The sequence below is a fragment of the Streptomyces sp. VRA16 Mangrove soil genome, assembly GCF_017377775.1.
In the GTDB taxonomy this organism is placed as follows: Bacteria; Actinomycetota; Actinomycetes; order Streptomycetales; family Streptomycetaceae; genus Streptomyces.
Genome location: NZ_JAFVLN010000008.1, coordinates 403,325 through 460,232 on the forward strand (window position 1 = coordinate 403,325; position 56,908 = coordinate 460,232).

The 56,908-nt window shown below is 71.9% G+C and carries 50 protein-coding genes, 3 tRNA genes and 1 pseudogene (2 of these 54 cut by a window edge); 29 read left to right on the forward strand and 25 right to left on the reverse strand.

Annotated elements, in window-relative coordinates:
- The 4 genes from J3486_RS23680 to J3486_RS23695 all read left to right on the forward strand — a co-directional run.
- Positions 1-496 carry the final stretch of an AAA domain-containing protein gene (locus J3486_RS23680; protein ID WP_207823588.1) on the forward strand. 851 nt of this gene lie to the left of the window's left edge, so 496 of the gene's 1,347 nt are visible here — the last part of the coding sequence; the start codon falls outside the window, past its left edge; its stop codon occupies positions 494-496.
- Positions 497-743: 247 nt separating this feature from the next.
- A complete protein-coding gene (locus J3486_RS23685; RefSeq protein WP_207823448.1) occupies positions 744-1,100 on the forward strand; it encodes a hypothetical protein in 357 nt (118 codons plus the stop codon).
- Positions 1,101-1,232: 132 nt separating this feature from the next.
- Positions 1,233-1,904, forward strand: a complete 672-nt coding sequence (locus J3486_RS23690) for a bifunctional DNA primase/polymerase (protein ID WP_207823450.1) — start codon at positions 1,233-1,235, stop codon at positions 1,902-1,904.
- A tRNA-Lys gene (locus tag J3486_RS23695) sits at positions 1,895-1,968 on the forward strand. Before J3486_RS23690 ends, J3486_RS23695 begins: the two co-directional genes overlap by 10 nt.
- Positions 1,969-2,179: 211 nt before the next feature.
- Here the strand turns inward: J3486_RS23695 and J3486_RS23700 are convergent.
- The gene (locus tag J3486_RS23700) at positions 2,180-3,439 is read right to left on the reverse strand and encodes a M6 family metalloprotease domain-containing protein (RefSeq protein ID WP_374194762.1); all 1,260 of its coding nucleotides are present in this window, start codon (positions 3,437-3,439) and stop codon (positions 2,180-2,182) included.
- Positions 3,440-3,785: 346 nt separating this feature from the next.
- Between J3486_RS23700 and J3486_RS23705 the strand changes: the two genes are divergently transcribed.
- On the forward strand, positions 3,786-5,654 hold the full coding sequence (locus tag J3486_RS23705; protein ID WP_207823454.1) for a bifunctional diguanylate cyclase/phosphodiesterase: 1,869 nt from the start codon (positions 3,786-3,788) through the stop codon (positions 5,652-5,654).
- A 202-nt stretch (positions 5,655-5,856) separates the two neighbouring features.
- Here J3486_RS23705 and J3486_RS23710 read toward each other — a convergent pair whose 3' ends face one another.
- The 3 genes from J3486_RS23710 to J3486_RS23720 all read right to left on the reverse strand — a co-directional run bounded on the left by J3486_RS23710 (position 5,857) and on the right by J3486_RS23720 (position 8,932).
- Positions 5,857-6,963, reverse strand: coding sequence for an LLM class flavin-dependent oxidoreductase (locus tag J3486_RS23710; RefSeq protein WP_207823455.1), 1,107 nt, complete (start codon positions 6,961-6,963; stop codon positions 5,857-5,859).
- Positions 6,964-7,375: 412 nt separating this feature from the next.
- Complete coding sequence (locus J3486_RS23715) at positions 7,376-8,107, reverse strand: decarboxylase (RefSeq protein WP_207823457.1); 732 nt, start codon at positions 8,105-8,107, stop codon at positions 7,376-7,378.
- Positions 8,108-8,110: 3 nt separating this feature from the next.
- Positions 8,111-8,932 carry an aspartate/glutamate racemase family protein gene (locus J3486_RS23720; RefSeq protein WP_207823459.1) on the reverse strand — a complete coding sequence of 274 codons (822 nt, stop codon included), beginning with the start codon at positions 8,930-8,932 and terminating at the stop codon, positions 8,111-8,113.
- 242 nt (positions 8,933-9,174) lie between these two features.
- On the opposite strand from J3486_RS23720, the gene J3486_RS23725 reads away from it, so the two are divergent.
- Both J3486_RS23725 and J3486_RS23730 read left to right on the forward strand, forming a co-directional pair.
- A complete protein-coding gene (locus J3486_RS23725; protein WP_207823461.1) occupies positions 9,175-10,155 on the forward strand; it encodes a D-2-hydroxyacid dehydrogenase in 981 nt (326 codons plus the stop codon).
- Between the two features lie 69 nt (positions 10,156-10,224).
- The gene (locus J3486_RS23730; RefSeq protein WP_207823463.1) at positions 10,225-11,649 is read left to right on the forward strand and encodes an amidase; all 1,425 of its coding nucleotides are present in this window, start codon (positions 10,225-10,227) and stop codon (positions 11,647-11,649) included.
- Here J3486_RS23730 and J3486_RS23735 read toward each other — a convergent pair.
- Positions 11,646-12,167: a DUF3830 family protein gene (locus J3486_RS23735; RefSeq protein ID WP_207823465.1), complete on the reverse strand. Its 522-nt coding sequence runs from the start codon at positions 12,165-12,167 to the stop codon at positions 11,646-11,648. The two genes, J3486_RS23730 and J3486_RS23735, sit on opposite strands and share 4 nt — an antisense overlap.
- Positions 12,168-12,276: 109 nt before the next feature.
- On the opposite strand from J3486_RS23735, the gene ehuB reads away from it, so the two are divergent.
- The 5 genes from ehuB (at position 12,277) to J3486_RS23760 (ending at position 16,341) form a co-directional block, all read left to right on the forward strand.
- Entirely contained in the window at positions 12,277-13,176 is a 900-nt protein-coding gene (gene ehuB, locus J3486_RS23740; RefSeq protein WP_207823467.1) for an ectoine/hydroxyectoine ABC transporter substrate-binding protein EhuB, read from the forward strand.
- Entirely contained in the window at positions 13,173-13,922 is a 750-nt protein-coding gene (gene ehuC, locus J3486_RS23745; RefSeq protein WP_207823469.1) for an ectoine/hydroxyectoine ABC transporter permease subunit EhuC, read from the forward strand. The genes ehuB and ehuC overlap by 4 nt, the downstream gene beginning before the upstream one ends.
- Positions 13,923-13,969: 47 nt before the next feature.
- Positions 13,970-14,587 carry an ectoine/hydroxyectoine ABC transporter permease subunit EhuD gene (gene ehuD, locus J3486_RS23750; protein ID WP_207823590.1) on the forward strand — a complete coding sequence of 206 codons (618 nt, stop codon included), beginning with the start codon at positions 13,970-13,972 and terminating at the stop codon, positions 14,585-14,587.
- Positions 14,577-15,401: an ectoine/hydroxyectoine ABC transporter ATP-binding protein EhuA gene (gene ehuA / locus J3486_RS23755; protein ID WP_207823471.1), complete on the forward strand. Its 825-nt coding sequence runs from the start codon at positions 14,577-14,579 to the stop codon at positions 15,399-15,401. The genes ehuD and ehuA overlap by 11 nt, the downstream gene beginning before the upstream one ends.
- 172 nt (positions 15,402-15,573) lie before the next feature.
- Positions 15,574-16,341 carry an IclR family transcriptional regulator gene (locus J3486_RS23760; protein ID WP_207823473.1) on the forward strand — a complete coding sequence of 256 codons (768 nt, stop codon included), beginning with the start codon at positions 15,574-15,576 and terminating at the stop codon, positions 16,339-16,341.
- Between the two features lie 76 nt (positions 16,342-16,417).
- On the opposite strand, the gene J3486_RS23765 is transcribed toward J3486_RS23760, so the two are convergent.
- The gene (locus J3486_RS23765; protein WP_207823474.1) at positions 16,418-17,242 is read right to left on the reverse strand and encodes a BTAD domain-containing putative transcriptional regulator; all 825 of its coding nucleotides are present in this window, start codon (positions 17,240-17,242) and stop codon (positions 16,418-16,420) included.
- A 430-nt stretch (positions 17,243-17,672) separates the two neighbouring features.
- Here J3486_RS23765 and J3486_RS23770 point away from each other — a divergent pair, with 430 nt between their 5' ends.
- The 10 genes from J3486_RS23770 to J3486_RS23815 are packed head-to-tail and all read left to right on the forward strand — an operon-like array spanning position 17,673 to position 30,469.
- Positions 17,673-18,662, forward strand: coding sequence for a ScbA/BarX family gamma-butyrolactone biosynthesis protein (locus J3486_RS23770; protein ID WP_207823476.1), 990 nt, complete (start codon positions 17,673-17,675; stop codon positions 18,660-18,662).
- Positions 18,659-19,330, forward strand: coding sequence for an HAD family phosphatase (locus J3486_RS23775; protein ID WP_207823478.1), 672 nt, complete (start codon positions 18,659-18,661; stop codon positions 19,328-19,330). The genes J3486_RS23770 and J3486_RS23775 overlap by 4 nt, the downstream gene beginning before the upstream one ends.
- Positions 19,330-21,081 carry an FAD-dependent monooxygenase gene (locus tag J3486_RS23780; RefSeq protein WP_207823480.1) on the forward strand — a complete coding sequence of 584 codons (1,752 nt, stop codon included), beginning with the start codon at positions 19,330-19,332 and terminating at the stop codon, positions 21,079-21,081. Before J3486_RS23775 ends, J3486_RS23780 begins: the two co-directional genes overlap by 1 nt.
- On the forward strand, positions 21,078-21,260 hold the full coding sequence (locus J3486_RS23785) for a hypothetical protein (RefSeq protein WP_207823482.1): 183 nt from the start codon (positions 21,078-21,080) through the stop codon (positions 21,258-21,260). Before J3486_RS23780 ends, J3486_RS23785 begins: the two co-directional genes overlap by 4 nt.
- A complete protein-coding gene (locus tag J3486_RS23790) occupies positions 21,257-22,342 on the forward strand; it encodes an NAD-dependent epimerase/dehydratase family protein (protein WP_207823484.1) in 1,086 nt (361 codons plus the stop codon). Before J3486_RS23785 ends, J3486_RS23790 begins: the two co-directional genes overlap by 4 nt.
- 2 nt (positions 22,343-22,344) lie before the next feature.
- Positions 22,345-24,591, forward strand: coding sequence for an MMPL family transporter (locus J3486_RS23795; protein ID WP_207823486.1), 2,247 nt, complete (start codon positions 22,345-22,347; stop codon positions 24,589-24,591).
- A complete protein-coding gene (locus tag J3486_RS23800; protein ID WP_207823488.1) occupies positions 24,575-25,726 on the forward strand; it encodes an alpha/beta hydrolase in 1,152 nt (383 codons plus the stop codon). Before J3486_RS23795 ends, J3486_RS23800 begins: the two co-directional genes overlap by 17 nt.
- Positions 25,723-26,868 (forward strand): alpha/beta hydrolase, encoded by a 1,146-nt coding sequence (locus J3486_RS23805; protein WP_207823490.1) that lies wholly within the window; start codon positions 25,723-25,725, stop codon positions 26,866-26,868. The genes J3486_RS23800 and J3486_RS23805 overlap by 4 nt, the downstream gene beginning before the upstream one ends.
- A 42-nt stretch (positions 26,869-26,910) precedes the next feature.
- Positions 26,911-29,151, forward strand: a complete 2,241-nt coding sequence (locus tag J3486_RS23810) for an MMPL family transporter (RefSeq protein WP_307804909.1) — start codon at positions 26,911-26,913, stop codon at positions 29,149-29,151.
- 16 nt (positions 29,152-29,167) lie between these two features.
- A complete protein-coding gene (locus J3486_RS23815; RefSeq protein ID WP_207823492.1) occupies positions 29,168-30,469 on the forward strand; it encodes a metallophosphoesterase in 1,302 nt (433 codons plus the stop codon).
- A gap of 146 nt (positions 30,470-30,615) precedes the next feature.
- Here the strand turns inward: J3486_RS23815 and J3486_RS23820 are convergent.
- From J3486_RS23820 to J3486_RS23850, 7 genes are all read right to left on the reverse strand, one after another.
- A tRNA-Lys gene (locus J3486_RS23820) sits at positions 30,616-30,689 on the reverse strand.
- Positions 30,690-30,751: 62 nt separating this feature from the next.
- A complete protein-coding gene (locus tag J3486_RS23825) occupies positions 30,752-32,443 on the reverse strand; it encodes a long-chain-fatty-acid--CoA ligase (RefSeq protein ID WP_374194759.1) in 1,692 nt (563 codons plus the stop codon).
- Between the two features lie 61 nt (positions 32,444-32,504).
- Entirely contained in the window at positions 32,505-32,930 is a 426-nt protein-coding gene (locus J3486_RS23830; RefSeq protein WP_207823494.1) for a hypothetical protein, read from the reverse strand.
- A gap of 28 nt (positions 32,931-32,958) precedes the next feature.
- Positions 32,959-33,402, reverse strand: a complete 444-nt coding sequence (locus J3486_RS23835) for a DUF3592 domain-containing protein (protein ID WP_207823496.1) — start codon at positions 33,400-33,402, stop codon at positions 32,959-32,961.
- Between the two features lie 102 nt (positions 33,403-33,504).
- On the reverse strand, positions 33,505-34,101 hold the full coding sequence (locus J3486_RS23840) for a lytic polysaccharide monooxygenase (protein ID WP_207823498.1): 597 nt from the start codon (positions 34,099-34,101) through the stop codon (positions 33,505-33,507).
- A 151-nt stretch (positions 34,102-34,252) separates the two neighbouring features.
- Positions 34,253-35,404, reverse strand: coding sequence for an SPFH domain-containing protein (locus tag J3486_RS23845; protein ID WP_207823500.1), 1,152 nt, complete (start codon positions 35,402-35,404; stop codon positions 34,253-34,255).
- 127 nt (positions 35,405-35,531) lie between these two features.
- On the reverse strand, positions 35,532-36,836 hold the full coding sequence (locus J3486_RS23850) for a peptidoglycan-binding protein (protein ID WP_207823502.1): 1,305 nt from the start codon (positions 36,834-36,836) through the stop codon (positions 35,532-35,534).
- Positions 36,837-37,034: 198 nt separating this feature from the next.
- Between J3486_RS23850 and J3486_RS23855 the strand changes: the two genes are divergently transcribed.
- From J3486_RS23855 to J3486_RS23870, 4 genes and pseudogenes are all read left to right on the forward strand, one after another.
- Positions 37,035-37,108 (forward strand) — tRNA-Lys (locus tag J3486_RS23855).
- A 523-nt stretch (positions 37,109-37,631) separates the two neighbouring features.
- Positions 37,632-38,077: pseudogene (locus J3486_RS23860) on the forward strand (FadR/GntR family transcriptional regulator).
- Positions 38,078-38,429: 352 nt separating this feature from the next.
- On the forward strand, positions 38,430-40,394 hold the full coding sequence (locus J3486_RS23865; RefSeq protein ID WP_207823504.1) for a glycosyltransferase family 2 protein: 1,965 nt from the start codon (positions 38,430-38,432) through the stop codon (positions 40,392-40,394).
- Complete coding sequence (locus J3486_RS23870) at positions 40,391-42,331, forward strand: kelch motif-containing protein (protein ID WP_207823506.1); 1,941 nt, start codon at positions 40,391-40,393, stop codon at positions 42,329-42,331. The genes J3486_RS23865 and J3486_RS23870 overlap by 4 nt, the downstream gene beginning before the upstream one ends.
- Positions 42,332-42,399: 68 nt before the next feature.
- On the opposite strand, the gene J3486_RS23875 is transcribed toward J3486_RS23870, so the two are convergent.
- Positions 42,400-43,410: a glycoside hydrolase family 6 protein gene (locus J3486_RS23875; RefSeq protein WP_207823508.1), complete on the reverse strand. Its 1,011-nt coding sequence runs from the start codon at positions 43,408-43,410 to the stop codon at positions 42,400-42,402.
- Positions 43,411-43,574: 164 nt separating this feature from the next.
- Between J3486_RS23875 and J3486_RS23880 the strand changes: the two genes are divergently transcribed.
- Entirely contained in the window at positions 43,575-44,327 is a 753-nt protein-coding gene (locus J3486_RS23880) for an ANTAR domain-containing protein (RefSeq protein ID WP_207823511.1), read from the forward strand.
- Between the two features lie 285 nt (positions 44,328-44,612).
- Here J3486_RS23880 and J3486_RS23885 read toward each other — a convergent pair whose 3' ends face one another.
- The 10 genes from J3486_RS23885 to J3486_RS23930 form a co-directional block, all read right to left on the reverse strand.
- Positions 44,613-45,281, reverse strand: a complete 669-nt coding sequence (locus tag J3486_RS23885; protein WP_207823514.1) for a class F sortase — start codon at positions 45,279-45,281, stop codon at positions 44,613-44,615.
- Positions 45,282-45,288: 7 nt separating this feature from the next.
- Positions 45,289-45,858, reverse strand: a complete 570-nt coding sequence (locus tag J3486_RS23890) for a hypothetical protein (RefSeq protein WP_207823516.1) — start codon at positions 45,856-45,858, stop codon at positions 45,289-45,291.
- Positions 45,859-45,953: 95 nt separating this feature from the next.
- Positions 45,954-46,733 carry an HAD-IIA family hydrolase gene (locus J3486_RS23895; RefSeq protein WP_207823518.1) on the reverse strand — a complete coding sequence of 260 codons (780 nt, stop codon included), beginning with the start codon at positions 46,731-46,733 and terminating at the stop codon, positions 45,954-45,956.
- 99 nt (positions 46,734-46,832) lie between these two features.
- Positions 46,833-47,894: a 2-aminoethylphosphonate ABC transporter substrate-binding protein gene (locus J3486_RS23900; RefSeq protein WP_207823521.1), complete on the reverse strand. Its 1,062-nt coding sequence runs from the start codon at positions 47,892-47,894 to the stop codon at positions 46,833-46,835.
- A 44-nt stretch (positions 47,895-47,938) separates the two neighbouring features.
- Positions 47,939-48,736 carry an ABC transporter permease gene (locus J3486_RS23905; protein ID WP_207823523.1) on the reverse strand — a complete coding sequence of 266 codons (798 nt, stop codon included), beginning with the start codon at positions 48,734-48,736 and terminating at the stop codon, positions 47,939-47,941.
- Complete coding sequence (locus J3486_RS23910) at positions 48,723-49,526, reverse strand: 2-aminoethylphosphonate ABC transporter permease subunit (protein WP_207823525.1); 804 nt, start codon at positions 49,524-49,526, stop codon at positions 48,723-48,725. Before J3486_RS23910 ends, J3486_RS23905 begins: the two co-directional genes overlap by 14 nt.
- A gap of 133 nt (positions 49,527-49,659) precedes the next feature.
- Complete coding sequence (locus J3486_RS23915) at positions 49,660-50,721, reverse strand: ABC transporter ATP-binding protein (RefSeq protein WP_207823527.1); 1,062 nt, start codon at positions 50,719-50,721, stop codon at positions 49,660-49,662.
- Positions 50,722-50,888: 167 nt separating this feature from the next.
- Positions 50,889-51,653: a GntR family transcriptional regulator gene (locus J3486_RS23920; RefSeq protein WP_207823529.1), complete on the reverse strand. Its 765-nt coding sequence runs from the start codon at positions 51,651-51,653 to the stop codon at positions 50,889-50,891.
- 72 nt (positions 51,654-51,725) lie between these two features.
- The gene (locus tag J3486_RS23925) at positions 51,726-52,526 is read right to left on the reverse strand and encodes a hypothetical protein (protein ID WP_207823530.1); all 801 of its coding nucleotides are present in this window, start codon (positions 52,524-52,526) and stop codon (positions 51,726-51,728) included.
- Between the two features lie 182 nt (positions 52,527-52,708).
- On the reverse strand, positions 52,709-53,917 hold the full coding sequence (locus tag J3486_RS23930) for an ROK family transcriptional regulator (protein ID WP_307804910.1): 1,209 nt from the start codon (positions 53,915-53,917) through the stop codon (positions 52,709-52,711).
- A gap of 55 nt (positions 53,918-53,972) precedes the next feature.
- Between J3486_RS23930 and J3486_RS23935 the strand changes: the two genes are divergently transcribed.
- Both J3486_RS23935 and J3486_RS23940 read left to right on the forward strand, forming a co-directional pair.
- Positions 53,973-55,055 carry a Gfo/Idh/MocA family oxidoreductase gene (locus J3486_RS23935; protein ID WP_207823534.1) on the forward strand — a complete coding sequence of 361 codons (1,083 nt, stop codon included), beginning with the start codon at positions 53,973-53,975 and terminating at the stop codon, positions 55,053-55,055.
- Entirely contained in the window at positions 55,052-55,519 is a 468-nt protein-coding gene (locus J3486_RS23940) for a heme-degrading domain-containing protein (protein WP_207823536.1), read from the forward strand. The genes J3486_RS23935 and J3486_RS23940 overlap by 4 nt, the downstream gene beginning before the upstream one ends.
- Here the strand turns inward: J3486_RS23940 and J3486_RS23945 are convergent.
- On the reverse strand, positions 55,503-56,908 hold the 3' portion of the coding sequence (locus J3486_RS23945; RefSeq protein ID WP_207823538.1) for a choice-of-anchor A family protein. Its footprint extends 16 nt past the window's final position; the window shows 1,406 of its 1,422 coding nt (coding positions 17-1,422); its start codon lies off the right edge, out of view; the stop codon is at positions 55,503-55,505. The genes J3486_RS23940 and J3486_RS23945 overlap by 17 nt on opposite strands.

Consider the following 56,908-nt stretch of genomic DNA (forward strand, 5'->3'; position numbering starts at 1 on the left):
GGACCCCGAGGCGGTGCGGGCGGTCGCGCTGGTGGTGCGCCGGCTCCTCGACCGGGAGGGCGTCACGACGTCCGAGCGCGGCCCGGAGGAGTCGCCGCTGACCGCGGACCGGATCTGCGTCGGCACGGCCCACCGCGACCAGGCGGCGGCGGTGCGCTCCGCGCTGGCCGGGCTCGGGGTACAGGGCGTCACCGTCGACACGGCGAACCGGCTGCAGGGCCGGGAGTACGACGTCACCGTCGTCCTGCATCCGCTGTCGGGGCGCCCCGACGCGACGGCGTTCCACCTGGAGACGGGCCGACTGTGCGTGCTGGCGTCCCGGCACCGGCACGCGTGCATCGTGGTGTGCCGGGCGGGCGTCGCGGACCTCCTCGACGAGCACCCGTCGGCGGAGCCGGTGCAGTTGGGGGTGACGGTGAAGTTCCCGGACGGCTGGGAGGCGAATCACTCGGTCCTGAGCCGGCTGGCGGAACACCGGGTGACCTGGCGCCCCTGACCGCCGACCGACCAGCAGCCCCATCCGCCGGACCGAGTCCGGCACGCCGCCACAGGCGGCCGAGGAACACAGCCCGGACGACCGGGAGGCGCGTCACCCGGCCCCGAGCCGGCCGGCGGAAACACCGGGTGACCTGGCGCCCGCTGACCGCCGGCCCACCGGTCGAAGGCCCACTTGCGGGCCCGCGGACAATGGAAGGTGGCCCGGGTGAGACCACGGGCCGCATTCGGCACACAGGAGGAACCTCATGGCGGAGCCCGACCGGCCCCGTACCCCGCAACCGCGTCTGCGGCCCGTGCCGCTGATCTTCGAGCCCGCGGAGGCCGCCGCCGACCCGGAGCACTTCTTCGACCTGGAGCGCATCGAGGACCCGCGCGAGCTGCTGACCCGCGCCACGGAGCTGACGCACGCGTTCCGCGCGGCGGCCGACCGTTCCGTCGAGTTCCAGGCCGTCGCGGCGGCCCAGCTCGCCGATCCGCGCCGCTTCGACCGGCTCACGACGGCGGACATCGCGGAGCGCGCCGACTGGACCGAGGACTACGCCAAGAAGATGGTCGAGTTCGGCCGTGACCTGCTGCGCGGCGCCGTCGAACCGACCGACTGAGGCTCCCTCCCACCCCGGTCAAGATCGTTTGGCATATGCCAGAGGGGCAAGATACTCCACCCCGCACCCTCCTGTCCCGATTTCCGGCAACCCTTTGGAGCTGCACCCTCACGCCCTGTAGATGTAGGGATCATGAGCACCACGCACCCTCACATCGCAGCCTTTCCCGCCTCCCCCACCTCCCCCGCCTCAGCCGCCGCAGCCGCCGCAGCCGCCGGCACCCAGGCCGCACCCCACGACCGGTTCGACGTCGCGGGCGTCACCCCCGAGGGCGCCTCCTGGCTCGCCTCCGCAGGAACGTATCCGCGCTCCACGCTCGCCCACTGGGAGTCCCGGCCGACCGCGCCCGTGGTACTGCCGTGCGGTTCCGTCTTCGACGTGGTCAATGTGCCCGCGATCTTCGGGCGGCGGATGTTAGACCGGCTCTGGGACGAGGGGCCCGGATCGGGTCCTGTCGCCGCGCACCGTGGCCGGATGCTGCTGTTCACGGCGCCGGGTACGGCCCAGCGGCTGCCGTCGCTGCTGCGCTGGGAGGAGTGGGGGCCCGCGGTGCCGCCGCTGCTGTGTCACGGCAGCGGTGACGCCGTCACCGTCCCGGCGCCGACCACTCCTGCCGGGCCGCACCATCCGTCGCGCTGGGTGGTGGCTCCGGACACGCGCCACCCCTGGCTGCCGGGGGCCGAAGTGGTTCTGTGGGCCTGCGTGAGGGCGGTGCGGGCCGCGGCGCGCTCGAACCTGCAGGTATCGATTTTTCCTGCCACCGATCAGGGTGCTAATGTCTACGACGTCAGCCGGCGCCATTAGCTCAGTTGGTTAGAGCAGCGGACTCTTAATCCGCGTGTCCGGGGTTCGAGTCCCTGATGGCGCACCTGAAACGAAGGCCTCCCGTTCATAGCGGGGGGCCTTCGTCGTTGGGGACTGGAGCCCCGTAAGGGGCGCGGACTGTGTCGATGTGCGGCTCCGCCGCGCGAGCGCGACCAGCCCCACCGGAGCCGCACGCGGCGATGGCGGGTCCGCGCCGAGCCGGACGCCGGACGGGAGCGCTCACCCCGCGCCGGGGCACCGGGGGACCGGGGCGTTCAGCTCGTCGTCACCTTGACTGTCCACGCTCCGGAAGCCGTGCGGTCCTCCACCTCCACTCGGAGCTTTTCGCCGGGGACCGTGAAGGATTCGCCGACCTGGACCGGGGCGTCCGCGAGCGCGGGGTAGACCGATTCGCCGTAGCAGGACTCCGTGAAGGGGTGGGAGTCGAGGACCTGGATCGGGCCGGCGCCGGACGAGGAGTCGCTGCGGATCCGGTAGACGAGGACGCCCTGCGTGCAGGTCGCCCCGTCGTTGCCGCCACCACCGCGGGCCTCCAGGGCGATGGCGCTGGACGGCCCGGTGCGCACCACGGCGAGCTTGGTGCCGTCACCGGCGCCGAACGGGGCGCCCGGCACCCGCGGCGCCGTACTGAGCGGCTCCAGGGTCAGCCGGGTGTCCCCGGTGCGGGTCACACACGTCACCTGGTGCGACTGGAGCCAGCCCAGCTTCCACTTGTGCCAGCCGAAGAAGTCGGGGGCGAGCCCGAACTGGCTGCCCATGACGTCCCAGTCGCCCACGTACGTGTCCCAGTCGCCCTCCCCGTCGGTGGGCCGGTGGTAGAGGTCGGGCAGGTCGAAGACATGGCCCGTCTCGTGGGCGAGCACGTTCCGGTCCGGCGGATGCTGCTCGAAGACCGTGACGATGCGGCGGATGTCCGTACCGTCCGCCCGCATGGGCCGGTCGAAGTTCACCACCTTCGTCGCGTCCGAGTCGACACCCGGCGCGTCCGGGTCCGCGACGAAGTAGACGATGTCGTACTTGCTGAAGTCCGTGTGCGGGTCCGCCACCTTCAGGGCGTCGCGCAGATACGCGCTGCGGTGCTCCGCGTTCCAGTCACGCTTTATGGCGTACGAGGTCGAGGCGTGCGGCATCTCGATCCACCGCCGCTGCGGGTGCGGCACGAGCCGGAACCGGCCGTACGAGGCGCGCGCGAAGAAGTCGCTGGTGGCCGGGAAGTAGTCGCGGACCAGTTCCGCGGGGCTGTTCACCGGGTCCCAGTCGGGAAAGGAGAGGAAGACCATCACCGCGTTGAGGGGCTTGGTGGGGCGCGGGTAGGCCGAGTGCCAGGAGTCCAGGCCCTCCGAGTGGTGGGCGGCGGTGCGCTCCAGGGCGCACGGGCCCGCGTACGGGGCGGACGCCGCGGCGGGCCCCGCCACCAGACCTGTGGCGGCCAGGGCGGTGAGAGCGGTCAGCGCGGCGGCGGTGGCGCGAAGGCGGCGCTTGTCCACTCCCCCGGGTGGCTGCGGACGCGGCAAGTCGACCTCCGAACGGGGAATGCGGGACACCCCACCCAGAGTGTGGGCGTTCATCACACTTCGCCCTGTTTATCTGGCCCGGATGAGTGAGGCCCGGCCTCCCGGCCGGTCACAGAACGTCACGGATGATCGAGGTTCGGTCGTCGTCCGGAAGAAGCCTTGCCGAGGCCGAGCAGAAACGATCTGCCGGAGGGAAACCGTCCGGCCCGCGACCGGACCGCCGTACGCCGCAGGCTGGATACCCCGTCCGACCTGCCTCTATGATTCGGCACACTTTCCCTGCCGGACCCGGCCGCACCAGATCACGCAACCAGACGCCTTCTTTTTCGCACCACGGGAGCGAGCGGTGAGCGCACAGCCCGAAGGGCCCACGACGGCGACGGGGGCTTCCCCGCCCGGCCGGCGCCCCGACTCCTTCACGGAGAGTGGTCGTTCGCCGCAGCGGGCACGGCGGCCGGAAGCCGCCTACGGTGCCGCGTTCCTCGCCTCTCCCCTCGCCATGGCGGTGGTCGACGGCACCGGAACGATCGTCGGCGCCAACACCGCGGCGCACTCCCTGCTGTGCGGCGAAGGCGAAAGTGAAGGCGCAGGCGAGGGCGGTCGCCCGCTCGTGGGGCGGGCCGCCGCCGAAGTGCTGGACCTCTCCTGCGACCCGCGCACCCGGGAGACGTACCGCGAGGTGCTGCGCGGGCGGCAGGCCCGCCTCACGCGCACCCGCCGCCTCAAGCACCCCGTGGGTCACTCGGTGTGGGTGCGGGTCACCGTCTCCCCGGTGCCGGACTCCGGCGCCGATGACGACGGCGGTCTGGTGCTCGTCTCGCTCAGCGACATCAGCGCGCACCGGGAGCTCCAGGCCCGGCTGCGCCATCTCCAGATGCACGACCCGGTGACGAGGCTGCCCAATCGCGCCCTGTTCTTCGAGCGGCTCGCCGCGGCGCTGGAGGCGGGCGCGTACGACGGCGCGGGCGGGACCGGCCGGGTGGGCCTGTGCTATCTCGACCTCGACGGGTTCAAGGCGGTCAACGACACCCTCGGCCACCACGTCGGCGACCGGCTGCTCGCGGCCGTGGCGCAGCGGCTCACGCACTGTGCGGAGCGCGCCCGGCACACCAGCGGCGAGCCCCTGGTGGCCCGGCTCGGCGGTGACGAGTTCGCCCTGCTCGTGGAGGAGTCGACCGGTACCGAGCAGCTGGCGGATCTGGCGGAGTCGGTGCTCAAGGCGCTGCAGGAACCGTTCGACCTGTCCGGGCAGCGGCTCTCCGTCTCCGCGTCGATCGGGGTCGTCGAACGCCATGCCGCCGGGACGACGACCACCGGTCTGATGCAGGCCGCCGACACCACGCTGTACTGGGCGAAGGCCGACGGCAAGGCCCGCTGGACCCTCTTCGACCCGGAGCGCAACGCCCACCGGATGACCCGGCAGGCGCTCGCCTCGGGCCTGCGTCCGGCCGTCGAGCGGGAGGAGTTCGTCCTGGAGTACCAGCCGCTCGTCCGCCTTGAGGACGGCAGGCCGCAGGGCGTCGAGGCGCTGGTGCGCTGGCGGCATCCGCAGTTCGGCCTGCTGACGCCGAATCGGTTCATCGGACTCGCCGAAGAGGACGGCTCCATCGTGCAGTTGGGCCGCTGGGTGCTGCGCACGGCGTGCACGCAGGCGCGGCGCTGGCAGCTGGAGCACCCGCAGGAGCCGCCGCTGTTCGTGAGCGTGAACGTGGCCGTGCGGCAGGTGTGGGACTCGGACCTGGTCGCGGATGTCGCACAGATCCTGCACGAGACCCAACTCGCCCCCGAGCTGCTCCAGTTGGAGCTGACCGAGTCGGCCGTCATGGGTTCGGCGGGCCGCCCGCTGCAGGCGCTGCAGGCGCTGAGCGACATGGGCGTGCACATCGCCATCGACGACTTCGGGACCGGGTACTCGAACCTGGCCTATCTGAGCCGGCTCCCGGTCTCCGTCCTGAAGCTGGACGGATCGTTCGTCCGCGGCTTCCAGTACGAGGACGGGGCGGCGCCCACCGACCCGGCCGACGCGGTGATCGTGGAGGCGCTGGTGCACCTGGCGCACCGGCTCGGCCTGACGGTGACCGCGGAGTGCGTGGAGACGGCGGAACAGGCGGACCGGCTGCGGCGGATCGGCTGCGACACCGGGCAGGGGTGGCTGTACTCACGGCCCGTGACACCGGAACGGATCTCCCGGCTGCTGGCCGCCGCGGGCGCCTGAACGCGCAGCGCGCCGTCCGGCGCGCCCACGGGGCGTCCGCGACCTCCCTGCACACCGCCGCGAAGTCCGTTACGGCCGTGGGCACTTGAGGCACCTTCGCGGACGCCACCGCGACCTGACTCGGACTCACCCCGCGCACCGGCCGACGTGGGCGAAGGCGCCGCCCCTCGGCGAGGAGGGGCGGCGCCTTCGGGTCCGTACGTCAGGCCTTCGGCAACCCGTAGGCGTCCGCGATGAGTTCGTAGCTGCGCAGCCGGATCTCGCCGCTGTGGGCGTTGGCCGTGAGCATCAGCTCGTCGGCGCCGGTGCGCTTCTGGAGATCGTCGAGGCCGGAGCGGACCTCGTCGGCGGTGCCGTGGATGACGTTGGCGTTCCAGGAGTTGATGAAGTCCCGCTCCATCTCGTTGAAGGGGTACGCCTCGGCCTCCTCCGGGGTCGGGACCAGGCCGGGGCGGCCCGTGCGCAGGCGGACCATGTTGAGGGCCGCGGCCATCACCTGGCGGCGGGCCTCGGTGCCGTCGTCGTCGGTGGCGAGCGCGGAGACGCCGATCAGGGCGTAGGGGGCGGAAAGGACCTCGGAGGGGCGGAACGACTCGCGGTACAGGTCGAGGGCCGGGATCGTGTTCTGCGCCGAGAAGTGGTGGGCGAACGCGAACGGCAGGCCGAGGGAGCCGGCCAGGCGGGCGCTGAAGCCGGAGGAGCCGAGCAGCCAGATCTGCGGGCGGTGCGGGTCCTGGACGGCGCCGGGAGCCCCCGAGGCCACGGACTGGACCGGGCCCGGGACGGCGTGGATCCGCGCGTACGGGTGGCCGTCGGGGAAGTCGTCGTCGAGGAAGCGGATCAGCTCGGCGAGCTGCTGCGGGAAGTCGTCCGCGCCCTCGTTCAGCCGGTCGGTGCGGCGCAGGGCGGCGGCGGTGGCGCCGTCGGTGCCGGGGGCGCGGCCGAGGCCGAGGTCGACGCGGTGCGGGGCGAGGGCTTCCAGGGTGCCGAACTGCTCCGCGATGACCAGCGGGGCGTGGTTGGGCAGCATGACGCCGCCGGAGCCCAGGCGGATGCGGTCCGTGTGGGCGGCCAGGTGGGACAGGATCACGGCCGGGCTGGACGAGGCCACGCCGGGCATCGAGTGGTGCTCGGCGACCCAGTAGCGGTGGAAGCCGCGGTTCTCCGCGAGGCGGGCGATGTCGACGCTGGTGGCGAGGGCCTGGCTGGCGGTGCGGCCCGCCCCTACGGTGACCAGGTCCAGGACGGAGAGGGGGGTCGGGGCGGTGCCGTGGGCTGCGCCGCGGATCTCGTCTTGGGTGGCCGGCACGGGGTCCTCCTGCGGGGCTTTGCGTCTGGTCTGGGCTTGACCCCGGCTTAACGGAGGGGCACTCCGGTTTATTCCCGAGTTCGGCCGCGGGTCCGATGGGGCTGGTCGCGCAGTTCCCCGCGCCCCTGGAGACGCGCACTTCGTGCGCCGCCTCCCTCGATGAAGGCGTGCGGCGCAACCGCAGCCCTCAGGAGCGCGGGAACCTGCGCCAGAAGCCCCACCGGACCCACGGACCCCACACGCGGCAGACGCAACCGCAGCCCTCAAGGGCGCGGGAGGACCTGCGCGAGAAGCCCCACCGGACCCGCGGACCCCACACGCGGCAGACGCAACCGCAGCCCTCAAGGGCGCGGGAGGACCTGCGCGAGAAGCCCCGCCGGACCCGCGGACCCCACGCGTGGCAGGCGCGGGACTACGCCTGGATCACCGGCTCCTTCGTGAACAGGGCGCCGAGAGCGGGGGCGTGGACCCGGCGGCCCGCAAGCCGCAGGGCCTCCCACACGGTGACCTGGTTCGCGGTGAGGACCGGCTTGCCCAGTTCCCGCTCCAGATCGGAGACGTACGCCGCGGTGTGCAGGGCCGTGTCCGGGAGGAGGAGCGCCTCCGCGTCCGGGTGGTCGCCCGCCCGGGCCATGGCCAGCACCTCGTCCCAGGCCCACGTGCCGACCTCGGCCGCGGTGATGATCCCGCTGCCGCGCACCGAGAGCACCTCGGCGCCGGCCGCCTTCAGGAACACGGCGAAGTGGTCGGCGACGTCCGACGGGTAGGTCGCCGCCACCGCGACCCGCCGCACCCCGATCTCGCCGAGCGCGTGCGCGAAGGCGAACGAGGTGCTGGACGCCGGGAGCCCCGCGGCCTGCGCGAGACCGCGGACCTGGTCGTGGGCGCCGTCCCAGCCGAAGACGAAGCTGCCGGACGTGCACGCCCAGACCACCGCCTCGGCGCCGGACAGGCGCAGCTCCTCCACCCCGGCCGCCAGGCGTTCGGGGGCGCCCATCTTCAGCAGCGCGTCGACGCGGTGGGCGTCCTCACCGATGTCGGTGTGCACGACGGCGAGCCGTACGTCGCTGTCGATCAGCATCTCGATGCGCGGGTAGTCGTCCTCGGCGGAGTGTCCTGGGTAGAGAAATCCGAGCGCTGTCATGCTCTATGCCCACCCTTCCTGGCCCTCGGGAAGCTCGGGGAGCTCCGGGGGACCCTGCAGTCCGGTTTCCGGTACGGGCCACTGCCGTCGCGCCGCCGGGTCGAGCAGCGCCTGGTAGGGGCCCACCGCTCGCGTACCCAGCCGGGCCAGGGCTGCCCACATCGTGACCTGATTGGCTGAGATCACGGGCATGTGCAGCTCGGCCTCCAGCTGCGGGATGACGTCGTACGTGGGCAGGTTCGTGCAGCTGATGAAGAGCGCGTCGGCGGCGTCGCCGACCGCCGCCCGCGCCATGTCGGCCACGTCCCGGTAGGGGACCTTCCAGATGTGCCGGGTCAGGCCGAGGTACGCACGGCCCGTCACGGCGATCCCGGCCTCCGCGAGGTACTCCTCCAGGGACTCGGTGACGGAGCGGGTGTACGGGGTGACGAGCGCGATACGGCGCGCGCCGAGGTCGGTGAGGGCTTCGAGCAGCGCCCCCGACGTGGTCACGGACGGCAGCTCGCCCGCCCGCCGCATCGCCTCGCACATGGCGCGTTCACCGGCGATGCCGCCGACGAAGCTGCCCGATGTGCAGGCGTACGCGATGACTTGGGGCTCGGCCGCGCCGAGCGCCCGTACCGCCTCGTCGAGCGTCTCGTGCTCGCTGACGAGCCGGGCCAGATCGAGGCTGACCTCGACCGGCACGAACGGGGTACGGGTGAGATGCAGGGAGATGTCGTCGGGCACCCAGCGCCACAGCTCACGGTCGAGGGCGAAGTCGAAGGGTGCGACGACGCCGACGCCGCGCTGCGGCTGCGGTCCCCCCAGGAAAGAGACGTCCATAGAGCATGCCCCAGGTTCAGCTGAATGATGATGCCGATGCGGTGCTTGAGCCGGCAGAGCGCCGGGTCGTCGGGACAGCGGAGAGGGAGGGATCAGCAGAGCAAGCGGCTCTGTCAGTACCCCTGTTGACGAAGGTAGGTTCAGGTGCCAGCGTGGTCAATCCGCGCATGTCAGAAGGTTCTCGATCATCCCGGCCTCTCCTCCAGGAAAGCGGAGTTTCGTTGCGTAACGATTTCCCTGCCGTGTCCGGCGCCGACGCCGATGCCCGCCGTCCGACCGTGCTGGTCCTGGACGCCGCGCCGCCCGCACCGCCGCCCCGGCTCGGCTCCCTCACCGGGCGCGCCCGTGTCCTGCACGCCGCGGACGCCGCCGGCCTGCGTAATCAACTCCCGTACGCGGACGTGCTGTTGGTCTGGGACTTCTTCTCCGACGCGGTGCGCGACGCCTGGCCGGGGCGGGGCGCACGGCCGCGCTGGGTGCACACGGCGAGCGCGGGCGTGGACCGGCTGATGTTCCCCGAACTCGTCGATTCCGACACGGTGTTGACCAACGCGCGTGGCGTCTTCGACCGGCCGATCGCCGAGTACGTGGCCGCGCTCGTCCTCGCGATGGGCAAGGATCTGCCCAGCACGCTCGCCCACCAGGCGAACCGGCAGTGGCGGCACCGCGAGACCCAGCGGATCTCCGGGACGCGCGCCTGTGTCGTCGGTACGGGCCCCATCGGGCAGGCGGTCACCGAGCAGCTGAAGGCGATCGGGGTCATCCCGGCGCTGGTCGGGCGGCGGGCGCGGGCCGGGGTGCACGGCCCTGCCGATCTGGACCGGCTGCTGGCCCGCGCCGACTGGGTGGTGTGCGCGGCGCCGCTGACCGAGGAGACCCGGGGCATGTTCGACGCCCGCCGGTTCGGCGTGATGCAGCCGTCGGCGCGGTTCATCAACGTGGGGCGGGGACCGCTGGTCGTGGAGGACGACCTGGTGGCCGCGCTGGAGAAGCGCTGGATCGCGGGCGCCGCGCTCGATGTCTTCGAGCACGAGCCGCTGCCCGAGGACAGCCCGATGTGGACGGCGCCCGGGCTGATCGTCTCGCCGCACATGAGCGGCGACACCGTGGGCTGGCGCGACGAACTGGGCCGTCAGTTCGTGGAGTTGTACGGACACTGGGAGAACGGGCGGCCGCTGATGAATGTAGTCGACAAGAAACGTGGGTATGTCCCCGGGAACTGATCACGGGCCCGGGTTCTTGAGACCCCGGGCCCGGGACCGCGATCCCTGAACTCTTGGCGTGGAGGGCGGATGACGACCGAGCTCACCGGACTGACCGCACAGGACCTTCTCGACGGCTACCGCAAGGGCGAGTTCAGCCCGGTCGACGCGACCCGGGCGGTGCTCGCCCGGATCGAGGAGACCGAACCCGCGCTGAACGCGTTCGTGCGCGTGGACGCCCCTGGCGCCCTCGCGCAGGCCGAGGAGAGTACGCGGCGCTGGCGGCGCGGTGAGCCGCAGGGCCTGCTCGACGGGGTCCCGGCGACGGTCAAGGACATCCTGCTGCAGCGCGGGGCGCCGACCCTGCGGGGCTCCAAGACCGTCCGTGCGCAGGGAAGTTGGACCGAGGACGCGCCGTCCGTGGCGCGGCTGCGGGAGCACGGCGCGGTCTTCGTGGGAAAGACGACGACGCCCGAGTTCGGCTGGAAGGGCGTCACCGACTCGCCGCTGTCGGGCACGACCCGTAATCCGTACGACCCCGCGCGCACCTCCGGCGGTTCGAGCGGCGGCAGCGCGGCGGCCGTCGCGGTCGGCGCGGGTCCGCTGTCGCTGGGCACGGACGGCGGCGGCTCGGTCCGGATCCCGGCCGCCTTCTGCGGGATCTTCGGGCTGAAGCCGACGTACGGGCGGGTGCCGCTGTATCCGGCGTCGGCGTTCGGCACGCTCTCGCACGTGGGCCCGATGACGCGCACCGCGGCGGACGCGGCGCTGCTGATGGACGTGATATCCGGCCCCGACCCGCGCGACTGGTCGGCGCTCGCACCCCCCAAGGGGAGCTTCCTCGACGGGATCCAGGGCGGGGTGCGGGGCCTGCGCGTCGCTTTCTCTCCGTCGCTGGGCGGGCAGGTCGCGGTGCGGCCGGCGGTCGCGGCGGCGGTGCGCTCGGCCGTGGAGCGACTCGCGGGGCTCGGCGCGTACGTGGCGGAGACCGACCCCGCCATACAAGTAGGACCCGGCACGGACCCCGTCGAGGCTTTCCACGCCCTGTGGTTCAGCGGGGCGGCCCGGGTGGTGCAGCAACTGCCGCCCGCGCAGCGGGAGTTGCTGGACCCGGGGCTGCGGGAGATCTGCGCGCAGGGGGCGCGGCTGAGCGCGCTCGACTATCTCGCCGCCGTGGACGTCCGGATGGCCCTGGGGCGGCGCATGGGGGACTTCCACTCCACGTACGACGTGCTGGTCACGCCGTCGCTGCCCATCACGGCGTTCGAGGCGGGGGTGGAGGTGCCGCGCGGGTCCGGGCTGCGCCGCTGGACGGGGTGGACCCCGTTCACGTACCCCTTCAACCTCACCCAGCAGCCCGCGGCGTCCGTCCCCGTCGGGGTGGACGGGGACGGGTTGCCGGTCGGGCTGCAGATCGTCGCCGCCCGGCATCAGGATGCGCTGGTGCTGCGTGTGGCGCATGCGCTGTACGAGGCCGGGGTGGCCGGAATCGACGCACCCACGGCAGCGGGCTAGGCCCGGCGGAACCCCAGGGTCTCCCCCACCGCCCCGCTCCGCCACAGGTCCTGGCAGGCGGCCGCCATGTCGTCCAGGCCCTCGACCACCTGGCCCCAGACGATGCCGGGGACCCATCCGACATCGCCGTTCATGAGCAGATTGTTCCGCTCGTAGAAGAGCGCGAGGTCGATGACGGGGGCACCGGCGCTCAGTCCCGCGCCCGAGCCGTAGCCGTACGACTGGGTCCCCAGCTGTGTCCCGTTGAAGGAGAAATAGCAGAGGTCGCCGGGAATGGGCGTCACCGTCGGATTCTCCAGCGGTGGCTCCTGTTCCGCGAATGCCGGGAACAGGGCGTAGATCTCGTTGCGGGCGTATTTGGCGTGGTAGACGTCGGAGACGAGCGGCAGCGCGTCCCAGACCGCCGCGCACGTCACCGGCGCGCGGTCGTCGAGCAGTTTCGCCGTGCAGGCAACTCCCCTTTTGGCCAGGGAGACTTCGATGTAGCGGTCACCGGTTGCGGTCCTGGAGTCAGCCATGCGTTCCATGGTCGTCCTCATCCACCCCTCCCGGTCAAGACCGCATCTGCCGCATCAGGGGCTCGAATTGATCGGCATAGGTTGGTTCGAGTCGGGTAGCCGCGCGCCCATGGCTCCACCAACTGAGATACGTACGCACGAGAAACGGAACATACGCAGACGGTCACTGCTCGTCGGCGCGGGAGCGCTCGGCGCGGTCGGTGCCCTCGGTGCCGCGGGCTGCAGCCGCGTGCCGAGCGGTGACACGCTCGCCCGGCTCCAGTCGCAGGGCACCGTACGACTCGGCATCGCGGGAGAGGTGCCGTACGGCTACATCGACGACAGCGGGAAGTTCACCGGCGAGGCGGTGGAGCTGGCCAAGGTCATCTTCAAGCGGCTCGGCGTCGCCAAGGTGCAGCCGGTGGCCACCGACTTCGCGTCGCTGATCCCCGGCCTGAACACGCAGCAGTTCGACGTGGTGTCCGCCGGGATGTACATCAACAAGGACCGCTGCCAGCAGGTCATCTTCGCCGATCCCGAGTACCAGATGCTGGACTCGTTCATCGTCGCGAAGGGCAACCCGAAGAACCTGCACGACTACGCGGACTGCGTGAAGGCCAAGGCGAAGCTGGGCACCGGCACCGGGTACGCGGAGATCGCGTACGCGGTGGAGGCGGGCTACAAGGAGTCCGACATCGTGATCCTCCAGGATCAGGTCGCCGGGCTGAACGCCGTCGAGTCGGGCCGTATCGACGTCTTCGCGGGGACCGCGCTGACCACCCGCGAGGTCACCAAGAAGAGCCGCAGGGCCGAGCACACCGAGCCGTTCGCCCCGACGGTCGGCGGCAAGAAGCACATCGACGGCGGCGGCTTCACCTTCCGGCCCACCGACACGAAACTGCGCGACGCCTTCAACGTCGAGATCCACAAGATGAAGAAGAGCGGTGAACTGTTCCGGATTCTCCAGCCGTTCGGGTTCACGAAGGCGGAGATGACGACGCTGACCGCCAAGGAGCTGTGCCGACAATGACCACCGGACTGTGGGAACACTGGGTACTGCCCGGCATCTGGATCACGATCCAACTCACCCTCTACAGCGCCGCGCTGGCGACCGTCGTCGCGTTCGGCGTGGGCATGGCGCGTACGCACAGGCTGTGGATCGTACGGTTCGTCGCGGGCGCGTACACCGAGATCTTCCGCGGCACGTCCGCACTGATCCTGATGTTCTGGATCTTCTTCGTGCTGCCGCAGCTGGCGGGCTGGTCGCTGGTCCCGATGTGGGCCGCCGTCCTCGCCCTCGGCCTGTCCTACGGTGCGTACGGCGCCGAGATCGTGCGCGGTGCCCTGAACTCGGTGGCGCCCGCCCAGCGCGAGGCGGGGGTCGCGCTGAGCTTCACCCCGTGGCAGCGGATGCGGCTCATCCTGCTGCCGCAGGCGGTGCCGGAGATGATCCCGCCGTTCTCGAACCTGCTGGTGGAGCTGCTCAAGGGCACCGCCCTGGTCTCGCTGCTCGGCATCGGTGACGTGTCGTTCGCCGCCTATCTGGTGCGGCTCGCGACGACGGAGAGCGCACAGATCTACTCGATCACGCTCGTCATCTACTTCGTGATCGCGTTCGTGCTGACGCGCGGGATGCGCGCGCTGGAGCGCAAGACCAAGGCGGGCATCGGGCAGCGGCCCGCGGCCAAGGGCGGAATCATGGGCAACAAGCTCGACATGCGGCAGACGACGGCCGTGTCCCAGGTCCCGGCGAGCACGGGAGGTGGCGGCCAGTGATCGTCACCGCCGCTTCGAACTGGGACTGGTCCGCCGTCTCCGACTTCATGCCGCACTTCTGGGACGGCGTCGTCGAGACCCTGAAGATCCTGGTCCTCGGTTCCCTCATCTCCTTCAGCGTCGGCCTGGTGTGGGCGCTCGCCCTCCGGGCGCCGACCCGGTTCGTGCGCTGGCCGGTCGGGATCGTCACGGAGTTCATCCGCAACACCCCGCTCCTGGTGCAGCTGTTCTTCCTGTACTTCGTGCTGCCGGACTGGGGCATCCAGTTCTCCGCGCTGACCACCGGTGTCATCGCGATCGGCCTGCACTACTCGACGTACACCGCGCAGGTCTACCGCGCCGGCATCGAGGCCGTCCCGGCAGGACAGTGGGAGGCGGCCCGCGCGCTGAGCCTGCCGTACGGCAGGACGTGGACGGCCGTGATCCTGCCGCAGGCGATCCGCCGCGTCGTGCCGGCGCTCGGCAACTACGTCATCGCGATGCTGAAGGACACCCCGCTGCTCGCGGGCATCGGCGTCCTGGAGCTGCTGCAGCGCTCGCGCCTGGAGGCGGCCCAGACGTTCCAGTACACGGAGGCCCTGACGGTCGTCGGTGTCGCCTTCATCCTCATCGCCTACCCCTCTTCTCTCCTCATCCGAGCTCTGGAGCGCCGCCTTGTCCGCTGACGCCACCCCGTCCAAGAACACGCAGGAGCAGGCCAACCCCAAGGTGGACGGCAGCGAGCTGATCCGCTTCGACAAGGTCGTGAAGCGGTTCGGCGGCAACACCGTCCTCGACGAGCTGGACTTCTCCGTCGCCTCCGGCAAGCACGTGACGCTGATCGGCCCGTCGGGCTCCGGCAAGACGACGATCCTGCGGCTGCTGATGACGCTGCTCAAGCCCGACCAGGGCACGATCAGCGTGAACGGCGACTACCTCACGCACGAGGAGAAGAACGGCAAGCTGGTCCCGGCCGGCGAGAAGCACATCCGCGAGGTCCGCAAGAACATCGGGATGGTCTTCCAGCAGTTCAACCTCTTCCCGAACATGAAGGTGCTGCGCAACATCATGGAGGCGCCGGTCACCGTGCTGGGCCTGCCGAAGGACGAGGCGGAGCAGCGGGCCCGGGAACTGCTCGACATGGTCGGCCTGGCCGACCGCTGCGACGCCTACCCCACCCAGCTCTCCGGCGGCCAGCAGCAGCGCGTCGCCATCGCGCGGGCGCTCGCGATGCGCCCCCAGGTGCTGCTGCTCGACGAGGTCACCTCGGCGCTCGACCCGGAACTGGTGGCGGGCGTCCTGGACGTGCTGCGCGACATCGCGCACACCACGGACATCACCATGCTCTGTGTGACCCACGAGATGAATTTCGCCAGGGACATCTCGGATCAGGTTCTGATGTTCGACTCCGGCCGGGTCATCGAGTCCGGATCCCCGGAAAAGATCTTCAGCGACCCGGAACACGAGCGCACCCGGGAATTCCTGAGCGCGGTCCTGTGACCAGCCGTTCACGGACTGGTGCATGACTTTGGCATATGCCAGGGTGGCGCGTTCCTGCTGAGAGGCATGGAATGCGCCACCAATCTCCCCAACAGCCGCCCCTATTGGGTGCGTTGGCGGCTATCGTGGACGGAGCCCAGCTGTCCGGAACCGTTCCATGCAGGGGGATGCCGTGGCGCTGAAGCCCGAGAAGGACGCTTCGCACCAGCCGCACCAGTCGGTGCAGCACGCGCTGCGCGTGCTCGAAGCCGTCGCCCGTCGCGGCGTCGGCATCACCGACACCGAGCTGGCCCGCGTCACCGGTCTGCCCGTCGACGGGCTGACCGCACTGCTGCGCATGCTCCGCCGCGAGGGGTACGTCCAGCAGACCGCCGACGGGGCGTACGTGACCGGTGCGACCCTGGCCCGGCTCGGCGCGGCCGACGGCCACGAGGCCGCCCTCACCGAGACGCTCCAGCTCACCCTCGACGAGCTGCGCGACACCGTGGGCGCGGCCGTCTACATCAGCCGGTACATCGACGGCGAGGTCCGCATCACGCAGTACGCGGCGGGCCCCGAGGCCCCTCCGGTGAACGAGTGGGTGGACTTCCGGGTCTCCGCACACGCCAGCGCGGTCGGCAAGTCACTCCTCGGCCAGCTCGACGTCAACGGCCGGCGCGATCACCTCTCCCGGCACAAGATGGCCCGCCTCACCTCGCGCACCATCACCAACGAGAAGGTGCTGCTCTCCAAGCTCGCCGCCCAGCCACCGACCGTCCCCGTCCTGGACATTCAGGAGTACGCGGTGGGCACGGTCTGCGCCGCGGTGCCGATCACGGCCGGCGCCTCCGTCGGCTGCCTGGCCCTCTCGCTCCCGGTGGAACACGCGCACCGCCTCCACCGCGCGGCCGACCGGCTCAACAAGAGCGCGGCGCCGGTACTGCTGTCCCTGGCCATCTGAGTCCCCTACGTACGGGAAGGGGCCCGCTGCCGCAAGCAGCGGGCCCCTTCACGTCACAGTCATCGCCGTGGCCGGTTCACTCGCACAACTGCCGTGACATCACGTCGGGTTCCCACTCCAGCTCCCGGACCGTCGCCGGCTCCGGCTCGGGGCGCCGCGCCCCGCCCTGCGCGGGCACCGCGCGCACCACCATCAGCTTGGGGTCCTGGTCGAGGATCTGATGGTGCAGCCGCCGCAGCGCCCGGCCCGGGTCGGTGCCCAGCTCGGTCACCACGCGCCGCCGGTACTCGTCGTACACGGCGAGCGCCTCCGCGCCGCGGTCCGCGCGGAACAGGGCGAGCATCAGCAGCCAGCTGAAGCGCTCGCTCAACGGGTGCTTGTGCAGCATGAAGTAGAGATACGGAATCGCGTTGCGATGCCGGCCCAGGTCGAGCTCCAGCTCCGCGCGCAACTCCATGTCGGCCAGGAACCGTTCGTCGCGGTAGACCCGCTCACGCTCCAGGATCGGCGCGTCGAGGCCCTCGGCCAGCGGCCCCGTCACCAGGATGCGCGCCGAATCCAGGTGCTGCGCGGCCTTGTGCAGACTGCCGGTCAGCGCCAGGGTGGTACCGGTGGCCGCCAGTTGCTCGTAGACGTAGAGATCGATCCGCTCCTTGTCGATGTCGAGCCGGTACCCACCGCCCTCCCACAGCAGTCGCGGCGCCTGCCCGCAAGCGCCTGGACCGGCCGCGGCGAGCGCGCCGCGCAGCCCCGAGACGTACTTCTGCACCAGGTTCTTCGCGTAGGCCGGTGCCTCGTGCCCCCACAGGGCCCCGATCAGCTGATCGGGCCCGGTCGGCATGTCGAGCCGGAGCAGGAGGGTGGCGAGCAGTGCTTGCTGTTTCGGTGGCCCGAGAGCCACCGCGGCCCCGTCCACCACTAATTGAAGCGGACCGAAGAGAACGAAACGTGAGCCCTCCTGGTCAGCAGCGTCGCGCCCGAAGTGTCGCAGGAGAACGCTAGACATTTTCCCCCAAATGCCGTGCTCAGCAGGCCGAAGGGGGACGTGCGCCGTTGCACGGGCCGCTCCGGCCGCTCGAACGGATCGACAGTAGCGGTTACCGCCCGGTTGGAACAGGCAATGGTCTCGCCAAGTCACGTCAAAGGGGTTGACAGCAGGCCGACCTGCCTGAGTCGTTTCAGTGACCCGCCGCTGCGCCGAACCGCCCCCGCGCGCGCAGTCTCACGGCCTTCCTCGATCCTTCCGCGGGCGTTCCGCGCTTGTGCCGCGGTCCGTTCCAGCGCGTGCGTGCAGGGTGCAGGTGCATCAACCGACCGAGTTGAGAGGCACCATGACCGTCCCCGCCGCACAGCACGAGCCCACGGCCACCACGTCCCTCCGCTACGACTCCACCGTCCCGCGCGCCCTCGTGCACCGGGCCGCCGTCGCCGAGGTGTTCCTCACCGACTCCCGCCGGAGCCCCGGCCGGCCGGACACCTTCGAGGTCGCCGCCCAGCTGCCCCGCGCCCACATCATGGGCGAGAGCGCGCTCGCCCATGACTTCCTGCTGCTCGTCGAGATACTCAGACAGTCGGGCGTGTTCATAGCCCACGAGTACGAGAACGTGCCGCTGGACGACGCGTTCATCTTCCGCGGGCTGCGCACCTGGCTCAGCGATCTCGACGCGATCCGCGCCCAGGACCGCCCCGCCGAGGCCGTCGTCACCCTGACCTGCGCGCCGCAGCGCAAGCGCAACGGCCGGGTGCAGGCCCTCGACTTCGACGGCCATGTCTCCATCGACGGCCGCCGGGCGATCCGGCTCGACGGCGGCCTCGCCTTCTTCTCCCGGTCCGTGTACAAGGCGCTGCGCGCCCGGCACCGGGCCGCCCTCGACGCCGAGACCGGCCCCCTGCCCACCTACGCCCGGGCCCAGCCCGGCGAGGTCGGCCGGGTGAACCCGTACAACGTCGTCATCACCAAGCCGCTGCCTGCGGGGGGCAGCGCGCTGTCCGCAACCGTCATCGCCGACCAGTCCCATCCGCACCTCTTCGACCACCGGCTCGACCACATCCCCGGCAACCTGCTGCTCGAAGCGGCCCGGCAGCTCGCCTGCGCCTCGGTCGCCACCCTGCACAGCATCGCGGCCGACACCCTCCAAGTCGTCTCGCTGGACGCCGACTTCAGGGAGTTCGCCGAGCTCGACCTGGTCAGCAGGGCGGTCGCCACGGTGGAGCAGTTCCGGGTCGACGAGACGCTGGGCACGCTCGTGGTGCCCGTCGTCGTCGACGTGGCGCAGCGCGGGCACACGGTCGCCTCGTTCCGGCTCGAGGTGGCCCAGTGAACGAGCCGGTCAGGGGAATCGTCTGCGACTACGGCGGCGTCCTCACCAATCCGCTCCAGGAGACCTTCGCGGCCTTCGCCGACACCGTGGGCGTGCCCCTCCCACAGCTGCAGCGGGCCTTCGCCGCGGCCACCGCCGCCGACGGCCGCTCCCCCATGGCCGATCTGGAGACCGGCCGGTGCACCGAGGAGGAGATGGTGCTGCGGGTGCTGCGCGAACTGCCCGGCGCACCCGGTCTCGAACTGCTCGGCGGCCGTCCCTTCGGGGAGCTGTGGTTCCGGGCCCGCCTCGTCAACGAGGAGCTCGTCGGCCATCTGCGGCGCTGGCACGCGGCCGGCTGCACGCTGGCCCTGCTCACCAACAACGTCCGTGAGTGGCGCCCGCGCTGGCGTGCGGGGCTGCCGGTCGACGAGCTGTTCCACACCGTCGTCGACTCGTCGGAGGAGGGCGTGCGCAAGCCCGACGCGGAGATCTACCGGCGGCTCGCGGACCGGCTGCCCGTGCCGCTCACCCAGTGCCTCTTCGTCGACGACCTGGCGGACAACCGCACCGCGGCCGAGGCGCACGGCATGACCGCCGTCCCCTTCACCTCCACCGCGGACGCCGTCCGCCGCATCGACGCCCTGCTGCGTGAACGCGGGGTCCACCAGCCCAGGAGCGCAGCCTGATGTCCGAGCCGAACGCCTCCGACTCCGTCCTCGTCGTCGGCGCGGGACCCACCGGCCTCGCCACCGCCTGCACCCTGTACCAGCACGGTGTGCCCTGCCGGATCGTGGACCGCAGGCGCGGCCCGGCCTCCGAGCCCAAGGCGCTGATCCTGTGGAGCGGGGCGCTCGAAGTGCTGCGCCGCATCGGCGTGGACCAGGAGCTCGTCAACCGCGGACTGCCGCTGGCCGGGGCGAGCTACTGGTCGCGCGGGCGGGCCGTGGGCCAGGTGCGCTTCGGCGCGCTCGCGGGCACCGCCTTCCCGCACCCGCTGTGCGTGCCCCAGTCGGTGACCGAAGTCGTGCTGTACGAACGGCTGTTGCAGCTGGGCGGGCAGGTCGAGTGGAACACCGAGGCCATCGACATCAAGGTGGCGTCGGCCGACGGCCCCGCCGCCGACTCGGTGATGGAGGTGACGCTCGCCGCCGACAAGGCGTACGCGCCGACGGACGCCAGGCCGCGCTGGCTGATCGGCGCCGACGGCGCCCACAGCCGGGTCCGCGAGGCCGCGGGCATCGCCTTCGAGGGCGGCAGCTACGCCCGGGACTTCCTGCTCGGCGACGGTGTCTACGAGGGCGACCTGCCCGCAGAGGAGGTCCAGTACCACCTCACGCCGCGGGGCGTCCTCGTGGTCGTACCGCTGCCCGGCGGCGGTCACCGCGTCTTCTTCGACCGGGCGCCGGGGCCGTCCACCGCGGCCCCGACCGAGGCCGAGCTGCAGCAGCTCATGGGTGAGCGGGGGCCGGCCGGCTGGCGGCTCGACCACACCTGGTGGCGCTCCACCTTCCGGGTGCACACCAAGGTCGCCTCGACGTTCCGCCGCGGCAGCGTCTTCCTCGCGGGGGACGCGGCGCACTGCCACAGCCCGGCCGGCGGCCAGGGCCTGAACACCGGGGTGCAGGACGGCTACGACCTGGCCTGGAAGCTGGCCGCCGTCACCCACGGCGCCGACCCCCGGCTGCTGAACAGCTACGAGGCCGAGCGGCGGCCCGCGGCGCTGCGCGCACTGCGCAACTCCGACCGGCAGACCAAGCTGTGGATGCTGCGCGCCGGGCCCCGCAGGTTCGCCCGCGACCTGCTGCTGACGGCGGCCACCCGGTCCGGCGCCCTGGACCGCCGGCTGGTGCCCGAACTCGCCCAGATCGACCCGGACCTGGCGGGCAGCCCCGCGGTGCCCGGGTCGCTGGACGCCGCTCCCGGGTCCGCGTCCGGCGGCCGCTTGGCCGCCGAGCGGGGGCCGCGGGCCGGGCGACGGCTCCCTGACACCCCGTGGCAGCCGCTGTCCGGCACCGACAGTTCCTCGGCCCACGCCCAGCTGGCCACCGGCCGGCACACCCTGCTGGTGCTCACCTCGGGCCGCCCCGGCACCGGCGCCGAACTGGCCCGCACGGCCGCCCTGTCGGTGCGGCGGTCGCCGCTGCACGGGCAGACCGACGTGGTGCTGCTCGCGGGGCGCGCCGACGACGGGCCCGAGTCCGTCACCGACCCGTCGTACGCGGTCGCGGTCGACCGGGAGCAGCGGCTCAGCCGCTGGGCGGCGAACGGCCCGCTCCTCGTCCTCGTACGCCCGGACGGGGTGGTGGCCGCCTGGTCGGCGGGCGCCGGTGCGGACGTCCTGGTGCAGCGGGCGCTGTCCGGGGCGGCCTGCCGGACCGCCGCGCGGCCCGCGGCGGCCGACCGGCCCGGCGCCGGCGAGGGGCGGCGCGCGGCATGACCGAACCCGCCCCCGCACCCACCCCGCTGGCCGCCGCGGTCCTGGTCGGCGCCTGGTCGGGACCCGCCGGACTCGGCGCCCTGACACGGCCGCTGTTCGCGGAGGAAGAACCGCGTCCCCGCGTCGCCCGCAGCCACGCCCCCGATCCCGCCCCTGACGACAGAAGGCACGCCGCATGACCGGGTCATCGCTCCCGCCGCACGACATGCCCCTGGACACCGTCCTGGTGACCGGGCCGACCGGGCTGCTCGGCCACGCCCTGGTGACCGCGCTGCTCGAACGCGGCACCGAGGTGCGGGCCCTGGTCCGTGACGAGCACCGGGCCCGGCAGGTGCTGCCCGACCGCCCCGGGCTCCGCCTCGTGCCCGGCGACGTCACCGACGTCTCCGGATTCGCCTCCCGGCTGCGCGGCTGCGACGCCGTGTTCCACCTGGCGGCGTACTTCCGCGAGTACTACCAGCCGCACGCCGACGTCGATCTGCTGATGCGCACCAACGTCCGGGCCGTGCACGAACTGCTGCACGCCGCCGCCGAGACCGGCGTACCGACCGTCGTGCACACCAGCTCCACCGGCGCCCTCGCCCCTGACCCCGCCCGCGGCCCCGCCGACGAGGACACCCCCAACGGATCCGCCGACCAGCGCCACGCCTACCGGGCCAGCAAGGTCAGGGCCGAGCAGGTGGTCGCCGACTTCACCGCCCGCTACGCCGAGCACGGCGTCCGGGTCCCGATGGTGCTGCCCGGCTGGATGTGGGGGCCGGGCGACTCGGGCCCCACGTCGGCGGGCCGGCTGTTCCTCGCCGTCGCCACGGGCCAGGTGCGGGCGCTGCCCCGCGTCGGCAACCATCTGGTGGACGCCCGCGACGTGGCGGACGCCCTGGTCGCCGCCGCCCTGCGCGGCCGTCCGGGCCGGCGCTACATCGCCGCGGGCCGCTGGCACACCCTGGCCGAGATCAGCGCGGGCATCGTGCGCGCCGCCGGGTCCGGCACCGTGCCGCGGCAGATCCCCGCCGGCACCGCGCTGGGCCTGGCCGCCCTGGCCGAGACCGCCGCCCGGTTCAGCGGCAGAACGCCGGTGGCCACCCGCACCGGGATCCGCACCCTGATGGAGGGCCACCACGCACGGTTCTCCTCCACCCGCGCGACCCGCGAACTGGGCGTCACCTTCCGGCCGTTGCACCAGACCCTCGCCGACCAGGCCGCGTGGCACCGCGTCCGGGGACAGCTGCCCCTGGACGCGGCCCCGGCCGGGAGGCGGTGACCGTGCTCAGCTCGTTCGCGCGGGCCGCGGTGGCCAGGCCCCGTCTGGTACTCCTCGCCGCGCTGGCCTTCGTCGTCCTGTCCGCCGTCTTCGGCGGCGGCGCCGCCGACCGGCTGCGGGCCGGGCAGGGCACCGAGAACCCGGCCGCGCCCTCGGCCCGCGCCGCCGACGTCCTGGAGGAGCACTTCCCCTCCAGCCGCCCCAACTTCGTGCTGCTCGCCCACGGCGCGCACGGCGTCAACGACCGCCGTGCCGCCCGCGAGGGCCTGCTCCTCGCCGACCGGCTCGCCTACGAGGACTCCGTCAGCGGTGTCGTCTCGTACTGGCAGACCGGCTCGGACGCCCTGAAGTCGAAGGACGGCAAGGACGCGCTGATCATCGCCCATCTGGACGGCGACGAGGCCGCGGTCGGCCGGGCCGCGCACCGGCTCGCCCAGTCCTATCGGGGCGAGCACGGCCCGCTCACCGTCCGGGCCGGCGGCACCGGCGAGGTCCTCAACACGGTCGAGCGGACCATCGCCGAGGACCTGGTCACCTCCGAGCTGATCGCGCTGCCGCTCACCCTGGCCATCCTGGTCCTCGTCTTCCGCAGCGCCGTGTCCGCGCTGCTCCCGCTGGCCGTCGGGGCCGTCGCCATCACCGGCACCAACCTGGTGCTGTGGGTGATCGCCGGATACACCGACGTGTCGGTGTTCGCGCAGAGCCTGACCACCGCGCTCGGCCTCGGACTCGCCATCGACTACGCGCTGTTGATGCTGCGCCGGTTCCGCGACGAGCGGGCCGCCGGTGCCGACGTGCCGACGGCGGTCGCGACGATGCTGCGCACCGCGGGCCGCACCGTGGCCTTCTCCGCGCTGACCGTCTCCGTGGCGCTCGCCGCCCTGCTGCTGTTCCCCCTGTTCTTCCTGCGTTCCTTCGCGTACGCCGGTGTCTCGGTGGTGCTGCTCGCCGCGGCCGCCGCCCTGGTGGTGCTGCCGGCGCTGCTCGTGGTGCTCGGCCCGCGGGTGGACGCCCTGGACGTGACCCGTCCGCTGCGCAGGCTGCTGCCGGCCGGGGGCGGCCACACGTTCTGGGCGCGGCTGACCACGACGGTGAGCGGCCGCGCCCCGCTCTTCGCGGCCGGGTCGCTGCTGCTGCTCGTGGCGCTGGGACTGCCGTTCCTCGGCGCCCGGTTCGGCATGGCCGACGACCGCCAGCTGCCCGCGACGGCCGAGCCCCGCACGGTCCAGCAGACCGTCAGGGACCGGTTCGACGGCAGCGAGACCGCGGCGATCGACGTCCTGGTGAGCGGCGCGGACCTGCGGCACGTCGCGGGCTACGCGCGGCAGGTGTCGGCGCTGCCCGACGTCGCCGAAGTACGCACCCCCGCGGGCGTGTTCAGCCAGGGCCGGCGCACCGAACCGCGGACCCCGGTCGACGCCCTGCGCGAGTCGGGCTCCCGGGCCTGGGTGCAGGTGGTGCCCGTGGACGGAGTGGAGACGGTGTCGCCGCGCAGCCAGGAGCTGGTGCGGGCGATCCGGCGGATCGACAGCCAGGTCGACGCCGAGCCCGCGGGGCAGGCCGCCGAACTCGTCGACACGCAGGAGGCCATCGGCGACCGGCTCCCCGCGGCCCTCGCCCTGATCGTCGTGACGACCCTGCTGCTGGTCTTCCTGCTGACCGGGAGTGTGCTCGTCCCGGTGCAGGCGGTGCTCCTGAACGCGCTCAGCCTCACCGCGATGTTCGGCTCGGTCGTCTGGGTGTTCCAGGACGGCCATCTCTCCGGACTGCTCGGCTTCACCCCGACGGGGTTCGTGGACACCGCCCTGCCGGTGCTGATGTTCTGCCTGGCCTTCGGACTCTCCATGGACTACGGGGTGTTCCTGCTCGCCCGGATGAAGGAGGAGTACGACCGCGGCGGCGACCATCTGCGCGCCGTGCAACTGGGCGTGCGCCGCACCGGGGGCATCGTCACCGCCGCCGCGCTGATCCTCTCCGTGGTGCTGGTCTCGATCGGCTACTCGCGGATCACCAACACGATGGTGCTCGGCCTGGGGGTGGCCCTGGCCGTCCTCGTCGACGCGACCGTCGTGCGATGCCTGCTGGTCCCCTCGGTGATGACGCTGACCGGCCGGGCCACATGGTGGGCCCCTGCGCCCCTGCGGCGGTTCCAGCGCCGGTTCGGCATCCGCGAGGAGTCCGGGCCGCGGCCCGCCGACGCCCCGGGTCCGCTCGGCTCCCAGGAGGTGCGTCATGCTGCGGCGCGCTAGATTCCGCGGTGTTCTCGGTGTCCTCGGGGCGCTGCTCGCCCTGGCCGCCCTGCCGGTGCTCGGCGCTCTGGGCCGGGACGGCGCCGCCACCGCGTCGGCGGCGGCCGCGCCCGATCCGGCCGCGGCCCGCCGGGCCACCGCCGCCCGGCTCGCCGCCGAGGACATCGCCGACATCCCGGTGCGGTTCCGCGTCGTCAACCGCAACCGCTCAGGGCTGGCCTGCAACACCGACGGCAGGACGTACACGATCCGCGGCCATCTCACCGCGCCCGCACGCCTGTTGGCCGGGACGTCGGCCCCGGCGGTCACCTTCTACCAGCACGGTCTGGCGGCCGGCGAGTGGTACTGGCGCATCGACGTGCCCGGCTACCACCACAGCGAGGAGCTGGCCCGGCGCGGCCACGCCTCGCTCACCATCGACCGGCTCGGCTACGGCGCCAGCGACAAGCCCGACGGCCGCGCGCTGTGCCTGGGCGGCGACGCCGACATGACGCACCAGATCGTCCAGCAGCTCAGGGCGGGCACGTACCGCGCCGAACGCGCCGAGCCGGTGCGCTTCGACGACGTGGTGCTCGCCGGACACGACCGGGGGGCGCAGATCGCCGAGATCGCCGCGTACTCGTTCCGGGACGTGGACGGCCTGGTGCTGACCGGCTGGAGCGACAGCGGGCTCACCGACGAGGACGACGCCCGGTTCTTCGCCGCGCTCACCTCGTGCATGCAGGGCGGGGTGCCCGCAGGATCCGGCCGCGGCGCCGGGGGCTACACCCATTTCGACGTCGGCGCCCGGGACTTCGTGCGGGGCAACGCCGCCGCCCCCGACCGGCGGGCCCTCGCCGTGGCGAAGGACCTGCAGAGCCGCCACCCGTGCGGGGTCCAGGTCTCCCAGCTGGAGGGCGTCCTCGTCGACACCCGCAGGCTGCCGGAGATCGAGGTGCCGGTCGCGCTCGTGTACGGCGCCGAGGACCGCCGCGTGCGCGGCGGCGAAGCGCACCGCGCCCGGTTCACGGGAGCCTCCGGCACCGACCTGCTCACGGTGGCCGGCGCGGGCCACTTCCTCGGGGTGGAACACGGCGCGCGGCAGGTGCAGGACTTCATCGCCTCCTGGCTGGACGAGAAGGGATTCGACCGGTGACACGCAGTTCCGTACCGGCGCGGGCCGGTGTGCTCGCCGCCGCGCTGGCCCTGGTCGCCGCCGCGTTCCCGGGCGCGGTCGCGCTCGCGGGAACGCCGCAGGACCGTACGGCGCGGCCCACGGCCGCGGCGGCGCGGCCCGCGCCCGCCGCCGGACGGCCGGCGCAGCGCATCGTCGACGTCCCCGTCGCGTTCGAGGTGCGCAACCTCAACCGGACCGACAGCCAGTGCACCAGCGACGGCAAGAAGTACACGATCCGTGGCCATCTGACGGGCCCCGAAAGGGAGTTGAGGCCGCGCGGCGGCAAGCGCCCGCCGGTCACCCTGTACGTGCACGGCACCAACACCGGCGAGTGGATCTGGCGCCTCGGCGTCGAAGGCCGCGATTACACACGGGAGTTGGCCGAGCGCGGGCACGTCTCGCTCACCATCGACCGGCTCGGCTACGGCGCCAGCGACATCCCGGACGGCTTCGACTCGTGCAGCGGCGCCCATGCCGACATCGCGCACCAGATCGTCGAACGGCTCAAGCGGGGGTCGTACGACGTCGAGGGCGCCGAACCGGTCCGGTTCGGCAAGGTGTTCCTCGGCGGCCACTCCAGTGGCGCCCTGGTCGCGGAGACCGTCGCCGCCTCGTTCGGCGACGTCGACGGCCTGGTCCTCACCGGGTGGGCCGCGGTCGGCGTCACCGGGGAGACCAACCGCCGCTTCCTGGCGGCCTATTCGGTCTGCCAGAAGGGCGGCGAGCCGAAGCGGAAGGCCGGCGACCCCCGGGGGTACGTGCACTTCGACCCGGTCCGCGAGGACTTCCTGGCCGGCGGGCTCGGACCCGACGCGGATCCCGCGGTGACCCGCGCGATCACGGGGCTGTGGCCGCGCAACCCCTGCGGGGTGATGGCCTCCGAGCCCGCGGGGATCCTCACCGACCTGCGGCTGATCGGCCGCATCAAGGCTCCGGTGTTCCTCGCCTTCGGCGCGAAGGACGTCCTGCGCCAGGGGGTCGAGCGCTACCCCGCCCTGTTCACCGCGAGCACGGACGTGCGCTCCCTGACCCTGGCGCGCTCCGGCCACTTCGTGACCGTCGACAAGGACGCGCCGCTGCTCTACGACGCCGTGGACCGCTGGCTGGACAGCAAGAGCTGACACCCCGACCCGCCCCTCCCCCCAGAAGAAAGGCATCAGACAGTGGCAACCACCCCCACCCCATCGACGGCGGAGCGGGGGCCGACAGCGTCCCGCGGTCCGGCGTCCGCCGAGGACACGGCGCTGCACCGGCTCGGCGGACGGATCGCCCGCCGCCCCCGGCTGGTGATCTGGCTGAGCGTGCTGCTCACCGTCGTCGGTCTCGCGCTGGCCGCGGGCGCCATGGACCGGCTGGTGCTCAGCCGGTTCGAGAGCCCGGGATCCGAGTCGCTCGACACCCGGGCCGTCCTGGCCCGCGAGTTCGACAGCGGCACCCCGAGCGTGCTGCTCCTGGTCACCGCCAGGAACGGCGATGTCGACTCCGCGGCCGTCACGACGGCCGGCCGTGACCTGGAGCTGGAGCTCGCCGACCAGAAGGGCGTGGCGGAGACCGCCTCCTACTGGTCGCGCGGCAAGTCACCGGTGATGCGCTCCGAGAACGGCCGGCAGGCGCTGGTGATCGCGCGGATGTCCGGCACGGTGACCGAGGCCAGGACCCGGCTCGCCGAGTTCGCCCCGGACTTCGCCCGTTCCGACGCGACGGTGAAGGTCGAGGTCGGCGGCGGTGACGAGGTGTTCCGGCAGGCCGCGGAGCAGGCCCGCACGGACTTCCTGCGCGCGGAGATGATCGTCTTCCCGCTGGTGCTGCTGTTGCTGGCCTTCATCTACCGGCGCTTCAACGCGGCGCTGCTCACCCTCGGCATGGGCCTGTTCTCGGTGATCATGACGCTGGCGCTGATGCGTCTGCTCACGTCCTTCACCGACGTCTCCACGTTCGCGGCCAACCTCACCCTGGTGATGGGCATCGGCCTCGGCGTCGACTACAGCCTGTTCGTGATCAGCAGGTTCCGCGAGGAGCTGGCCGCGGGCCACGAGCCGGCCGAGGCGACCCGGCGCGCGGTCGGCCGGGCGGGCCGCACGGTGGCGTTCAGCGGTCTCACCGTCATCGTGTCGCTGGCCTGTCTGCTGCTCTTCCCGTTCCCGTTCCTGCGGTCCTTCGCCTACTCGGGCATCGCGGTCGTGCTCACCTCGGTCTTCGCGGCGCTGGTCATCCTGCCCGCCGCCCTGGCCCGGCTCGGCCACCGCGTCCGGCGCAAGAAGCCCGCGCCCGCGGGTGACACGGGCTGGTGGCACACCACCGCGCTGCGCATGATGCGCCGCCCGCTGGCGTACGGCATTCCGGCCCTGGCCGTGCTGCTCGCCCTGGCCGCGCCCACCCTGGGCATCTCCTTCGGCACCCCGGACGACCGGGTGCTGCCCGCGGAGGTGTCGAGCCGGGTGGTCCAGGACCAGATCCGCTCGGGCTTCGCCGCCGAGGAGATGGACGCCGTCCAGGTGCTGCGGCCCGGCCTGCCGGGCGACGCGTCGGGGCGGGACGAGATCGACGCGACCGCGGTGAAGCTGTCGCGGGTGCCCGGTGTCCAGCAGGTCGACGCGCTCACCGGCAGCTACGCCGACGGGCGCCGCGTCCTGGAACCGAACGACAGCGCCGAGCGGTTCGCCTCCGGCCGGGACACCTGGTTCTCGGTCGTCGCCTCCCAGGACGCGCTCGGCGCCGACCCGGACCGGGTGATCTCCGACGTCCGGGCCGCCTTCGGCGACGACGAGGTGAAGGTGGGCGGCTACCCGGCCGAGCTGAGCGACTTCCGCTCGGTCCTCGTGGAGCGGCTGCCGCTGGTCCTGGGTCTTGTCCTGCTCGTCACCTTCGTCATCCTGTTCCTGATGACGGGCAGTGTGCTGCTCCCCGCCAAGGCCATGGTGCTCAACGCCCTGAGCATGGCGGTGATGTTCGGCGCCCTGGTCTGGGTCTTCCAGGACGGGCATCTCTCCGGCGCGCTCGGCTTCACCTCCACCGGAACGCTGGAGCCGAGCATCCCGATCCTGATGTTCTGCACCGCGTTCGGGCTCTCCATGGACTACGAGGTGTTCATGCTGTCGCGGATCAAGGAGGAGTACGACCGTACCGGCGACAACACGGCCGCGGTCGCCGCGGGCCTGGAGCGCAGCGGCCCGCTGATCACCTCGGCCGCCGTGATCCTCGCCGCGTCGTTCGCGACGTACGCGTCCTCGGGCATCGTCTATCTCAAGATGCTGGGCCTGGGCATGGTGGTGGTCATCCTCGTCGACGCCACCCTCATCCGGGCCGTCCTGGTCCCCGTCCTGATGCGGCTCGCGGGCCGCGGCAACTGGTGGGCCCCGGCGCCGCTGCGCAGGCTGCACGCCCGGTTCGGCATCGCCGAGTAAGGAAGAGGCAACCCCCATGCTGGGATTCGGCCTGTACGCGGCCATGGTGGCGGGCTCCGCGCTCTTCCACTTCTATCTGTGGGTCCGGCTGGTGCGGGACACCACGCGGGCCGGCACCCGGTCCCGCCGGGTGGGCACCGGCGCGGTCATCTGCTCGGCGGTCCTCGCCCCGGCCACCCGCATCCTGCTCCCGTTCCTCGGTCCGGACGACGGGGCGTGGCTGGCCTGGCCCGGCTATCTGCTGATCGCCGTCCTGCTGTATCTGCTCACCGGCCTGGTCCTGGCGGAACTGCCGCGGGCCTGGGCGGCGTCGCGGATCCGCCGGGCCGAGCGGGCGGCGGGCGGGGCCGGCGTACCGGAGCCGCTGCCCACCGAGGCGGTGCCGGCCGCGGCGGGCGCCGGCCCGGCGGTCGCCGCACCTCCGGCCGCACCTCCGGCCGCGGCGCCGGCGGCGCCGGAGCCACCGGTGCGGCACATCGACCGGCGGCTGTTCCTGGGCCGCACGGTCGGCGCCGTCGTCGGCACCGCCGCGCTGGGCACGGTGGGCTACGGGGTGTCGAGCGCGCTCGGCGACCCGCTGGTCAAGCGGGTGCCGATCAGGCTGGCCAAGCTGGATCCACGCGCCGCGGGCCTGCGGATCGCCGTGGTCAGCGATCTTCATCTGGGCCCGATGCTGGGCCGTGCGCACACCGAGCGCGTGGTGCGGATGGTGAACGGGCTCGAACCCGACCTGGTGGCGATCGTCGGCGACCTCGCGGACGGCACCAGCGCCCAGCTGGGCCCGGCCGTCACCCCGTTCCGTTCGCTGGAGTCCCGCTACGGGAGCTTCTTCGTGACCGGCAACCACGAGTACTTCTACGACGACGTCTCGGGCTGGGTGGACGAGGTGCGCGGTCTTGGCGTGCGCCCGCTGCTGAACGAGCGGGTGGAGATCGTGCACAACGGGGTCGCCGTGGACCTCGCGGGCGTCGAGGACGTCACGGGCGAGGAGCACGGCCGGGGCCCGGACTTCGACCGCGCCCTCGCCGGGAGGGACGCGTCACGCCCGGTGGTGCTCCTGGCCCACCAGCCGGTCCTGGCCGACGAGGCGTCCCGGCACGGCGTCGACCTTCAGCTGTCGGGCCACACCCACGGCGGCCAGATGGCGCCGCTCTCGGCGGTGGCGGCCCTGTCCAACCCGGTCCTGGCCGGCCTCGGCACGGTGGGCGACACCCAGCTCTACGTCACCCGCGGCACGGGTTTCTTCGGCCCCCCGGTCCGCGTCGGCGCACCCCCGGACATCAGCCTCCTGGAACTCCACCCACCCAAGACCACCTGACCCACGCCCCCCGAAGGCCCTCACCGCACCCCGGTGGGGGCCTTCCCTTTCCGGCGCCCCCCGGCCCCTCGACGCCGAAGCCAACCACCACCGACATCCAGACACGACGAAAGCCCCCCACCGAAGTGGAGGGCCTTCACCTACTGTGCGCCATCAGGGACTCGAACCCCGGACACGCGGATTAAGAGTCCGCTGCTCTAACCAACTGAGCTAATGGCGCCGGTTGACGAGGTAAATACTACCTGGTCCGCGGGGGTGGTCCTGACCAAGATCGCCCGTGGCCTAGAGCAGCAGATCCCGTCGGCCCTGTCGCTCGTACTCGGCCAGCAGGGCGTCGAGGCCGTCCCGCCCCAGCCGCCGGTACGCCGCCTCGCCCACCGGCCGCCACCACACCTCGCCCTCCCCGCGCCAGAAGCCCTCCCGTCGCAGTTCCCCCCGCCGCACCTTGTTCGTCGCGGTCACCGGGATCCGCTCCACCACCCGCACGAACCGCGGCGCCATCTTCGTCCCGAGATCGCTCTGCGCCAGCAGGAACTCCCCGAACGCGAGCGGATCGAAGGCCCGCCCCTCCACCGTCGCCACGGTCGCCATCACCTGGTCCCCGGCGACCGGGTCCGGCACCCCGTACACGGCGGCCGCCGCCGCGTCCGGCCACCGGGCCAGAATGTTCTCGATCATGGCCGGGGCGAGGTTCTCGCTGTCCACGCGGATCTTGTCGTCGCCGCGTCCGGCGAAGTACAGGAACCCGTCGCCGTCCCGGTAGAACAGGTCCCCGGTCCAGTACCAGCCGTGCTCGCGCACCCGCTCCGCGTACGCCGCCTCGTTGCGCCAGTACCCCTCGAAGGGCGAGCGCCCCCGGTTGACCAGCTCGCCGATCGCCTCGGCCCCGTTGACGAGCCGGCCACCGGCGTCGAAGGCGGCGGGCGGGCACTCCTTCCGGGTCGCCGGGTCGAGGACCGCGAGGTCACTGCCGGGCGCGGCCCGTCCGATGGCGCCCGGCGGGGTGCCGGGTGTGCGCTGCACGGCGGCGCCGCCCTCCGACGAGCCGTACCCCTCCACGAGCCGCACCCCGAACCGCTCCTCGAAGCGGGCCGCGTCCACCGCCCCCGCCTCGGTGCCGAACCCGACGCGCAGCGGGTTGTCGCGGTCGTCGGCGCGTTCCTCGGTGGCGAGGATGTACTGCACGGCCCGACCCACGTATGTGAAGTAGGTGGCCTTGAACTGCCTTATGTCGGACAGGAATTGTGACGCGGAGAACTTCCGGCGCAGGGCGATGCCGGCGCCCGCCGCGACGGCCGGCGCCCAGTCGGCGATGACCGCGTTGCCGTGGAAGAGCGGCATGCAGATGTAGTGCACGTCGTCGGGCCGTACGCCGAAGTGGTCGACCAGCGACCGCCCGGCCGCCGCGAGCCGCCCCTGGGTGCAGATCGCGGCCTTGGGGGCGCCGGTCGAGCCCGAGGTGAAGTAGAGCAGCATGCGGGAGGCGGGGGCGACCGTGCCCGCGGGCTCCGGTTTCGCGCCCTCGTAGGGGGTGAGCAGCTCCGCGTACGCGCCGGTGTCGGTCACCAGGACGCGGACGCCGGGGAACCGGAGCCCGTCGAGGAGGGGCAGATGGGCGCGGTCGGTGACCAGGACGCGGCACTCGGTGTGGGTGATGTCGCGGGCGAGTTCGGCGCCGCGGCGCGTGGGATTGATCCCGGCGACGGCGGCCCCGGCGAGCGCCGCGGCGCCCAACCACTGCGGAAACTCCGGGGTGTTGTCGAGCAGCACCCCGACGTGCGGCTCGGCGCCGCGGGGCAGCAGGTCGGCGAGGAGCGCGGCGCGGGCGGCGGCCCCGGCGGTGACCTCGTGATGGCTGAGGACCTGGTCCTCGTACGCGAGGCCGGGCCTGTGGTCGCCCCAGCGGGCCTGGATCAGCTCCGCGAAGGTCGCGGCCGCGGGTGACGTACCGGGAGTGCGCGTCATGGATCCCATGGCCGCGCACCATAATTGACGCCACGTCAGATGTGGAGACCCGGGAGAACCCGGGCCCTGGTCACCAGTACGTGACGGTCACGTTCGCCAGGATGATCACGCCGACCACCATCACGCCGACCCCGAAGACGGTGCCGAACATGTCCTTGCCCGGCTGCGGCGGCGACGCCGTCGCCTTCTCCGGGTCGGCGGCCGCGTAGTGGACGAGCGTTTCGTCGCCCACGGCCCGGCTCGCGGGCCCGCCGGACTCCTTGAACCGCACGGCCCGGCCGTCGACGGTGAAGTCGTATTCGTGCCACTGGATGCGCCGCGCCACGTTGTTGACCATCTGGACCCGGACGTACGCGGCGACGACCCGCGCCTGCGCGGTGAGCCCGCTCTCCCATGCGGCGCGCCGCTCCCGGGTCCGGCGCACGATCGCGTACGCGGCCCAGACCAGCAGCACGATGAGGAGCGGGAAACCTATATGGAAGACGAGGTCGGTCATGGCCGCAGTCTTCCGTACTCGGCGCTGTTCAGAAGTCCCCCTGGAAGAGGTCGGCCGCGGCGAACACGAAGAACGCGCAGAAGGCCATGATCAGCCCCACGAACCCCAGGACGAACACGGTGCCCACGATGTTCGCCGTGGACCGCGGCGGACAGGCCGTGGCCTGCTCCGGGCGCTCGGCCACGTAGTACACGGTCACGACGTCGCCCTGGACGACGGCCGCCGGGCCGTTCTCCTCCTCGAAGCGGACGGCGCGGCCGTCGCGCGCGGTGAACTCGAAGACGTGGTGCTGTGTCGTGGTCGGGTGCTCACCGCCGCTCGTCGTGGTGAACACCCGCAGACAGCGCGCCTCGGCGGTGAGCCCGCCGCGCCATGCCGCCTGCCGCTGCAGCGCCCTGCGCAGCACCGCGAACCCGATGGCCGCCGCGACGGCGACGATGAGTACCGGCACAAGAAAGAAGAAGAACTCCATTGCGATCCCCCGTGATCGAACCCCCGTAAACCGTCCAGCCGTGGGCCGGGCGGCTTACGGGGAAGGTACCCGGGTCAGGGGGCGGAGATCCTCAGGGGAACCTCAGAACGTGACGTCCGAGCAGGCGTAGAACGCGTTCGCCGTGTCCGCGATCGTCCACACCGCGAGGATCACGTGGTGGCCGGACTTGCCGGACGGCAGGACGCCGGAGTGCTCCAGGGTGGCCGGGGGCTGGCCGCTGAAGGGCACCGTGAGGAACGGGGTGGTGTTCAGGGCCGCCCGGGTGAGCGGCTTGCTGTCGTCCCAGCCGTCCTTGGTGATGTAGTAGCGGAAGTCCGTGGTGGAGTGCCGCGCGGTGAACTGCCAGCGGAACGTGTAGCTCTGACCGCCCGTCACCTTCGTGGTCGGCCAGGCCGAGCCGTTCGGCTGCGTGGGTGAGTTCAGCGAGCCGAACTCGGTGTGGTTCGCCGAACATATCTGGCCGTCGGCGGGGCCGGCCGCCGGGAAGCCCTTGGGGCCCTCGACGCTCTGCGGCTCCCACTGGATGTTGCCGCAGCCGGTGACGGTGCCGTTGGCGCAGAGTTTCTGCCGGCTGATGGGCTGGTCGGTGTAGCCGTGGCCGCTGGCGCCGCCCGCCGACAGGGCGAACGCCCCCGCGGTGGTCAGGCCGAGCAGGGCCGCATAGATCCTTTTTCGCATGCTGCCGCTCCAGGGGGTGTGGGGAGTTCCGGAAGCCGTGCGCACAGTGGTGCTGCCGATATTTCAGGTCTAGACCAAGCAACGCCCAATGTATGGGCGGGACTTGAACATGTCCATACCAATAACGGAGGTGCGCCGCGGCCCCCGGCCCTTACTCCCCCCGGCCCGTGTAGAACGCCACCGTCAGATCCTTCACGAGCGCCTTGCGCTCGTAGTCGTCCAGCTCGACCAGACCGCGCGTGGTCAGCCGCGTCACCGTGTCCTCCACCGAGTCCACGACCGAGGTCAGCACGGAGTCCCGGTGCTGCGCGTCGAGTGCGGCGATCCGGCGGCGCTGCATCGCGGCCGCCACCTCGGGCGCGTACTCGATCCGGGTCGGCTGCGCGGAGAACACCTCGATGCCGACCGGCTCGGCGTCCGCGGCGAGCCGCCGGGTGAGGAGGTCGCCGACGGCCTCGGCGTTGCGCAGGGTCGGCGCGTCCTCGTGGAAGGCGTCGGCGGGCAGCTGCGACAGGACCCGCGCCATGTCCGCCTCGACGCACTCGCGCAGATACGTCTCGTGGTCCTCGACCCCGAGCGTGGCCCGTGCCGTGTCCCTGATCCGCCACACGACGAGGACGACGACGCGCAGGGCGACCCCGTTCGCGTCGACCGCGGGCATCGGCTCGCTGCGCCAGTGCCGCAGCCGCACGTCCACGCGGCGGCGCAGCAGCAGCGGGTTCACCCACAGCAGCCCGGCCTTGCGCACGGTGCCCCGGTACCGCCCGAAGAGGGTCAGCACCCAGGCCTGCCCGGTGCGACCGCGCGCAAGGCCGCCGAAGCCGAACAGGCCGAGCACGCCCGAGCCCGCGACCGCCGCCCACTGCACGGGCCCGAGCCCCGACCCCGGAGAGGACGCGTAACGGGAGAGCCCGGCGACGTCCGTCACGATCTGCGGCAGCGCCCCGGCCCAGCCGAGCGACGTCACGGCACCGGCCGCGCCGGCCAGCCCGCCGAGCACCCCGAACACACCGGGCAGCGCCCGTCCTGCCCGCTGCTTCAGCTCCGGATCGACGGCGGGCGCCGGACGGGCGGGGGCGCGCGGCGGCATCCTGCGCGGCGTCGCGGGCCTGCCCTTTTCCGCGGCCGTGCCCGTGCCCGTGCCCATGCCCGTCGCCGTGCCGACCACGGCCGGGCGCAGCGGCACCGCCACCGGCTCGGGGTCGTCACGGAAGAGCAGGTGGACCGGGATCTCGGTGGTCGCCTCGTTCTGGATGAGCCGCGCGCCGCGCGGCCGGTCCCCGATCTCGCTGGTTTCGCTCATCGATGCCTCACCGTTTCCTCGGTCGTCCGCGGCACAGGGGTTGGTCCGTCGTCCTTCGTCACCGGCCGTCACGGCCATCACCGGTCACCTCCGGTCATCGCCGGTCGCCACTGGCCGTCACGAGCCATCACGAGAAGAGCCGTCGCCAGGTCTCCGGGCCCGGGTAGCCGTCGGCCGCCGCGCCCCGCCAGCCCTGGGCCCGCTGGAACGCCTCGACGGCCCGGCGGTCGGCCTCGCCCCAGCGCGGTCCCGGCCCCTGGGCGTAGTACTTGCCGAATCCTTTCTTCACCAGCTGCTTGCCGAGTTTCGTCACCGCGCCGCTGCTCGACCCGGGCCGGAACACCGCCGTCCCCGGGAAGGCGGGCGCCTGCCCCTTGGACGTGCCACTGCCCTTGCTCCCGGCCGAGCTCCCGCCGCCGGGGATGTCCTTCCCCTTCCCGCCGACCAGGTACGACCAGGTCGTCGGCCCGGGGATGCCGTCGGCGTCGGCGCCGCTCCAGCCCTGCGCCCGCTGGAACGCCTGGGTCGCCCTGCGGTCCGCGTCGCCCCAGCGCGGGCCCGGGCCCTGGCTGTAGAACCGCTTGCCGCCGCGCTCCACGAGCAGCCGCCCGAGCTGGGTGACGTACGCGTTGTTCGCCCCGGGACCGAAGGCCCCGGCCCCCGGGAACTTCGTCGTGGCGGCGGCGTCCGCGCCCGAGGTGGTCCCGGCCTTCACGCCCTTGTAGCGGTAGGCCAGGTACCTGCTGGAGTTGGTCCAGTACGCGTACGGGGTGGCCTGTTTCCTGGTGCCGGGCCGGGTCTGCTCGTACGCGATGTAGTAGCTGCGCGTGTAGTCGGTCCACCCGCCGAAGATCGTGACGTGCGAGCCCTTCTCCGGGTCGGACGGGTTGTGGAAGAGCAGGATGTCGCCGGGCTGCAGCTGCGCCTTGGTGATCCGGGTGCCGTACTGGGCCAGCGAGCCGGTCCACTCGTTGCCCGGCAGGTCCCACGCCATGGAGACGAACCCCGAGCAGTCCTGCCGGTAGCCGTCGCTCCAGTACTTGTCCATGTTGTACGGGACCTTCGCCGACACCCACGTCTTGGCGCGGTTGATGATCGCGGCCCGGGTCGTGGTGCGCAGCGCGCTCTGCTGTGCGAGATCCACCGATCCTGCGGCCTGGCCCGGCGCTCCGTGCAGCGGGCTGGTGCCGCCCTGCGGGGTCGCGTCGCCCGGGACCGGGTCACCCGGTCTCGCCTCGTGGTGCCCTGCCGCGGCGGCCGGGGTCAGCTGGACGCCGCCGATCACGGTGCCGGCCGCGGCGGCGGCGACCAGGGCGTGCCGCGCGCCCAGCTTCGTCCGGGCCCGGGACGGGTCCGTTCGCCGCCACTGCACGCACCCCGCGCAGTGGCAGTCGCCCGCCGGGTCGTAGTTCTCGAATACCGGAGCCTCCATGCGATTCCCCTCACACTCCAGAGCCGGCCGCTGATCTGACGAGCCTCGCCTTCGCACGCAGGCAGCGTCTCAACTGTCCAGACAAACCGCATGTTGACGGTCCGAATGATGGAAATCCCCACAAACCACTCCCTTCCTCGGCGCGTCGGCTGGTCAGGAGCACCCCGGGAGGTCGGGTAAAGTTATGCAGGTCAGCGGGCGCCATTAGCTCAGTTGGTTAGAGCAGCGGACTCTTAATCCGCGTGTCCGGGGTTCGAGTCCCTGATGGCGCACAGAAGGCGAAGGCCCTCCACTCCGGTGGGGGGCCTTAGCCATTCCCTGACGCCCCGCCAGAGACGCGACCGGCGGTGGTCGAGCCCCGCAGGGGCGCGGGACCCTGTCGATCTGCGGCCCCGCCGCGCGGACGCGACCGACGGTGGTCGAGCCCCGCAGGGGCGCGGGGAACTGCGCGACCAACCGAGACGACGCTGCACCCGGCAACGCCGCGGCCGGGACCGAGCTGGAGGCCGGTTGGAGCGCTCACCCCGCGCCGGGGTGCCGCCTTGCCCACCCTGCCGCCCATGGCGGCAGATTGCCCAAGGCGGCGCGGCAGCCGGCCGGGGCGGGAAGGCCCCAGGCGGCAGATTGCCCAAGGCGGCGCGGCAGCCGGCCGGGGCGGGAAAGCCCCAGGCGGCAGATTGCCCAAGGCGGCGCGGCAGCCGACCGGCGGCGGATTGGCCAAGGCTCCGGGAACCGGCTTCAGGCGGTGCGGGGCGCGGTAGATCGGGTCGAGGAGCGGAGCGCTACCGTGAGGGCATGGCGCAGCGCGACCTTCAAGAGCGGATCAAGCGGCTGATCGTCGAGCGGCGGCTGCCGCCCGGCGCATCGCTGCCCACGAACCCGAACTGATGGAACCGCTCGGCGTCAGCGGCGGCCACCTTCTCCATCCGCCCCACGAGAGCGTCGAGTTTCCGGACGGGGCCGTCGCCGCGGCCACCGACCGCGCGTTTCACGCCACCCTGTACCGCGGTGTGGCCAATCCGCTGCTCGGCGAGGTCCTGGACGCCTTCTGGGAGGCGTTCCACCGGGTGCGCACCGATCTCGTGGACCTGCCGCAGGACCCGATGGTGACGTGCCGTCAGCATCGCGAGATCCTCGACGCGGTGCGCTCGGGCGAGGCGATCCGGGCGGAGCGGGCGATACGTGATCACTTCGGGAACATCCGTAACCGATTGACAGCAACCCCACAGCAAGACCGGTAAACACCGTGTTTCGCTCCGTATCGCCCTTGCGATCATGACGCGGGGCGCAGCACCCTATTCTGGAGCCATTGGCTCCAATGAGGCTTACGGTGCACGGCAGTTGGAGGGAGCACCGCGGCCGCATTCGGCGGGAGTACGGCACGATCCGGTTGCTCAGGGCGCGGGGACGGGGGCCCCGTTCATGAAGCGATGTCGAGGGGGGCATCATGCAACCGGAAGGTTGTCGTTCCAGTCTTAGAGAGGGTGGGACGGTGGCCAGCCACTGATACGCCGGTGAAAGGTCGAGGGGGACCGGACACGGGCGGAGGACCGACGACCACGCGGTGACTCGCGTGCGGGGGGATGACTCAACATGACGTCGACGCCGACGGGCGCCCGCGGGGGCTTCGACCCGTCTCAGACGACCCAGCTGCGGGTGCCGCCGCACCGCACCGGCGGCTTCAAACGCATCAAGAAGACACTGCCCCGGTACGACTACGAGCACTACAGCCGGCTCGCAGGGCCCCTCACCCAGCCCGACCCGAACAAGCCGTACACGGTGCAGTACCGCTCGCTGCTCTCGCAGGAGCCGCACCGGATCCGTGCGGCGCTGATGCTGGGTGCGGCTCCGCTGCTCTCGCTCGTGCTGCTCTTCTGGCTGCTGCAGCCCGAGCACTGGACCGAGCGCGACTACCCGAAGTACGACTTCCTGCCGGCGCTCGACATCGTCATGCTCGTCTCGATCGGCCTGATCGAGTTCTTCCGCTGCATGAACGTGCTGTCGAACGCCCACGCCACGCTGGTCGCCCGCGACCCGATCCCGGTCGTGCCCGAGACCGGCACGAGAGTCGCCTTCCTCACCTCGTTCGTGCCCGGCAAGGAGCCGCTCGACATGGTGACGAAGACGCTGGAGGCCGCGGTCAAGCTGCGCCACCGGGGGCTCCTGCACATCTGGCTGCTCGACGAGGGGGACGACCCGGCCGTCAAGGAGGTCTGCGAGCGGCTCGGCGTGCACCACTTCTCCCGCAAGGGAGTTGCGAAGTGGAACCAGGCCAAGGGCCCGCACCGCGCCAAGACCAAGCACGGCAACTACAACGCGTGGCTGGACGCGCACGGCGACGACTACGACTACTTCGCCTCGGTCGACACCGACCACGTGCCGCTGCCCAACTACCTGGAGCGGATGCTCGGCTTCTTCCGCGACCCGAACGTCGGGTTCGTGATCGGCCCGCAGGTGTACGGCAACTACGACAACTTCGTCACCAAGGCCGCCGAGTCCCAGCAGTTCCTCTTCCACGCGCTCATCCAGCGTGCGGGCAACCGGTACGGCGCGCCGATGTTCGTCGGCACGTCGAACGCCGTCCGGATCAAGGCGCTCAAGCAGATCGGCGGCCTGTACGACTCCATCACGGAGGACATGGCGACCGGCTTCGAGATCCACCGCGCGAAGAACCCGGCGACGGGCAAGAAGTGGCGCTCCGTCTACACGCCGGACGTGCTGGCCGTCGGCGAGGGCCCGAGCGCCTGGACCGACTTCTTCACGCAGCAGATGCGGTGGTCGCGCGGTACGTACGAGACGATCCTCAAGCAGTACTGGAAGGGCTTCTTCACGCTCCCGCCGAGCAAGCTCTTCAACTACACGATGATGATCATCTTCTACCCGATGGCCGCCATGAACTGGATTCTGGCCGCGCTGAGCTGTGCGCTGTTCCTGGGCCTGGGCGCCTCGGGTGTGAACATCGACCCGACGGTCTGGCTGATGCTGTACGGCAACGCGTCGGCGCTGCAGATCGGCCTGTACATCTGGAACCGCCGGCACAACGTCTCGCCGCACGAGCCGGAGGGCTCCGGCGGTGTGGCCGGCATGGTGATGTCCGCGCTGTCGGCGCCGCTGTACGCGAAGGCGCTCGTCGACTCGCTGCTGCGCCGCAAGAGCAAGTTCGTCGTGACGCCCAAGGGCGACTCGGCCAGCCCCGACCGATGGTTCGGCACCTTCCGCTACCACTGGTACTTCATCGTCATCTTCGGCGCCTCGATCACGGCGGGCTTCGTCTTCGGGCACGCGCACCCGGCGATGATCACCTGGGCCACGTTCGCGCTGCTGATCACCGCGCTGCCGATGTTCGCCTGGCGCTACATGCTGCGGCAGGACAAGAAGACGCCGAAGCCGCCGGCCGCCGAGCCGCCCGCCGACCAGCCGCGCCCGGCGCAGCAGCCGCACGGCGTGCCGCAGCAGAAGCCCAGTTGGGCCGCCGCGGTGCGTGGCGAGGGCAACCCCGAGTCCGGCGGGGGCAACGACCAGACCATGCAGATCTCCCTGGGGGGACGTAACAAGTGAAAGACGGTGCGAGCCGCCGCCGTGCCCGGCGCATAGCCATCGGCACGGTGGTGGTACTGGCGCTCGCCGGGATGAACGGCCCCTGGCTGTATCGCTTCGGATCGGCCAAGTACCACGAGTACAAAATCAACAGACCCGAGTACAAGGCCGACAACGGGCACTGGGACATCATCGATTTCCCCAAGGAGTACCGGCAGAACACGATCCACGCCGCACTGCTGCACACCGGCAAGATCCTGCTGGTGGCCGGGTCGGGCAACAACCAGAAGAACTTCGACGCGAAGAAGTTCGACACCCGGATCTACGACCCGGTGAAGGGGACCATCAAGAAGATCCCCACGCCGAGCGACCTGTTCTGCACGGGCCACACCCAGCTGGCGAACGGCAATCTGCTGATCGCTGGCGGCACCAAGCGCTACGAGAAGCTGAAGGGTGACGTCACCAAGGCCGGCGGCCTGATGATCGTCCACAACGAGGACCCGGACGCCCCGAAGACCATCAAGGCCGGCACGAAGTTCACCGGCAAGGAGAACGGCAAGACGTTCGTCGCCAAGGACAACATCGTCGTGCCGCGCGCCAAGAAGGTCTTCGACCCGGCGACGGGGAAGTTCCTGCGCAACGACCCGGGGCTCGGCCGGGTCTACGTCGAGGCGCAGCGCTCCGGTACGAAGTACGAGACCGGCACCCAGGACAACTACCGGGTGCAGGGCCTGTCCGGCGCCGACGCGCGCAATGTGTACGGCATCGCGCAGAAGCTGGCGCTCGACAAGAAGGACTTCCAGGGGATCAGGGACTCCTACGAGTTCGACCCGGTCGCCGAGAAGTACATCAAGGTCGACCCGATGAACGAGGCGCGCTGGTACCCCACGCTGACCACGCTCTCGGACGGCAAGGTGCTCTCCGTCTCCGGCCTCGACGAGATCGGGCAGCTGGTGCCCGGCAAGAACGAGGTGTACGACCCGAAGACGAAGAAGTGGACGTATCTGACGAAGGACGTCCGCCAGTTCCCGACGTACCCGGCGCTGTTCCAGATGGAGAACGGCAAGATCTTCTACTCGGGCGCGAACGCCGGGTACGGGCCCGACAACGTCGGCCGCAAGCCTGGCATTTGGGACCTCGACACCAACAAGTTCCAGAAGATTCCCGGGCTTTCGGACTCCAACATGATGGAGACGGCCAACACGGTCGAGCTGCCGCCCGCGCAGAACCAGAAGTACATGGTGGTCGGCGGTGGCGGCGTCGGCGAGTCCAAGCTGTCCAGCAACAAGACGCGGATCGTCGACCTGAAGGACAAGAACCCGTCCTTCGTGGACGGTCCGACGCTGGAGAAGGGCACCCGCTACCCGCAGGCCTCGATCCTGCCCGACGACTCGATCCTGGTCTCGGGCGGCTCCGAGGACTACCGCGGCCGCGGTGACTCCAACATCCTCCAGGCGCGTCTGTACGACACGAAGTCCAACACCTTCAAGCGGGTCGCCGACCCGGAGGTGGGCCGCAACTACCACTCGGGTTCGCTGCTGCTGCCCGACGGCCGGGTGCTGTTCTTCGGTTCGGACTCGCTCTACGCGGACAAGGCCAACACCAAGCCGGGCGTGTTCGAGCAGCGCCTGGAGATCTACACGCCGCCGTATCTGTACCGGGACTCGCGCCCGACCCTGGACGGCGGCGACAAGACCGTCGCGCGCGGCGCCTCGGCGACGTACAAGACGGACCACGCCTCGTCCATCAAGACGGCGCGGCTGATCAGGCCGAGCGCGTCCACGCACGTGACGGACGTGGACCAGACGTCGATCGCGCTCGATCTGAAGAAGTCCACGGACTCGGTCACCGTGACGGTGCCGAAGAACAAGGCGCTGGTCGAATCGGGCTGGTACATGCTGTTCGTGACGGACGATCAGGGCACGCCCAGCCGGGCGAAGTGGGTGCACGTGCCGTAGGGGCACACCACGTACAAGGAGGGGCGCGGGGAGTTTTCCCCGCGCCCCTCGGTGCGTCAACGGGCCTGCTACTTGCTGGCGTTGGCGAGCTTCACCGCGTACGCCCCCCACCAGGCGCCGGCCTTGGGGCCGCCCTTGCACGTGCCGTCGGACTCGCCGGGGCGCTTGACCCACAGATACGCCTTCACCAGCGGGTCGCCGGTCTTGGTGGTCGGCGCCTCGCCGAGGGCGCGGCCCGGCGGGTTGCACCAGCGCTCGTCGGGATTGCCGCTCGTGTAGGGGCCGTTGCCGTTGCGGCTGGTGTCGATGACGAACGGCTTGTTGCCGACCTTCGACGAGAGGTCCTTGCCGTACGCGACGGAGTCCTCGGTGGAGTAGAAGTTCGACACGTTCACCGAGAAGCCGTCGGCCTGGTCGATGCCGGACTGCTGGAGCGCAGGGGCGATCTGGTCGGGCTTGCCCCAGCCCGGGTTGCCCGCGTCCAGGTAGACCCGGGTGTCCTTCAGCGACTTGAACTTGGCGATGGCGCCGCGCAGCAGGTCGTAGCGCTCCTCGTGGAACTGCTGCGGCGTGCAGTTGTCCACCATGTGCTGCACCGCGTCGGGCTCAAGGATCACCGTCGCGGGACGGTCCTGGATCCCCGCGGCGACCTGGTCGATGAACGCCCGGTACGCGTCGCCGTCGGCGGCGCCGCCCTGCGAGTAGTTGCCGCAGTCGCGGTGCGGGATGTTGTAGATGACGAGCAGCGCGTCCCGGTCCGCCTGCTGGGCGGCCTCCGTGTAACCACGGGCCTGCGACTGTGCGTTCTCCGGCAGGATCCACTCGCCGCTGGGCTGCTCGGCGATCTTGCGGACCGCCTTCGCCTCGTCGTCCTTGCCCGCCTTTTCGAGCGCGGACACGGCCTCCGCGGCCTTGCTGTCCGGGTTGACCCAGAACGGGTCGCTGTTCTTCGGCTGCTGCTTCACGGGAGGAGGCGTCTCACTGCCGTTCTTGTCTCCGCCGGAGGAGCACGACGACACCGCCGTCACGAGCAGCGCCGCCCCCACGGCGACCGCTCCGGTCCTCAGTTTCCGGTACATCCACTCCCCCTTGGGTGCACTGTCTGGCTCTCAATCGTGACATACGTGCCGACCGGGTCACGAGGCCGGACGGCGCTTGTCAAAGACCTGTTACAGCACGCGGGAGACGGGTAGGCGCCCCCAGGCGGAGGGGTCTCCTCTGTGGGGCGGAAGGGGCACAACACATGGCGCAGGAGTCCCGTGAACTGAGGCTCGCCGCCGTCCTGGTGGAGTTCGCGGACACCCTCATCGGCGACTTCGACCCCGTACGGCAGCTGGGCCGACTGGCCGACGGCTGCGTGGAGATCCTCGGGGCGCGAAGCGCTGGAGTCACGCTCCTGGAGGGCGACGGCCGGGTGGGACCCGTGATCCATGACGCCCAACAGCAGCAGTCCGTACGCGAGTTGATGGAGTGGGAACAGGAGTCGGGCCCCGTACGCGAGAGTCTGGAGTCCGGGATGCCGGTGCGCGCCGTCGCCGTGACGTCGGGGGAGGCCGCGGTGCGCTGGCCCCAGTTCGCGGCGGCCGCCCGCCGGTTCGGCATCGCCTCGGTCTATGCGGTTCCGCTGCTGCGGCACGAGACACTGCTCGGCGCCCTCAGCGTCTACGCGTCCGAACCTCCGCCACAGAACGGGGAGTTGGCTATCGCACAGATTCTTGCCGACGCAACGACCGTGGGACTGCTCAATCACCGCACTTACTCCCAGTACAGGGAGCTGGCGGGGCAGCTGCAAGGAGCACTTGCCAGCCGTGTGCGGATCGAACAGGCAAAGGGCATGCTCGCCGAACGCTGGAGGACCACGCCGGACAGGGCGTTCGACACGTTACGGCAGTACGCGCGCAAGAACCGGCTGCCGTTGGATCAGGTCGCCCGCGCCGTCGTGCTGCGCACGCTGCCCGAAGCGCGATTGCGCCCGGACCGGCCGGATCGCGCCTGAGAACCGGCCCTGAGCTGCGGTTACCACGCAGCGCCACCATCCTCGTACTTGGCGTCAAACGCCCCCTAGGCTGCGTGGCGCTTCCGTTCTAGAGTCGGTTCCGGTGGCCCCAGACCTCGGCCTCTCAGGACCGGGAAGGTTTCCCCTTCGGGGGAAGGTGTCCTTCAAGCCTCCCGCGCCGACGCCGGGTTACTCCCGCAGCCCGCTGCGCGCGCGGTCGAGGACCGGCCCGGCCGGCGGCTCCGGGGGGAGCGGGCCGCTGGTCGGGCAGGTGCATCCGCCGTCTCAGCCCTGCTTCGCCGCAGGCTGCTCGATGCCCGAGAGGTACGCGGAGACGACGACGTTCGCCGTGTAGGTGCGGGACGCCTTGTCGAAGGTGCCGCCGCAGGTGATCAGGCGCAGTTCGGCGCGGGACGGGTCGTGCGGGCCATAGGCCCTGGCGGCGTCGAAGTGCTTGCGCTCGTAGACCCGTACGTCGTCGACGGTGAACTCGGCGACGGAACCGTCGTCGCGCATCACCTTCACCGTGTCGCCCGGCTTCGACTCGCTGAGGTGGTAGAAGACGGCGGGCCTGGTCTGTGTGTCGACGTGGCCGACGAACAGGGCGGTGCCCCGCTCCCCCGGTTCGGTGCCGGCCCCGTACCAGCCGACGACGCCGGCCTGGTCGTACGGCGGCGGGTCGACGGCGCCGCCGCCGTCCAGGCCGCGGGCGACGACGGGGGCCTGGATGCGCAGCGCGGCGACGTCGAGGCGCTGCGGTTTCGCCGCTTTGACGGGCCGGTGGGGCGCGGGCAGGTCGACGCCGAAGGGGCGGCCGACGGCGGCGGCGTCCCCGGTGGTGGGCCCGGACAGGGAGACGTCGGTGGCGTCGCGGCCCCACAGCCACAGGCCGAGCAGGAGCACGGCCCAGGCGAGGCCCGTGATCAGCCGCCCCGACCCCGGGTGCTTGCTCACCGGGGTCTCACTGGCGGGCGGACCGGCGGCGCCGGACGCTGCGGAACGCCACGGCGACGGCGGCGACCGCGGCGAGCACCAGGCCGATCACGGCGTGCCGGGTGCCGGGGCCGTCGGCGGCCGCGGCGGCCGGGGCGGTGTGCGCGGCGGCGAGCTGCTCCGCGGCGCCGCCGCCCCCGGCGTGCACGGGCGCGACCGGTGTCGGCGCGACGGTGTGGCTGCCGCCGAGGACGCGGACGGTGCCGCGGATCGCGGAGACGATGTCGTGGCCCGGGCAGACCACGAGGATGTTGTACGTGCCGGGGGCGGCGGACGACTTGACGCGGGCCTCGGCGAAGAGCGTCGGCTGGTCGGCGGAGGGCGCGAGGGCCACGGTCGACACGAACGCCTGCGAGGAGGCCTGCCCGGTCTTCCCGTCACAGCCGGAGACCCGCAGGTCCACCTGGGTGCCGGGCGGCACGCCGTACGGGGTGACGGTGATGGATCCGCCGCCTTCCGCACGGGCGGTGGTGACCGGCATGACCACCAGGGCGGCGGCCGCACCTGCGGCACTCAGAGCGAGCAGACCAGTACGCATCGTGAACCTCCTGTCACTGGCAGATTCACGCGCCCGGCGGCTTTCCGCATCCGGAGAGCCGCCGGGCGTAGGTCACGCGGGGTGCGGGACCCGGATCAGACCAGGTCGACGAGGTCGGCGATGGAGTCGACGACGTGCGACGGGGTGAACGGGTACTTCGCGATGTCCGCGTCACTGGTCAGACCGGTGCGCACCAGGAAGGTCTGCATCCCGGCCTCCAGGCCGGCCAGCACATCGGTGTCCATCCGGTCGCCGATCATGGCGCTGGTCTCGGAGTGCGCCCCGATGGCGTTGAGGCCGGTGCGCATCATCAGCGGGTTCGGCTTGCCCGCGAAGTACGGCTGCTTGCCGGTGGCCTTGGTGATCAGGGCGGCGACGGCGCCGGTGGCGGGCAGCGGGCCCTCGGTGGAGGGGCCGGTCTCGTCGGGGTTGGTGCAGATGAACCGGGCGCCGTCGTTGATGAGGCGGACGGCCTTGGTCATGGCCTCGAAGGAGTAGGTGCGGGTCTCGCCGAGGACGACGTAGTCGGGGTCGTGGTCGGTGAGGACGTAGCCGATGTCGTGCAGGGCGGTGGTGAGTCCTGCCTCGCCGATGACGTAGGCGGTGCCGCCGGGCCGCTGGGACTCCAGGAACTTGGCGGTGGCCAGGGCGGAGGTCCAGATGTTGTCGACCGGCACCTCCAGGCCCATGCGGGTGAGGCGGGCCTGGAGGTCGCGGGCGGTGTAGATCGAGTTGTTGGTCAGCACCAGGAAGGGCTTGCCGGAGTCGCGGAGCTTCTTGATGAAGGAGTCGGCGCCGGGGATCGGCACCCCTTCGTGGATGAGCACCCCGTCCATGTCGGTGAGCCACGATTCGATGGGCTTGCGCTCTGCCATGGGGTGCACTCCTGCGGTCCGCGGTGGATCTGTGCTGAAAGGGGCGCCGGACGACACTGTGCCGACGGCTCTCAGCCTAAGCCGATGATCGGCGCCGGGTCAGCTGCCGGTCGCGGACTTCCAGTCCTCCACATAGCTCTGGAGATTCTTGTCGATGTCGTTCCAGTCCGGCTCGAAGATCTCGACGCCGTCCATGATCCGGGCCAGGGCGATGGCGTTCTCGTCGGTGGCCTTGACGTCCTTGCGGGCCGAGAAGCCGCCGCCGACGGAGCTGACCTCCTGCTGCGCCTTCACGGAGAGCAGGTAGTCGAGGAGCTTCTTGCCGTTGGCGGTGTGCGGGGCGTTCTTGACGAGCCCGGCCGCGTACGGGAGCGCGAAGGAGGTGGGCTTGCCGCCGGTCGCCTTCGGGAACCAGATGCCGAGGTGGGGCATGGTCTTGGACTGGGCGTAGTTCATCTGCACATCGCCGTTGGCGACGAGGAGTTCGCCCTTGTCGACCTTGGGGGCGAGCTTGCCGGTGGAGGCGGACGGGCCGACGTTGTTGGCCTGGAGCTTCTTGAGGTAGTCCATGGCGGCCTGCTTGCCGCCGAAGTCGTGCATGGCCTTGACGACGACGGCGGTGCCGTCACCCGCGACGCCCGGGGTGGAGTACTGCAGCTTGTTCTTGTACGCGCCGTCGAGCAGTTCCTCCCAGGTGGCGGGCGGCGTCTTCAGCTCCTTCTTGTTGTAGACGAAGCCGAAGTAGTTGTTGACGACGGAGGTCCAGGTGCCGTCGGCGGCCTTGTCGGCGCCGTCGACCTGGTCGGCGCCCTCGGGCGTGTACGTCGCCAGCAGGCCCTTGCCGTCGGCCTGTTGGATGAACGGCGGCAGCGTCACGAGCACATCGGCCTGTGTGTTGGACTTCTCGCGGACGGCGCGCTGCACCATCTCGCCGGAGCCGCCCTCCACGTACTTGACTTTGATGCCGGTCTTCTTGGTGAAGTCCTTGAAGACCTGGTCGTACCAGCCGTCGCCGTTCTCGCCCTTGAGGCCGTCGGCGCTGTAGACGGTGACGACCTTCGCGTCGGAGGCGGCGGAGCTGCCGCCGCAGGCGGTCAGTCCGGCGGCGAGGGTGAGGCAGCCGGCGGTGGCGGCGGCCGCGGTGAGGATGTTTCTGCGCATGGCGAAGTGCACTCCCGTAGCAAGGACAGCAGGTGGAGGGGTGGTCAGCGGTACGAGGCCTTGGTGCGGATCCGGGACATGACGAGCAGCACGAGCAGGGTCGTCGCCATCAGGACCACCGCGATCGCGGAGCCGGTGAACAGGGAGCCGCGATCGGTGATCGCGTAGATCTGCACCGGCAGCGGCATCCAGTCCGGCGGGTAGAGCATCATCGTGGCGCTCAACTCCCCCATGGACAGGGCGAAGCAGAGTCCGGCGGCCGCGTTGAGGGACGGCAGCAGCAGGGGCAGCTTCACCTTCCACAGGACGTGGGCGGGGCGCGCCCCGAGCGACGCCGCCGCCTGTTCGTAGGCCGGGTCGAGCCGCACGACGGCCGCCGAGACCGACTGGTAGGCGAACGCGGTGACCAGGATCGTGTGCGCGACGATGACGATCCAGCGGGTGCCGTTGAGCAGCATCGGCGGCTTGCTGAAGGCCACGAGGACGGCGAGTCCGACGACGACGGACGGCACCGCGACGGGCAGCATGAACAGGGCGTCCATGGCCCGGCGCCCGCGCTTGCTCAGTGCGGCGGCCGCGAGCGCGGCCCAGCCGCCGACGACCAGCGCGAGCAGGCTCGCCGTGACGGCGGTGACCAGGCTGGTGGTGAGAGCGGTGAGGGAGTCGCCGCTGGTCGCGGCCTTGTAGTGGCCGCCGGTGAAGCCGGAGGGAAGAACCCCGGACCAGTTCGTGGCGAACGAGGCGGCGACGATCACGAGCAGCGGCAGCGCGAAGAGCGGCGCGACCAGCGCGAAGAAGACGGCCCAGGTGGCCCACCTGCCCTTGCGGCTATGCACCAGCACGACGGCTCACCACCCGGTAGAGGCCGTATAGGCCCACGGATATCAGGACGTTGACGACGGCGACGACGCACGCGCCGGGATAGTCGGACTCCAGGATCGCCTTGCTGTACACGAGCATCGGGAGCGTGGTGACGCCCTTGGCGCCGGTGAAGAGCACGATCCCGAACTCGTTGAGGCACAGGACGAGCACCAGGCTGCCGCCGGCCGCGAGCGCGGGCAGCGCCTCGGGCAGGATCACCTGCCGCACGATGCGCGCGGGTCCCGCGCCCAGCGACCCGGCGACCTCCAGCTGCGCGGTCTCGACCTGCGAGAAGGCGGCGAGCAGCGGCCGCATCACGAACGGCGTGAAGTACGTGATCTCGGCGAGCAGCACGCCCCACGGCGTGGTCAGGAACTGGAAGGGCCCGGTGGCGGCGCCCGTCACGTCCGTCCACAGCCCGTTGGCCATGCCCACCTGCCCGTACACGAAGAGCAGCGCGAGCGTGATGAGGAACGACGGGAAGGACAGGAACACGTCGATGAACCGCGCGACGGCCCGCGCCCCCGGGAACGGCACGAACGCCACGACCAGCGCGAGCACGAACCCCAGCACGAGACACCCGACGGTCGCCCCGACGGCGAGCCACACGGTGGTCCAGAGGGCTTCCCGGAAGGCGGACGACGAGAAGACGTCGGCGTAGGGCTGCAGGGAGGTCCCGCCGGTGTCGGGCCGGAGGGACTGCTGAACGACGAGAAAGAGGGGGTAGAGGAACACGACGCCGAGGGCGAGAACGGGCGGCAGCGCCCACATCACCCGCTGTGTCCGCCGCTGTGGGCGGGCGTCCCTCCCGGGGGTCCCGCCACGCCCTTCAGGCTGTGGGGGACGGGTAAGGGCGGGCACAGTCCCCGGCGCCGGGTCACTTTTCAGCAGGCCCGAGGTCGGCTCAGCCATCGCCGACCCCCGCGCGGAGCAACACCGCGTCCTCCGGCGAGAAGTGCACCGTCACCGTCTCCCCGAGCGTCGGCGGCTCCCGCAGCTCCCGCAGATCCGCCTTGACCTGGCCGCCGTCCACATCGACGTACAGCCGATGCGTGGCCCCCCGCCACTGCACCTCGGCCACGGTCCCGCTGAGCGCGTTGGGCCCGTCCCCGAGCCCGACACGATGCGGCCGCACGCACAGCGTGGCCGAGGCCCCGGCCGCGACCCCGTCCGTGGCGACCTTCAGCTCGGCGTCGCCGAGCGAGACCGACCCCGAACCGACGCGCACGGGCAGCAGGTTGGCCCCGCCGACGAACGACGCGGTGAACTCGGTGCGCGGCCTGCGGTACAGCTCCTGCGGCGTGCCGACGTCCTGCAACCGCGCCTTGTCCATCACCGCGATCCGGTCGGCCAGCGTCAGCGCCTCGACCTGGTCATGGGTGACGTACAGGATCGACACGTCCGGCAACTCCCGGTGCAGCCGCGCCAGTTCGGCGAGCATCTCGGAGCGCAGCCGCGCGTCGAGCGCGGAGAGCGGCTCGTCGAGCAGCAGCACCCCGGGCCGGATGGCGAGCGCCCGCGCGATGGCGACGCGCTGCTGCTGCCCGCCGGAGAGTTCGCGGGGGTAGCGCTGGGCGTAGGCCGCCATGCCGGTGAGTTCGAGGGCCTCGGTGACGCGCCCCGGGATCTCGCTCTTCGGCACCTTCTGCGCCCGCATCCCGAAGGCGACGTTGTCGGCGACCCGCAGGTGCGGGAAGAGCGCGTACTGCTGCACGACCATGCCGATCCCGCGCCGGTGCGGCGGCAGGTCGGTGACGTCGCGCTCCCCGATGAACACCCGCCCGGCGGCGGGCCGCACGAACCCGGCGACCGCGCGCAGGGCGGTGGTCTTGCCGGATCCGGAGGGCCCGAGCAGGGCCAGCACCTCACCGGGCTCGACGGTCAGCTCCAGCGCGTCGAGCACGGTGTTCCCGCCGTACGCGACAGAGACCCGGTCGAACCGGATGCCGCTGCGGCCCTCACCCATCAGGCCTCAACTCCCTTGTGTTGCGCTGCTCTCACGACGCCCACGCTCCTGAAGACGGGTGTCCCGCGCCGGTCCGCCCGGCAACGGGACAGTGAACGGGCCCCCAAGGTTGGCCTAGACCCGTTACGTTCTCGTTATCGTTCTGCGTCGATCGGGGTCCGGGGATCTCAGCCCAGACGTGTGGTGAACGAGAACCGGTCGCCGCGGTAGAGCGTCCGCACGCGTTCGGTGGGCCGGCCCCCGGTGTCGTACGAGATCCGGTGGATCAGCAGCATCGGCAGCGCGGGCGGCGTCCCGATGAGCAGCGCCTCGCGCGGGGTCGCGAGCACCGTCTCGATGCGTTCGTCGGCGGAGCCGAAGTCGATGCCGAGGCGCTCATGGACGTACGAGTAGAAGGACGAGTCGGGGTCGAAGTCCCGGTCGAGGCGCGGGATCCGGGCCACGGAGACATAGGTGGACTCCAGGCCGACGCGCTCGTCGTCGGCGAGCAGCACGCGCTCCATGTGCCAGACGTCCGCGCCGCGCTCCAGGCCGATCTCCGCGGCGAGCGCGGGCGGACACGGGAAGCGGTCGAGGCCGATCAGGGTGCGCCCGGGGCGCCTGCCCTGGCGGCGCACGCCCTCGGTGTACGAGGCCAGGGAGAGGGGCTGTTCCAGTTTGGGGCCCGCGACGACGGTGCCTCGGCCGCGGCGCCGCAGCCGTCCTTCGAGCAGCAGGTCGCGCAGCGCCTGACGGACGGTCTCGCGCGCCACACCGTAGCGCACGGCGAGGTCACGCTCGGTCGGCAGCGCCTCCCCCTCCGCCAACTCGGCTATCAACGCGCCGAGTTGGGCCTTGACGGCGTAGTACTTGGGGATCCGGCCGTGTTCGGGGATGCCGTCGCGCACGGGGGCGCCGGGTGCCTGGGCGTGCGGGTAGTTCGGGTGGTCCACGCGGGGATGGTCGCAGACGTGGGTGAACGCCCGGGGTGGCGGCCGGGGTGCGCCGGCGGGAAACGGCCGGGGTCAGCGCCCCTTGAGGCGCAGGCGCCGGCTTCCCGCCACGAGGGCGCCGCCGGCGAGGAGGAGGGCGCCGGCGACGGCCCCCAGGCCGAGCGCCGAGGCGCCCGGACCGGTCTTGGCGAGCTCGTCGGCGAAGGACGGGCTCTCGCCGTCCGCGACGATCGCGAACGCGTAGTCGTCGGACTCGCCCACCCAGTCGCCGTCGTCGCCCCTGCGCTGCACGAGCGCGGCGTCGGCGACGACCCGGCCGGGGGGCGTGTCGGAGGTGAAGGCGAGCCTGACCCTGACGGTCACCGTGTCGCCGGAGCCGACCGCGACGCCGGGGAAGCCGTCGTCGAAGACGCCGATGTTCTCGCCCTCGTCGGTCCGCTCGAAGGGCACGGGCCGCCAGCGCGCCCCGTCGAGGAACTCCAGCTGGATCTGACGCGGCCGCAGTGTGCGCCGCGGATCGGCCAGTACGAGCACGGGGTGGATGTTCCCGCAGCTCACGTCGGCGGTGTTGGTGAGGTCGATCGACCAGTCCCGGTAGCCGCCGCCGGGGTGGTAGGCGGTGGGGCCCTTGCGGATGCGGGCGCGGACCGGGAAGTCGTCGCCGTCGGCGGCCGCGTCGCAGGAGGGTTCACGGCGCGCTGTGGCTGCGCCGGCAGCGCTCCTGTCCATGGCTCCCCCGGCGGCCCTCGGGCCGGCCTGCGCCGTCACGCCCTGCGGGAGACCGCTGTCCGCCGCTGCCGCGAGAGGACCCGCGGGGGCCAGGGCGGCGGCGGTCGCGGCGATACCGAGGGCGATCGGGCGGCGCAGTCGCATGCAGGGCCTTTGCTGGTCGCGGACTTGGGCGCTGTCGAGGAGGAACGGACCCGCCCGCCGCGGCAGCTCCCCGAGGGAACGGTCGTGGCCCAGCACCCTGCCACGCGCGTGCGGCCGCGCTGTCGCGACACGGCCCCGCGCGGCCCGAAGATCACCCAATTCCCCCTATCAGCCGCCTTCCGTCACTTCTGATGGACGGGAAAAGTGACGGGCGAGCCGACGGGAGAGGCGACGTTCCCGCGCCCGAAGAGCGGCGCGAGGATCAGCTGCGCGGCCCCTTCGACGACGAGGGTGTCGCCGCCGGGCGCGCCGCGCACCGGTATCGCCCGGCCGCCGCCCCCGCGCCGCGCCCGCGCCTCGACGACGGCCCCGACGCCGCGCACGAACCGGTCCTCGGCCGCGGCGACGGTCCGCCCGCCGAGCAGGACGGCGTCGATGTCGAGCAGGCTCACCAGGTTCCCCGCGCCCTCGCCGAGGACGCGCGCGGCCTCGTCCAGGCCGCTGTCAGTGCCCCGGGCGACCGCGGCCAGGCACAGCGCCTCGATGCAGCCGCGGTTGCCGCAGTCGCACTCCGGGCCGTCCAGCTGGATGACCTGGTGGCCGAATTCGCCCGCCCCGGTCCGCGCCCCGCGGTAGAGGGCACCGCCCAGGACGAGCCCGGCGCCGAGCCCGGTGCCCAGGTGCAGATAGGCGAAGGACGGCGTGGGGGCCGCGCCGCCGCTCAGGGCGAGGCCGAGCGCGGCGGCGTTGGTGTCCTTGTCGACGACGACCGGCAGTCCGAGCCGCTCGGCGAGCGCGTCCCGCAGCGGGAACCCGTCCCACTGCGGGAAGCCCGTCACCCGGTGCAGCACCCCGTCGGCGTGGTCGAGCGGTCCTGGCACGGCGACCCCGATGCCGAGGGCCTGGCCGCCGCCGTCACCGCCCTCGCCGTGCGCGTCGTTCTCGCCGCCGAGCAGCTGGTCCACCTCGCAGGCCACGGCGGCGAGCACCGCCTCGGCGCCCGCGCCCAGATCCAGCGGGGCGCGCCGGCTCGCGACGACCGCCCCCGACAGATCGGTGAGCACGGCGTGGAGTTCATCACGGTCCAGGTGCAGGCCGATCGCGTACCCAGCGTCCGCGACGAGCCGCAGCACCGTGCGCGGCTTGCCGCCCGTGGAGGCCCGGCGGCCCGCCTCGACGACGAGCCCCTCGCCCCGGAGCCGTGCGGTGATCTTGCTGACCGCCTGCGGGGTGAGGCCGGTGCGCTCGGCGAGTTCGAGCCGGCTGATCCCCTCCTCCCCCGCGGTGCGCAGCAGGTCGAGCACGAGCGCGGCGTTGTGCCCGCGCAGGGCGGCGAGGTTCACGCCCGCGGTGGGCTTTGCATGCTGGGCATGCGCGACATGCGTGTTCACGGTGCCATTGTCCCTCCCGCTTGCACTTTGGCAACAGCGTTGTTTAAGTGGAGGCATGACTGGTACGAGTTCTCCCCTTCGCGTGGGTCTGATCGGCTACGGCCTCGCGGGCTCCGTCTTCCACGCCCCCCTGATCGCGGCGACCGAGGGCCTGGCCCTCGACACGGTCGTCACCTCCAACCCCGAACGGCAGGCGCAGGCCACCGCCGAGTTCGGTGCGGGGCTGCGCTTCGTGGCGTCCCCCGACGACCTGTGGGAGCGCGCCGGCGAACTCGACCTGATCGTCATCGCGTCCCCGAACAAGACGCACGTACCGCTCGCGACGGCCGCGCTCAAGGCCGGCCTTCCGGTCGTCGTCGACAAGCCGGTGGCGGGCACGGCGGCCGAGGCCCGCGAGCTCGCGGCGCTCGCCGAGGAGCGCGGCCTGCTGCTGTCGGTCTTCCAGAACCGCCGCTGGGACAACGACTTCCTCACCCTCAAGGCCCTGCTCGACGGCGGCGAGCTGGGCGGCGTCTACCGCTTCGAGTCGCGCTTCGAGCGCTGGCGGCCGCAGCTCAAGGGCGGCTGGCGCGAGTCCGGGAACCCGGAGGAGATCGGCGGTCTGCTCTACGACCTCGGCAGCCACGTCGTCGACCAGGCCCTGGTCCTGTTCGGCCGGGCCGTCTCGGTCTACGCCGAGTCGGACGTGCGGCGCGCGGGCGCCCAGGCCGACGACGACACGTTCATCGCGATCACCCACGAGAACGGGGTGCGCTCGCACCTGTACGTCTCCTCGACCACGGCCCAGCTCGGCCCGCGCTTCCGCGTCCTCGGCTCGCAGGCGGGCTACGTGAAGTACGGCCTCGACCCCCAGGAGGCGGCCCTGCGCGAGGGCAAGCGCCCCAGGGCGGGCGAGCCGTGGGGGGTGGAGTGCGAGTCGATGTGGGGCCGGGTCGGCTCCGGGGAGTCCCCGGCGACCGGCGGCGGCCGTCCGCGGCCCACGGTCGACGGCGACTACCCCGCGTACTACGCCGCCGTGGCCGCGGCCCTGCGCGACGGCGCCCCGAACCCGGTGCCCGCCACGCAGGCCGCCGACGCCCTCGACGTCCTGGAGGCGGCCCGCCGCTCGGCCCGCGACGGTGTGGTGGTGTCCCTGTGAGCGCCCCGACCATCGAGGATCTCGAGGCCCAGGAGAAGCGCCTGGTCCTGGACTCCTTCACGTACGACGACGCGTGGCGGCTCGGCACCCTGCTGGTCGGGCTGGCCCGCGAGCGGCAGGCACCGGTCGCCATCGACATCACCCGCGGCGGCCAGCAGCTCTTCCACGCGGCGCTGCCCGGGTCCACCCCGGACAACGACGCGTGGATCGCCCGCAAACGCCGCGTGGTCGAGCGCTGGCACGTCTCGTCCTACCTGGTCGGCAGCCGCTACCGCGCCAAGGGCACGACGTTCGAGGAGTCCTCGCGGCTGGACCCCGACACGTACGCGGCCCACGGCGGGGCGTTCCCGATCGCCGTGCGGGGAGCGGGCGTGGTGGGCGTGGTCGTGGTCTCCGGCCTGCCTCAGGTGGAGGACCACGCGCTGGTGGTGGAGGCGCTGGAGACGTTCACCTCCGGCCGCTGAGGCCGCGCCGCCGCCTGCGCGTCACGGTGACGATCGCCGCGCCCGCCGCCAGGGTGGCCGCGGCGATCGCCCCGAGCACGGCGGAGCCCTCGCCGGATCCGGTCTCGGCGAGCTCACCGCCCGAGCCCCCGCCGTCGGTGCCGCCCCCGGCGCTCCCCCCGCTGGTCCCGCCGTCTGTGCCACCGCTCGTCCCGCCGTTCGTTCCTCCGCTGTCGGAGGGGCTCGGCGAAGGCGAAGGCGAAGGTGTCGGGGTCGGGGTCGGGGTGGGCGTCGGGGTGGGCGTCGGGCTCGGGGAGTCCGTGGGAGTGGGCGTGGGAGTCGGCGTCGGCGTGGGGGTCGAGTTGTCCTCGTCGCACGTGGGCAGGTCCCCGTCGAAGGGGTAGGCGTGGAACTCCTGGCCACCGCCGCCCGTGGCCGACGACGTGTGCACAAGTGAACCGGTCGTGTAGAACCGGCCGTTGAAGCCCGACATGGTCACCGTCGTCGTACTGGCCTGGTTGCCCACCAACACGCTCCCGGCGAACTGGGCGGTACCGGCCAGCGTCACGTCCGTGGCGTCGGGGAAGTTCCACAGCAGCCTGGTGCGCACCTCGTCGGGGAGCAGCGCCTCGTACGTGTTGATCTCGCGGGCGTCCCCGTAGACGTTGACGAGGACGGTGGCACCGGAGGGAATGTTCTCGAAGCGGTAGCCCTCCTGGCCCCCGCTGGTGCTGACCAGGTCGAAGTCGACGTCGAAGATCTGGAGGGCCGAGCTGCCGTCGCCGGTGAAGACGGTGGTGCCGCCGTCGTTGACGGCGGTGCCGGTCGCGGTGCGATGCCCGCCGTCGACGTAGGCGTAGCACGTGCTGGCGTCGGTGAGCTGCTGACGCAGCGCGGTGTAGGGCGCGGTCGCGTCGGCGTCGTGGACCGCCTGCGTCTCGACGGTGCCGGAGAGAGCGCCTCCGTAGCGCAGGACGCCGCTGGCATCGGCGTCCTCGACGACGACCCGCTCCCCTGCGCCGACGGTCACGTCGCCGCCGACGGTGAGGAAGTCGGTGCCGTCGTCGGGCGGCACCCGGGAGCCGACGCCCGCGACTCCGACGTTGTAGAGCTGCGAGACGCCCGCGTCCTTGTCCTGGTCGAAGTCGCCGAGGACGACGACCTTGCCCTCGGCCTCGGCGGCGGAGCGGCGCACCTGCATGTTCCCGCCGACGAAGACGTTGATGTTGTTGTCGCGGCCGGTCGGGGTGCCGTTGTTCGGGTCCGGGTACGTGTCGGGGCAGTTGCTCCCCCTGCAGGGCCCGAGCCCGCCGGGCAGCGGGTCGGCGTGCGCGGGCGTCACGGCGGCGCCGACGACGAGGACCGCCGTGGCGGTGACGGTGGCGGGCAGGCGGGCCGCGCGGAGCCGGG

Coding starts and splice junctions, on each gene's coding strand:
- J3486_RS23785 (WP_207823482.1), top strand. CDS start 21,078: ATGACCGAACCCGCCCCCGCACCCACCCCGCTGGCCGCCGCGGTCCTG.
- J3486_RS23925 (WP_207823530.1), bottom strand. CDS start 52,526: ATGCGACTGCGCCGCCCGATCGCCCTCGGTATCGCCGCGACCGCCGCC.
- J3486_RS23890 (WP_207823516.1), bottom strand. CDS start 45,858: ATGCGTACTGGTCTGCTCGCTCTGAGTGCCGCAGGTGCGGCCGCCGCC.
- J3486_RS23715 (WP_207823457.1), bottom strand. CDS start 8,107: ATGACAGCGCTCGGATTTCTCTACCCAGGACACTCCGCCGAGGACGAC.
- J3486_RS23735 (WP_207823465.1), bottom strand. CDS start 12,167: ATGGCTGACTCCAGGACCGCAACCGGTGACCGCTACATCGAAGTCTCC.
- J3486_RS23895 (WP_207823518.1), bottom strand. CDS start 46,733: ATGGCAGAGCGCAAGCCCATCGAATCGTGGCTCACCGACATGGACGGG.
- J3486_RS23915 (WP_207823527.1), bottom strand. CDS start 50,721: ATGGGTGAGGGCCGCAGCGGCATCCGGTTCGACCGGGTCTCTGTCGCG.
- J3486_RS23825 (WP_374194759.1), bottom strand. CDS start 32,443: ATGGGATCCATGACGCGCACTCCCGGTACGTCACCCGCGGCCGCGACC.
- J3486_RS23690 (WP_207823450.1), top strand. CDS start 1,233: ATGAGCACCACGCACCCTCACATCGCAGCCTTTCCCGCCTCCCCCACC.
- J3486_RS23730 (WP_207823463.1), top strand. CDS start 10,225: ATGACGACCGAGCTCACCGGACTGACCGCACAGGACCTTCTCGACGGC.
- ehuD (WP_207823590.1), top strand. CDS start 13,970: ATGCCGCACTTCTGGGACGGCGTCGTCGAGACCCTGAAGATCCTGGTC.
- J3486_RS23935 (WP_207823534.1), top strand. CDS start 53,973: ATGACTGGTACGAGTTCTCCCCTTCGCGTGGGTCTGATCGGCTACGGC.
- J3486_RS23910 (WP_207823525.1), bottom strand. CDS start 49,526: ATGTGGGCGCTGCCGCCCGTTCTCGCCCTCGGCGTCGTGTTCCTCTAC.
- J3486_RS23685 (WP_207823448.1), top strand. CDS start 744: ATGGCGGAGCCCGACCGGCCCCGTACCCCGCAACCGCGTCTGCGGCCC.
- J3486_RS23720 (WP_207823459.1), bottom strand. CDS start 8,932: ATGGACGTCTCTTTCCTGGGGGGACCGCAGCCGCAGCGCGGCGTCGGC.
- J3486_RS23900 (WP_207823521.1), bottom strand. CDS start 47,894: ATGCGCAGAAACATCCTCACCGCGGCCGCCGCCACCGCCGGCTGCCTC.
- J3486_RS23875 (WP_207823508.1), bottom strand. CDS start 43,410: ATGTACCGGAAACTGAGGACCGGAGCGGTCGCCGTGGGGGCGGCGCTG.
- J3486_RS23770 (WP_207823476.1), top strand. CDS start 17,673: ATGACCGTCCCCGCCGCACAGCACGAGCCCACGGCCACCACGTCCCTC.
- J3486_RS23845 (WP_207823500.1), bottom strand. CDS start 35,404: ATGAGCGAAACCAGCGAGATCGGGGACCGGCCGCGCGGCGCGCGGCTC.
- J3486_RS23850 (WP_207823502.1), bottom strand. CDS start 36,836: ATGGAGGCTCCGGTATTCGAGAACTACGACCCGGCGGGCGACTGCCAC.
- J3486_RS23830 (WP_207823494.1), bottom strand. CDS start 32,930: ATGACCGACCTCGTCTTCCATATAGGTTTCCCGCTCCTCATCGTGCTG.
- J3486_RS23880 (WP_207823511.1), top strand. CDS start 43,575: ATGGCGCAGGAGTCCCGTGAACTGAGGCTCGCCGCCGTCCTGGTGGAG.
- ehuC (WP_207823469.1), top strand. CDS start 13,173: ATGACCACCGGACTGTGGGAACACTGGGTACTGCCCGGCATCTGGATC.
- J3486_RS23780 (WP_207823480.1), top strand. CDS start 19,330: ATGTCCGAGCCGAACGCCTCCGACTCCGTCCTCGTCGTCGGCGCGGGA.
- J3486_RS23800 (WP_207823488.1), top strand. CDS start 24,575: ATGCTGCGGCGCGCTAGATTCCGCGGTGTTCTCGGTGTCCTCGGGGCG.
- J3486_RS23790 (WP_207823484.1), top strand. CDS start 21,257: ATGACCGGGTCATCGCTCCCGCCGCACGACATGCCCCTGGACACCGTC.
- ehuB (WP_207823467.1), top strand. CDS start 12,277: ATGGCTCCACCAACTGAGATACGTACGCACGAGAAACGGAACATACGC.
- J3486_RS23815 (WP_207823492.1), top strand. CDS start 29,168: ATGCTGGGATTCGGCCTGTACGCGGCCATGGTGGCGGGCTCCGCGCTC.
- J3486_RS23840 (WP_207823498.1), bottom strand. CDS start 34,101: ATGCGAAAAAGGATCTATGCGGCCCTGCTCGGCCTGACCACCGCGGGG.
- J3486_RS23865 (WP_207823504.1), top strand. CDS start 38,430: ATGACGTCGACGCCGACGGGCGCCCGCGGGGGCTTCGACCCGTCTCAG.
- J3486_RS23835 (WP_207823496.1), bottom strand. CDS start 33,402: ATGGAGTTCTTCTTCTTTCTTGTGCCGGTACTCATCGTCGCCGTCGCG.